The sequence below is a fragment of the Stutzerimonas tarimensis genome (assembly GCF_042648805.1).
GTDB lineage: Bacteria > Pseudomonadota > Gammaproteobacteria > Pseudomonadales > Pseudomonadaceae > Azomonas > Azomonas tarimensis.
In genome coordinates this window covers 1-55,644 of record NZ_JBHRXZ010000026.1, presented here as the reverse complement: position 1 = coordinate 55,644, position 55,644 = coordinate 1, and the positions used below count along the sequence as shown (strand labels likewise).

Here is a 55,644-nt window from a genome sequence, read left to right as displayed (position 1 = left end):
GTTCACTTCGGCACCCAGTTGGGTCACCCGCTCGTTGAGGTAGCTGCTGCCACGCGACTGGTGCTGTACGTCCTGCACCGAGGCGAGGGTCACGTCGCGGCCGGCGTCGATGGACAGGTCGCCGCGGCTGTCGAGCACGCCGCCGAGGTTGGCAACGTCGCGACCGGCGATCAGAGACAGACCGTTCGACGCCTCGATGCGCGCGGCGCTGTCGGCGAAGCTACTAACCCATTGCTGGTTGCCGAGCGCGCTCTGGTGCACGCTGACGCTGCGTTCGTTGAGGATGTCGTTGCCCGCCAGCAGGCTGACGTCACGCCCGGTGAGGATGCCGCCCTGGGCGTTGCGGATGCTGTTTTCGGCCAGCAACTGCAAGCGTTCGTTCGCTTCGATCAGCCCGCTGTTGGCGATGTTCACCGCCTGCACGTCGAGGTCGCCGCTGGCGCGCAGGGTGCCCTGGTTGGCGAGGTCGCCGCCGCTGATCAGCGTGACGTCGCGGCCCTGGATCAGCGCGCCGTTGGCCGCCAGCCGGCCTTCGGCCTGGGCCAGGTAGAGCACCGGCACCAGGACCCGCTCGCCGTTCACTTCGTACTCTTCCAGCCAGACGATGTCGTGGGTCAGCGCGGCGACCTGTTCGGCCGTCAGCGTCACGCCGAGCGACAGGCCCAGGGCGTCCTTGCTGGCGATGGCGTTGTCCATCAGGTAGCGGTACATGGCTTCGTCGCTGGTCAGCCCGGCCAGGTAGCGCTGGCCGGTACGCGCGACCACGGCCTCGCGGATCAGGCGCTGCTCGTAGAGCCCGTCGCCCAGGCGTTTCTGCGCCTGGTCCGGGTCGTAGCCGAGGTTGCCCAGCAGGTAGTCCGAGCCCATGAACTGCTTGAGGTCGGTCAGCGCCGGGTTGGTCTCGATCAGGTACTTGTGCGCTTGCGTGACCTGTGTGACCGGTACGCCCTGGGGGCGGGGGAGGTCGGCGCCAGGCTGCAGTTCGTTAAGGGTTACCCGCACGGCGTCGGCCTGCTCTCCGGGCAGAGCGGTAGTTTCCAGCCCATCGGTTCCCGTTGCGGATTGGCTACCGAGTTGGACGCCACCGACCTCGGCGGGCAGACCACTGGGCTGTTCGCGATTGCCCGCTTGTACGTCCAGTTCGGTCGCAACCAGGTCACCGGCGTCGCCGATACGCACGTCGGTCGCCAGGGCGCTCACCCCCTCCTGCCGCAGGGCCTGTTCCAGGGTACTGCCGGTAATCGTCCAATCCTGGGCACCGTCCGTGTCGCGCACCTGGGCATCGCTGCCGGCCTGGACGCTGAGGCGGAACAGACCGTTTTCCCCGCTGGGCAGACTGAAGCCCGGCAGGGTCAGGGGGTTGATCTGTTGCTGGGCCAGGTCTGGCGGCAATTGCGAATTGAGCGTGATATGGGTCGCGATCGAGGTGCCGGGAGCACTGCTTTCGACCCGGTTACCACCGCCCAGGTAGGCGTACTGCGCGCGGATTACGCTGTTGTCCAGGCGCTGCTCGGCCTGCAGGACGATGTCGCCGCCGGCCTGGATGATGGCCGAGTAGCTTTCGCCATTGAGCGGGGTTTCGTTTATCTGCCGTCCGGCCAGGTATTCCCTTTCCATCATGCCGACGAAGCGATTGAGGTCGGCCTCCAACGTTGCCAATTGAGGCGCCGGCGAGTGCTTGCGGTTGAAGCTGGCAGCGGCATCCGCGTAGTGGTAATAGCTTGGCTTGCGGCCGGAGACGAAGATGCGGATTGTCTCGATGTCGCCGGGCTTGACGCCCTGGTTTTCCAGGACGGCGACGCTGGCCTGGATGTTTCCGCCCGCGCTGATCAGGCTGCTGTGGTTGAGCAGTTGCTCGCCACTGATCGACAGGTCCCCACCAGCCATCAGGCTGGAGGCGGCGCTGCTTTCGACGACTTCCAGCTTGTCGCGCTCGGTCACTTGCCAGACGCCCACGCGTCGGCCATTGCCACCCAGATCGCAATCGCCGCTGGGGTTGTAGGGACCGCGGCAAGCCAGTTCCTTGATGACCGCAGCGTACTTGCCGACATTGTCGACTACCAGGATGTCCCGGGTGTTGTCGATTACCCTGGCGCCAAGACGAAAGTCGCCTTCTGCCTCCAACGTGCCAGACAGGTTGTCCAGACGCTCGGCCCAGTCGCCCTGTTCGTTTCTGGCCAGGTCGATATCACCCAGGCTGTACACATCCGCATAGCGGTTGGTGAAGGTATCCACGTACAGCGCCATATCGTCGCCGCTGAAGATCAGCCCGTTCTCGTTGAGCAGGTCGGTCGCGTTCAGAATCAGGCGCTCGGCGCTTCCCAGCGTGCCGTGGTTGGTCAGCGTCGCGGCGGTCAGGAGCAGGTCGCCAGCGGCAGTGAGGCGGCCCTGGTTGAGCAGTCCACCACCCAGGGCGAAGGTTGCGTTGCCGCCTGCGGCGATGCTGGCCGGGCCGGTCAGGCTCAGGCTGGCGGCGACCAGGCCGAGGTCGCCCAGGCTGGTGAGACGGCCATCGCCGCCGTAGCTGCCGGTGAGTTCGAGCGAGAGGGTGCCGTCGCTGGCGATCAGGCCATGGTTGGTCCAGGTGTCGCCCCTGCCGACAAGGGACTCGGTGGCCAGCAGCTGCCCGTTGGCGGTCTGGGTGAAGGTGCCGATGTCCAGGGTCAGGCGTCCGGCCTGGAGCACGCTGTCGTTGCTCCAGCTGCCGGCGCTGAGGGTGAGGTCGCCGTAGGTGGCGATGCGGCCACCCGCGCTGCTGACCTGGGGCAGGGCGATGGCGAATTCGCCCGCGCCGGCATGCAGCAACTGGCCGTCCTGGTTGGCCAGGCTGCCGAGGTTCAGCGTCAGATCGTGGTTGGCGATTTCCAGGGTGCCGTTCTGGTTGTCCAGCAGGCCGCCGAGCTGGAAGACGCTGGCACCCGTGGCGCCGAGGGCGCGCAACTGGCCGCCCTGGTTGTCCAGGCGGGTGCCCGCGACGGCGAGGCTGCCACGGCTTTCGACGATGCCCTGCCGGTTGTCCAGCACGGCACCGGCGTCGTGCGCCAGGGTGATGTTGGCCGCGCCCAGCGTGCCGCTGCGGTTGTCCAGGCTGCCGCCGCGCAGCAGCAGGTCGCCTTCGGCGAAGAGGATGCCGCCGCGGTTGTCGAAGGTGCCGGCCTGCAGGCTGGCTTCGCCGGCCATGGCCTGGATGCGCCCGTCGAGGTTGCTCAGCGAGCCGTTCGCGCCGAGGTCGAGGCGCCGGCCCTGGATCAGCCCGCCCTGCCCGCTGGCGCCGTTGTTCAGCCAGCCGGCCAGGCGCGCGCGCACCCAGCCTTCGAGGCTGGCGAGGGTGCCCTGGCGGTTGTCCAGGCTGGCGGCGCTGAGCTCGATATCGCCCGTGCGGCTCTGCAGGGTGCCGCCGGCGTTGTTCAACGCCTCGTCGACCGTCAGGACCAGGTCACCCTGGCCCTGCACGGCGCCCGCCCGATTGTCCAGGCTGCCGACGGCGAGCTGGAGATGCGCGTCGCGGCTGTAGATCAGGCCCTCGTCGCTATTGTCGACAACGCCTTTCGCATCGATCTCGAGCATGCCGTTGGCGGCCAGGGTACCGCGTGCGGAGTTGTCCAGGCTGTCGATGTCGAGAACGGCCGTTTCCTGGCTGGCCAGGGTGCCGCCACGGTTGTCCAGTGCAGCGGCCCGGATGTCCAGCGAGCCACCGCTGGCGAGCTGGCCCGCGGCGTTAACGAAATCGCCGCTCAGGTCGATGCGGGCGGCGTCGCTGGCGCTGATCCGGCCACCGGTGTTGTCCAGCTCGATGCCGTTGACGTCCAGCGTCTGCTGAGCCAGGACCAGGCCGCCCTGGTTGGCCAGGCGGCCGGCCTCTATCCGCAGGCCGGCACCGGCGTCGATCTGGCCGCCGCTGTTGTCCAGGGTCCCGCTGACCATCAGTTGCTGTCCGGCTGCGCTGGAGAGGATGCCCCCGCGGTTATCGAGACTATCGGCGGCCAGGTCGAGGCGACCGCCAGCAACCAGAGCTCCGTCGTCACTGTTGAGCAGTTCCCCGGTCAGTTGCACCCTGAGATCGCCGCTGCGGCTGGAGAGGGTGCCGAGCTGGCGGTTGTCCAGGCGCGTCCCGCTCAGCTCCAGCCCCTGCCAGCCGGAAAGCAGGCCATTGCGGTTGTCGACGATGCCGAGGGCGAGACGCAACCAGTCGCGGCTGATGATGCGACCGTCGCGGTTATCGAGACTGGCGGCAGCCAGCTCCAGCAGGCCGAGGCTGGCAATGTCCCCGTCACGGTTGTCGAGCAGGCCCAGGTTGGCCAGGCTCAGTGGACCGTTACTGCTGATCAGGCCACCCTGATTGTCCAATGCGCCCTGGCGCAGGTCGAGGCTCAACGCGCTTTCGCCCACCAACGCACCCTGCCGCTGGACGAGGGCATCGAGGGTCAGTTGCATCGCGCCCTTGGCCGAGACTTCGCCGCCCTGGCTGGAGTCGAGGCTCGCCGCGCTCAGCTCCAGACCTCCCTGGCTGTTGACCAGGCCACCGTCACGGTTGTCCAGCGCGCCCTCCAGCGTGGCCCGCAGGACCGAGCCAGCCAGCAGGTAGCCACCGCGGTTGTCCAATTCGCCCCCCTTGAGGAGCAGCCCGGCACCAGCCTGGATCAAGCCCTGGTCGGTGTTGTTCAGTGTGCCGTCCACGGCGACTGTCAGATCGTCCCGGGCGGCCAGCGTGCCGCCGCGGTTGTCCAACTGGGCGGCGGCCAGCTCAATGCCCTGCGCGCTGATCAGCCCGGCGAAATTACCGAGGAGCTGCCGGATGCGCAGCACCAGCCCCTGTTCGGAAAGCAGCCGGCCCTGGGCGTTGTCCAGGCTATCGGCGGCCAGGACGAATCCCTGGTTGCTGGAGATTTCCCCGCCGCGGTTGCTCACCGCGCCGAGGTTGCTCAACAGCAACTGGCCGGGGGCGTGCAGCAGCGCGCCGTCGTTGATCAGATCACCGCCGTTCAGGTCGAGACTGAGGCTGTCCTGGCTGAACAGTTCGCCGCCCTGCTGGTCCAGGCCGGTGAGGCTGGCCAGCAACGGACCGCTGCTGGCGATGCGGCCCTGCGTATTGGTCACCTGCCCCGCGCTCAGCGTGAGTCCGGCGCCGCCGGTCAGCCGACCCTCGCTGTTGTCGAGCGCAGCGCTGGCCAGGTCCAGTGCCCCGGCGGCGAAGATCTGCCCGCGGTCATTGTCCAGCCCGGCACTGCGCAGCAGCAGACCACTGTCAGTGAGAATCCGCCCGTCCCGGTTGAGCAGCTCGCCTGTGGTGACGAGCTGCAGGGCGCCCGCGCTGGAGAGCGTGCCCTGGCGGTTGTCGATCCGCGCGGCGGTGAGGTTCAGGGCGTCTTCGCTGTTGAGCAGGCCGCCGAGGTTGTCCAGGCGACCGTCGAGCTCGGCATCGCCTGCCCGGGCGGCGAGTTCGACGACGAGGACCTTGTCACTGGCCAGGGTGCCGCCGCTGTTGTCCAACCGGGCGCCGCTCAGGCGGGTTTCGTCCCAGCCGTAGACCAAGCCCTGGTCGCGGTTGAGCAGGCGCTCGACGGTCAGATTCAGGTGGGCGGCGAGCAAGCGTCCGCCGTCGCTGTTGTCGAGTCGCCGGCTGTCGATGGTGGCTTGGGTTCGGGTGGAAAGCTCACCGCCACGGTTGTCGATTTCACCGACCTCGAGGATCAGGTCGCCATTGGCGGCGAGCAGGCCGTCGCGGTTGTCCAGGCTGTCGCCGGAGAGCATGAGGCTGCCTTCGGCGAGCAATTCACCGCCCACCTGGACCAGCTCGCCGACCCGTGCCACGAGATCACCACGACCGGCGATCTGGCCTTCGCGGTTGTCGACGTGCCCGGCCTGCAACTCCAGCCCGCCGTCGGCGACCAGGCTGCCGCCGCGGTTGGTCAGCGTGTCCGCGACCTGAACAGCGAGCACGCCGCGGCTGCGGACGAGGCCATCGTCGCGGTTATCCAGGGTGTTGGCGGCGAGGTCGAGATGCTGGCCGGACAGGCTGCCAGCGCGGTTGTCGAGGGCGCCCTCGATGGCGATCGCCAGGTTCTTTTCGCTGAGCAGTCGACCGGCGCTGTTGTCCAAACTGTTCGCCGCCAGGGTGAAGCCTTCCCGGCTGGATATCTCCCCGCCGCGGTTGCTCACCGCCCCAAGGTTGCTCAACAACAGCTGACCGGGGGTGTTGATGAAGCCGCCGTCGTTGTTCAGGTCGCCGCCCGCGAGATCCAGCTCGAGGCTGCTCTGGCTGAAGAGCTCGCCGCCCTGCTGGTGCAGACCGCTGAGGCGGGCCAGCAACGGGCCACTGCTGGCGATGCGACCTTGGGTATTGGTCACCGGCCCGGCGTTCAGCGTGAGTTCGGCGCTGCCGGTCAGTTGCCCCTCGTTGTTGTCGAACGCACCGGTGAACAGACTCAGCGCACCGACGGCCGAAACCAACCCGTGACGGTTGTCCAGCCCGGCACTGCGCAGCAACAGGCCGGCATCGGTAAGAATTCGCCCGTCCCGGTTGAGCAGTTCGCCAGCGCTGGTGAGCTGCAACGTGCCGGCGCTGGAGATGCTGCCCTGGCTATTGTCGAGGCTGTCCGCCACCAGGTTCAGGGCGCCTTCGCTGCTGAGCAGGCCGCCGAGGTTGTCCAGGCTACCGTCGAGCTCGGCATCGCCTACCCGGGCGGCGAGTTCGACGACGAGGGTCTTGTCGCTGGCCAGGGTGCCGCCAGAGTTATCCAGCCGGGTGCCGCTCAGGCTGGTTTCGTCCCAGCCGTAGACCAGACCCTGGTCGCGGTTGAGCAGGCGTTCGACGGTCAGGTTCAGGTGGGCGGCCAGCAACTGGCCGCCGCTGTTGTCGAGTCGCCGGCTGTCGATGGTGGCTTGGGTCCGGGTGGAGAGCTCACCGCCACGGTTGTCGATTTCACCGACCTCGAGGATCAGGTCACCATTGGCGGCGAGCAGACCGTCGCGATTGTCCAGCGTCTCGCCAGTGATCGTGAGCGCGCCTTCGGCGAGCAGTTCGCCACCACTCTGGTTCAGTTGGACCACCTGCGCGTCGAGATCGCCGCGGCTGGAGAGACGGCCACCGGTGTTGTCCAGGCGTGCGGCGGCCAGGTCCAGACGATTGGCGCTGACCAGGCCGGCGAGGTTGGAGAGGATGCCTTGAATGCGCAGGGCCAGGCCCTGCTCCGACAGCAGGCGACCGCCGTCGTTGTCCAGTTGGCTGGCGGCCAGGGTGAAGCCTTCGCTGCTGGATATCTCGCCGCCGCGGTTGCTCACCGCGCCAAGGCCGTTCAGCAGCAGGATACCCGGGGCGCTGATCAGGCCTCCGTCGTTGTCGAGGTCGCCGCCCTGCAGGTCGAGGGTCAGATTATCCTGGCTGAAGAGTTCGCCGCCCTGCTGGTCCAGGCCGGTGGCGCGCAGCACCAGGGCGCCGGTGGCCGCGATGCGGCCCTCGCCGTTGCTGACCTGGGCGGCGCTGAGGTCGAGACGGTCGAGGCCGATCAGGTGGCCCAGGCGGTTGTCGAGGGCCCCGGTGGCGACATTCACCGCACCGCGCCCTTCGATACGGCCTTGGTGGTTGCTCAGGTAGGCGGATGCGAGGTCCAGGCGACCGTTGGCGGAAAGCAGGCCGCTGTCGTTGTACAGGCCGCCATCGTGCTCGCCATGCTGGGCGCTCAGCTGGATCAGCAGGTCGCCGCCGCTGGCCAGGGTGCCGCCGGCGTTGTCCAGCCGGTCCCCGTCCAGGCGCAAGCCTTGTCCGGCCTGAAGCAGGCCCTGGTTGCGGTTGAGCAGACGTTCGACGGTCAGCCCCAGATGGGCGGCAAGCAGGCGGCCACCATCGCTGTTGTCGAGGTGCCCGGCTTCGACGTTGAGGCCGGCCTGGGTGGAAAGCTCGCCGGCACGGTTGTCGATGTCGATGACATCCAGATTCAAATCGCCATTGGCGGCAAGCAGGCCGTCGCGGTTGTCCAGTACCTGGCCGGCGACGCTGAGGGTGTCTTCGGCGAGCAGCCTGCCCTCGCGGTTGTCCAGATGCTCGACGGCCATTTCGATGGATTGCCGGCTGGCTATCTCCCCGTCACGGCTGCTGGCCTGGCCGATGTCGGCCAGGCGCAGGGTTTCGGCGGCGCTGATCAGGGCGCCGTCGTTGTTCAGGGTTCCGCCCTCGAGCGTCAGAGTCAGGGCGCTCTGACTGGCGAGCACGCCGCCTCGCTGGTCGAGACCGCTGGCGCGCAGCTCGAGTGTGCCACCGCTGGCGATGTGGCCCTCGCGGCTATCGACCTGCCCTGCCTCGACGGCCAGCCGCTCGACGGCGGTAACGCGGCCCCGATCGTTGTCCAGGCGGTCGGTCGCGACCGTGGCATTGCGCTGAGCGACCAGTTGGCCATCGCGGTTATCCAGAACGTCGATGGCGGTCGCCTGCAGATCACGACTGGCGAGAACCGTACCGCTGTTGCGCACGACCTGGCCCTCCAGCCGCACGTCGCCGCTGTCGTTGCGGCTGTCGTCGACATTCACCCCGGCCTCGACGTGGCCGCGGTTGTCCAGGTTCGTGCCCGCGCTCAGTACGACCGCATCCCGGGCGGCCAGACTGCCGCGGTTGAGTAGCTCGCCTTGACCCTGCAGCTCCAGGCGACTGCCTGCATAGAGCTGGCCCTGGCTTTCCACCTCGGCGGCCCGGGCGATGACCTGCCCGCTGGCCGCCGCGTTGCCGACGGTCAGCTTGCCATTGGCATCGATCCGGATATCCCCGGCGCTGGCGGCCATGTCGCCGGCCAGCTTCACCCCGACCCCGGCTTCGGTGCCGACCAGGCGGATGGCGCCGGCGTACATGCCGCCCAGGGCGGAGCTGTCGATGGCCAGCAGGGGCTGGTCGTCGCGGCTATCGGTCTTGGCCGTGGCGCTCAGGTCATCGGCATCCACCTGGTTGCGGCCGGTGACGATATTCAGTTTGTTGGCATGCAGCTCGGCGTTGATCCGGGCGCTGCGGGTGATCAGGTCGAACTGGTCGACGTTGCCGGCATTCAGGCCTTGCCCTTCGATGTCGATGCGCCCGCCGTCGACGTCGAAGCGGTCGAGGCGGCCGTTGTCGATGACCGGCGTGCCGGTGCTCAGGGTCACGCGGGGCGTGTTGATGAAACCGCAGCCGTCGCAGCTGATGCCATGGGGGTTGGCGACCACGACATGGGCGGACTGGCCGGCCACTTCCGTATAGCCCTGCAAACGGCTGGCATTGCCGCCGGTGACTTCGTTGAGTATCAACCCTGCCGCGGCGCCCTTGAGATTCGGGTTGCCGAGGATGATGCCGCCCAGTTGCGTGCTCTGGGTGCGCTCGGTGGCATTGTTGAGGATCAGGCCCTGCTGGCCGACGTTGTAGTCCTTGAATTTGTTGTGCGACAGGCCCTTGCCGTTTGGCGCGGCGATATTGACGATCGGCACGCCGTTGCCGGCCTGCCCCAGCGTCGCACCGCTCCCGGCGGCGACGCTCAGTTCCGCGGCCGCGCCCACGATGGGGTTGAGGAACATGACGCCCACCAGCAAGGTGGCGACGTTCTGGAAGAAGGGGCTGCGCACGTCCATGTACAAGACTCCAGCTTTGTTCGATTCAGAAGAACAGGTCGACGCGCAAGTACAGCGGCCGCTCCCGCGCTTCGATCACGCCCGGCCGCTCCAGCGAGCGGGCGACTGTCACCGAGGCGGCGAGGTGCTCGCCCCGTGCACTCAATTCCACGCCATGGCCGGATAGCCGGCCGTGAAAGTCGGGGTTGTAGCGCCCGCCATGAATGACACCGACGTCATAGGCGTAGGCCAGGCCGTATTCCTGCAGGAACGGGCGCAACGGCTCCCAACCGACGGGACGCCGCCAGCGCAGCTGGTTGCGCCAATAGCCGCCGGTGTCGCCGGACAACGACTGCTCCTTGTATCCGCGCACCGACGCCAGCCCGCCAATGCTGATGCGCTGCGGACTGTAGAGCACGTCTTCGCTCTTCTGGGCGTTGAGCAATGAATCGAAGCTGAAAGCCTCGTCCCATAGCCGGAACGGCTGCAGCGCGCTCAGCGTCAGGCTGTACTTGTGGTAGCGGGCGTCCGGCTCGCCATATTGCGGATCGCCGCGGCGCTGCGCGTCGAAGGCCCCGGTCCCATGCTGCCAGCCCAGGTCGAGGTTGACGAAGGCGGTGCCGATACGACGGCCATGGTTGAGGCCGAGCTGCATTTCCGACAGGCGCTGGCTGGAGACGTCGAGCAGGCTGTTCTCGATGTAGTTGCGGGTGCGCAGATGAGCCACGCCGACACTGGCGGCGGTCTTGCTGACCGCATCGCGGTGCAGCACGCGCTCTGCGCCGAGCTGATGGCTCTTGCTTTCGCCGTCCATTTCGAAGAGAAAGCCCGACGCTTCCCCCCGGGTCCGGTAGTAGCTCTGGTTGTAGCCATAGCTGAACGTCCACCAGCCGTACGGCAGGCTGTAGGACAGTCCCTGGTTGGCCGAATGACGATGCCGATCGCTGACGGCATCGCCACCGCCACGCAGGCTGAGCTGGTCGGCCAGGCCCAGCGGGCTGTCCCAGTCGAGCCCCAGCCCCCATTGCTGTTCGCCAGTGCCCTTCTCACCGTTGTTGTGGCGATTGAGGCTGACCCGCCAGGGCTCGAGCGGCTCGCCCTGCAGGCGCACGCGGCTGCCCCCGGCCTCGGCGCCGGGCAATAGCTCCATCTGCGCTGGCCGTGAAGGCAGGCGGTTCAGCTGATCGAACAGTTGCTCCAGCTGGCGCAGGTCGACGACCTCGCCGACTCGCCCGGGAAAGGCCATGGCCAGTTCACGTTCACTGGCGATGGCCGAACGATCCAGGCCTTCGAGACGGCCCTCGATCACCAATACGTCCAGCTCGCCATCGGCCATGTCCTGCTCCGGCAGGTAGGCGCGGGAAGTGACGTAGCCTCGGTCGATATAGAACTGGGTGATGGCCTTCAGCAGCGCGTTGAGCTGGTTGACGCCGAGGCATTGCCCTTCATAGGGCTGCAGCAGCCGGCGCTGCTCGTCGGGCGAGACGAGGTCGGCATCCTGCAGGCGAATCGTGCGGATTTCGAAGCAGCGCTCGTCCTCGGCGGGGGCCGGCTGCTCGGGCAGCACCTCGCGCCCGGGCAATTGCTGGAGTTCATCCAGACGCCGGCGCTGCTCTTCGAGCAAGCGCCCCTGACGGTCGCGTATGAGGTCGCGCTCGCCAGGCAAAGGCACCTGAGCGAACGCCGAAATGGCAAAAAAAGCGCTTCCCAGCACGGCGAGCCACTGTCGCATCGCAACCATCCCTGGCGGCCAAAGTACAGGTCAGCGATGGTGGGCGAATTGCCATTACGAGACTATCGAGTGACGAAGATAATGTGATTCAAACCCAAAAACAGTTCACATTCAGCAGCTCTCGGCCTCAGGCCGGGGAACTTTTCCGATATACCTACAGAACAAAGGCGCCCGAAGGCGCCTCAGGCTGATGACAAACCCCTGCTTTCGAGTGGGGGTTTGTGCTTTTGGGGTTTAGCTCTTTCAGCGAAGCCTGTGCTCTTGCTGCCCCGGCTCACATGTCACCGATCGCTTCAAACTCGCCAACAGGCCGTCCAGCAGCACCGCAGGCAGCCCGTACAGACTTAAAAAGGCCGCCAGCAGCCGGGCGATCTTCTTCATGTTCTGGCAGGCGGCAGCCAGCAGGCACTGTCGCATCACTTTGCTCAGCCCGCGAAAACGCGCATAACGGTGCCCGTGCAGTTCTTTCGCGTCAGCAAAGCTGCGTTCCACGGTCTCCTTGCGTCGGTCGTAAATGCGCTTGCCCTCCGGGGTGAGCCGGTGCTGGTTGATGCGCTCTTTGGCTGCTTCCCAGACATGCCTGACCATCACTTTTGTGTGGTTCTGGCTTTTCGTGCAGTGGTCTTTGAGTGGGCATTCTCGGCACTGTCGGGCATCGGATTTGTACTCTCGATACCCCACGCGATTAGTGGTGCTGTACGGCAAGAACTGGCCGTTGGGGCATGTATAGCCGTCACGGTCCGCGTCGTAGACGAATTGCCGCTTGTAGAAATAGCCCGGCTGGGTTCTCGGCCGCTTGTAGCCGATGACGCCGTAGAGGTCGCGGTCTTCCAGGCCTTTGCAAATGGCCGGGGTGTAATAGCCGGCATCGAGCGCGACCGCCAGCGGTGTCAAGTTGAAGCGCTCGCATTGACGATCCAGACGACCCAGATAGGGCCGGGCATCATTGACGTTTCCAGGGGTGACGAAGGTGTCGGTGATGATGGCGTGCTTGCCGTCCACGGTTCGATGATCGAGATAGAAGAAGCCTTGAGGCTTGTTGTCGCGGGTCATGAAACCACTGTCCGGGTCCGTGGTGCTGACCTTGGTTTCCTTGATTTCGGACTGCGCCTGGCGGGGCTTCAACGGGCGCTTGCCGTGAGCCTGACGGTCTTCGTCGATAGCGGCATCGAGTTCCGCCAGGTAATCCATGGGGCGTTGCTCGACCTGATGAACTTCAAAGCGCTTCTTGCTGGCGTTGGCCTTGAGGTGAGTGCTGTCGGTGTGTAGCACTTCACCTCCGATCAAGCCGCCCTTCATGGCTTGCTCGACGATGTTGTCGAAAATGACCTGTTCGATATCGGTGTCGGCGAAGCGGCGTCGACGTTCTGGCTCAGTGTCGACGCATCTGGAATCTTGTCGGTCAGGCTCAAGTCGAGAAACCAGCGATAGGCGACATTGACCTGGATTTCCCGAATCAACTGGCGTTCGCTGCGCACCCCGAACAGGTAGCCGATGAACAGCATTTTGAAGAGCGTCACGGGATCGACAGCGGGCCGGCCGTTATCGGCGCAGTACAGATGCTGCGTGGCTGGGCGGATGAATTCGAAGTCGATGTGACGGGCGATCTTGCGCAGCAGATGGTCGGTGGGAACCAGCTCTTCGAGGGTCACCATTTCGAGCGCGTGCTGCTTGGGAGAGGGCTGCTTGAGCATTGCGCCGTGCCTGAAAACGATGGCTCATTAAACACAAAGCCCCGGCCTTCCGGCCAGGGCTTTGTCAGCAACCTGAGGCGCCCGAAGGCGCCTCTGTCTCACCGCAACGACTTTAGACCTTGCTGCGCTCGAAGCGCTTGCGGTCGTTCTCGTTGAGGTACTTCTTGCGCAGGCGGATCGACTTCGGCGTCACTTCCACCAGCTCGTCGTCGGCGATGAATTCCAGCGCCTGCTCGAGGGTGAACTTGATCGGCGGCACCAGGGCGATGACTTCGTCCTTGCCCGACGCGCGCATGTTGTCGAGCTTCTTGCCCTTGGTGGGGTTGAGCACCAGGTCGTTGTCACGGCTGTTGATGCCGCACAGCTGGCCCTCGTAGATTTCGTCGCCCGGCGACAGGAACAGCTTGCCGCGTGCCTGCAGGGTTTCCAGCGAGTAGGTCAGTGCGGTACCGGTCGCCATGGAGACCAGCACGCCGTTCTGACGGTTGCTGACTTCGCCGGCCTTGATCGCGCCGTAGTGGCTGAAGGTCGAGGTCAGGATGCCGCTGCCGGAGGTCAGGGTCAGGAAGTTGTTACGGAAGCCGATCAGGCCGCGCGCGGGGATGGTGTACTCCAGGCGGATGCGACCCTTGCCGTCGGGGATCATGTTGGTCAGATCGCCCTTGCGCAGGCCCATCTGCTCCATTACCGGACCCTGGTGCTGCTCCTCGATGTCGATGGTGACGTTCTCGTAGGGCTCCTGCTTCTCGCCGTCGACCTCGATGATCACCACTTCCGGGCGGCCCACGGCCAGCTCGAAACCTTCACGACGCATGTTCTCGATCAGTACCGAGAGGTGCAGTTCGCCACGGCCGGAAACCTTGAACTTCTCCGGGCTCTCGCCCTGCTCGACGCGCAGCGCCACGTTGTGCAGCAGCTCCTTGTCCAGACGGTCCTTGATGTTGCGGCTGGTGACGAACTTGCCTTCCTTGCCGGCGAACGGCGAGTCGTTGACCTGGAAGGTCATGCTCACGGTCGGCTGGTCGACGGTCAGCGGCGGCAGCGCTTCGACATTGTTCTGGTCGCACAAGGTGTCGGAGATGTACAGCTCATCCATACCGGACACGCAGACGATGTCGCCAGCGGTGGCTTCCTGCACTTCGACGCGCTGCAGACCGGAGTGGCCCATGATCTTCAGGATACGGCCGTTGCGCTTCTTGCCGTCGGCACCGATGGCAGTCACCGGGGAGTTGGCCTTGATGGTGCCGCGGGCGATACGGCCGATGCCGATCACGCCAAGGAAGCTGTTGTAGTCCAGCTGGGAGATCTGCATCTGGAACGGACCGGTGGTGTCGACCTTGGGAGCCGGCACGTGGTCGATGATCGCCTGGAACAGCGCGTCCATGTTGTCGTCCATGGCTTCGTGGTCCATGCCGGCGATGCCGTTCAGGGCACTGGCGTAGACGATCGGGAAGTCGAGCTGCTCGTCGGTGGCGCCGAGGTTGTCGAAAAGGTCGAAGATCTGGTCGATGACCCAGTCAGGGCGAGCGCCCGGACGGTCGATCTTGTTCACCACGACGATCGGTCGCAGGCCGGCCTTGAAGGCCTTCTGGGTCACGAAGCGGGTCTGCGGCATGGGGCCGTCCTGGGCGTCGACCACCAGCAGCACGGAGTCGACCATCGACATGACGCGCTCGACTTCACCGCCGAAGTCGGCGTGCCCGGGGGTGTCGACGATGTTGATGCTGTAGTCCTTCCACTTCAGCGCGGTGTTCTTGGCCAGGATGGTGATACCACGCTCCTTTTCCTGGTCGTTGGAGTCCATCACGCGCTCGTTCTCCAGCTCCTTGCGGTCCAGGGTGCCGGACAGGCGCAGGAGTTTGTCGACGAGGGTGGTCTTGCCATGGTCGACGTGGGCGATGATGGCGATGTTGCGGAGTTGTTCGATCACTGTGGGTTACCTAAAAAGCTGGAAGCGGATAGCTGAAAGCTGGATGAAAAGGCGGCACATGCCCGGTCGGGCGGGTGTGTGCGCCGGATGACGATACGGCTGGTCGGGTGGGCACTCTTCACTTTGAGCTTCCAGCTTCCAGCTTCTGGCTTGCGGGCCGATAGACCCGCACGTTCTGGTGCCCTTCGCTCATCAGGTGATGGGCATGCAGGCGGCTCATGACACCCTTGTCGCAGTACAGGAGGTACTGGCGATTGGCATCAAGCTCCTTGAATCGGTTGTTGATCGCATAGAAGGGCAGCGGCTGCACCTCGACGCCGCCAAGCTCCAGCGGCGCATCCTCGCTGGCGTCAGGGTGGCGGATGTCCAGTACCACCTGACCGGCCAGGGCTTCAGCCACTTCCTCCACCGGCAAGTCCTTGCCCAGCTCGTCGATCACCCGGTCGATGGCCACCTGGCGCGTATTGGCCAGGGCGCGCTCGAGGACCGCCATATCGAACTGCTTTTCCTCGTGCTCGACGCGAAAGCGCTTGGCCTTGGTGGTCGGGCTCTTGGAGATGACGCCGCAGTATTCAGGCATATGACGAGCAAAAGCCGCGCTGCCGATCGCCTCGGCGGTGTCGATGATGTCCTGCTTGTGTGCCGCCAGCAACGGGCGAAGCACCAGCATGTCAGTGGCCGAATCGATGACGCTGAGGTTGGGCAGGGTCTGGCTGGAAACCTGCGAGATCGCCTCGCCAGTCACCAGCGCATCGATGTGCAGGCGCTCGGCGATCTGCGTCGAGGCGCGCAGCATCATGCGCTTGAGCACCACGCCCATGTGACTGTCATCCACCTTTTCGAGAATTTCGCCCAGCACTTCCTCGAAGGGCACGCTGATGAACAGCACCCGGTGCGAGCTGCCGTACTTCTTCCAAAGGTAATGGGCAACCTCCATGACCCCGAGCTCATGGGCCCGCCCGCCGAGGTTGAAAAAGCAGAAGTGGGTCAGCATGCCGCGGCGCATGATTTGCCAGGCCGCCACGGTGGAGTCGAAGCCCCCGGACATCAGCACCAGGGTCTGCTCGAGTGCCCCGAGCGGGTAGCCGCCCAGGCCGGGGTGCTGGCGATCAATGATGAACAACCGGTCGTGACGCACCTCAAGCCGTACTTCGACTTCCGGCGCCTTCAGGGAGATGCCCGCGGCCTCGCACTGCTGCCGCAACTGGCTGCCCACGTGGCGCTCGAGCTCCATCGAGCTGAAACTGTGCTTGCCGGCCCGCTTGCAGCGCACCGCGAACACTCGTCCCGGCAGGCGCGGGCCAAAGTGCGCCTTGCACTTCTCCACCACATCGTCGAAGTCGCCCAGCGGGTACTCATGCACTTCCAGAAAGTGCGCGATGCCGGGAGTGCAGCTCAACCGCTCGATAAGGTCGCGCAGGGTGCGCGGGTCGCTCACCGCCGTTTCCAGCTCGAGATTGTCCCATTCACCCTCGATGCGCAGCTCGGGATCGAGATCGCGCAACACGGCTCGAATGTTCTTCACCAGCTGCCGAATGAAGCGCTTGCGCACCGGTCGGCTCTTGATGGTGATTTCCGGGAAAACCTTGACGATCAGCTTCATGAAAAAGAACAGGTGGCCAGCAGCCGCAGGAGGAAAAGGCGCGGATTATAGCTGAAACCGGCTTGCCTTTAGTCGGGGTTTTGCAAATCGCCTCCATGCACCATATTGGCTCTTGCTATAAATGAGGCGCACCATATTTGTGCTCTTTTCGCGCATGCCTGTTGCGCCCGACTCACGCAACACCCCGGCCAAAAGGGCTTAGCCCCACAATGGGTAGCTGGCATAAGATTTGCTCCCTTGTGAGGCAGTTTGCCAAGGCGGATTATCCTTGCCCGGCTAGAGCCGCAACGGACGCATCGCCAGCAACGTTTACTACTTGGAGAGCATCATGTCGAAGTCGCTTCAACTGATCAAAGAACACGACGTGAAGTGGGTTGACCTCCGCTTCACCGACACCAAAGGCAAGCAGCAGCACGTCACCATCCCGGCACGCGATGTCGATGACGAGGACTTCTTCGAGCATGGCAAGATGTTCGACGGCTCCTCCATCGCCGGCTGGAAGGGTATCGAAGCTTCCGACATGATCCTGATGCCGGATGACAGCACCGCCGTGCTGGATCCGTTCACCGAAGAGCCGACCCTTATCCTGGTCTGCGACATCATCGAACCCTCGACCATGCAGCCGTACGAGCGCGACCCGCGCGCCATCGCTCGCGCCGCAGAGGACTACCTGAAGTCCACCGGTATCGGCGACACCGCCTTCTTCGGCCCGGAGCCCGAGTTCTTCGTCTTCGACGAAGTGAAGTTCAAGTCCGACATCTCCGGCTCGATGTTCAAGATCTTCTCCGAACAGGCTTCCTGGAACACCGACGCCGACTTCGAGAGCGGCAACAAGGGCCACCGTCCGGGCGTCAAGGGCGGTTACTTCCCGGTACCACCAGTCGACCACGACCACGAAATCCGTACCGCCATGTGCAACGCACTGGAAGAGTTCGGCCTGAAGGTCGAGGTTCACCACCACGAAGTGGCTACCGCCGGCCAGAACGAGATCGGCGTTGCCTTCAACACCCTGGTGGCCAAGGCCGACGAAGTCCAGACCCTGAAGTACTGCGTGCACAACGTGGCCGATGCCTACGGCAAGACCGCCACCTTCATGCCCAAGCCCCTGTATGGCGACAACGGCTCGGGTATGCACGTGCACATGTCCATCTCCAAGGATGGCAAGAACACCTTCGCCGGAGAAGGCTATGCCGGCCTGTCCGAGACCGCCCTGTTCTTCATTGGCGGCATCATCAAGCACGGCAAGGCGCTGAACGGCTTCACCAACCCGTCGACCAACTCCTACAAGCGTCTGGTCCCGGGCTTCGAAGCTCCGGTGATGCTGGCCTACTCGGCTCGCAACCGTTCCGCCTCGATCCGCATTCCGTACGTCAACAGCCCGAAGGCTCGTCGTATCGAAGCACGCTTCCCGGATCCGGCTGCCAACCCCTACCTGGCCTTCGCTGCCCTGCTGATGGCCGGCCTGGACGGTATCCAGAACAAGATTCACCCCGGCGATGCGGCGGACAAGAACCTGTACGACCTACCGCCGGAAGAAGCTGCCAACATCCCGCAGGTTTGCGGCAGCCTGAAGGAAGCCCTGGAAGCACTGGACGCTGACCGCAGCTTCCTGACCAAGGGTGGCGTGTTCACCGACGCCTTCATCGATGCCTACATCGAGCTGAAGGCCGCCGAGGAAATCAAGGTGCGCACCTTCGTGCACCCGCTGGAATACGACCTGTACTACAGCGTCTGATCCGGTAGCAGTACTCGATAGCCCGCGCCGAGCCTACTCGACGCGGGCTTTTTCGTTTTGCAGAAGACGCCTTTGGCAACTTGCAGTAGAGGCACTTGCGAACCCGCCGTTGCGGTGCAAGCCTCTTTGCAAACCATCCGCGGGAGTTCGCCATGCGCATTGCACTGCTTTGCCTGCTGCTAGCCGTTTCCAGCGCCAGCCAGGCGCAGATCTACCGATACACCGATGACAACGGCAATCCGGTGTTCACCAACGAACCGCCGCAAGGTGTCGAGGCGACCGAAGTGGAGCTGCCTGAGCCCACCACTGTGGAGTTCAGAAAGGCCGAGATGCCTGAACCCCTGGCAGGCCCATCCGAGACCAAGACTGAGCGCCCCTACCACAGGGTTGAGGTGGCTGGAATTCCCGACGAGGAAGCGTTGCGCGCCAACGACGGCGCATTTACCGTGGCAGCGCGGCTGGACCCCCCTCTTCAGAAAGGACACAGCCTGCGCTTTCTGCTCGACGGAGAGCCCATCGCACCGGCAGGCCCGAGCACCTTGGTTGAAGTGCGCACTATCGATCGCGGCGAACACAGCCTGCAGGTCGAGGTACTCAGCGGCCGGCAGGTCATCCAGCGCAGTCCTGTCCAAACCTTCACCGTACAGCGGGTCCATACTTCCAGCCCCGCGATGAGACAAAGAGCCGCACCATAATGGTACAACGCTGGGCCTTGCTGCTTCTGATGATCGTAGGACTTTCTGCCCAGGCCGAAATCTATCTGCATACCGACGCCAACGGCAATCGCAGCTACAGCGACCGCCCGGCCAGCGCTGGTGCGCAGGCGCTCAGCCTGCCCAAACCCAACCTGATGAGTGCCGAGCCTGCCTCGCCGCCAGCGGAGCCCCCGCCCCGCAAAGCCCTCGAGCTTCGCTACCAGTGGCTGGAAATGCTTGCACCGGCGCCTGACGAAACCATCCGCGACAACACCGGCACGCTGCGGGTGCAGGCAACCAGCGAGCCTGCACTGCAGCCTGGGCACCGGTTCCGACTGATCCTGGACGGGCTTTCAACCGGGGTGCAGACCTCGCCAGATTTCGTGCTGGACAACCTCGACCGCGGCGCCCACCTCCTGGCCCTGGCGATTCTCGACGAGCAGGGCCGGGTGCTGATCGAGACGGCGCCGCGGCCGGTGCACATCAAGCGCGTCTCCCTCGTCCAGCGACGCATAGCGCAGCCCTGCCAGCCCGATGACTTCGGCATGCGCCTGGAATGCCCCCTCGCGGACAAGCCCCAGCAGAAGCGCAACATTCCGTCCCTGCCATTTCTCTGAGCATAGCGCGCACCTGTATGGTGCACTCTAAGCATCCACGGCATACTGGACATCCCAATTCAGGTCACACCGGACGGCAGCGCACCACAGAATGCCTGCCGCGCCGCAAAAAGGCGCGCTGGTTTGCTTCTTGCATCCCCAGCATCACCTATTTGATGCAGACAGACCATGATCGACGAACCCCTTCAGCGCCTGCTGCTCGAGAACCTGACCACCGCGACGCTGCTGCTCGATGCCGAACTGCGCCTGGAATACATGAACCCAGCTGCAGAAATGCTCTTGGCGGTCAGCGGCCAGCGCAGCCACGGCCATTTCATCAGCGAGCTGTTCACCGAGTCGCCCGAGGCCCTGTCGTCGCTGCGTCATGCAGTCGGCGAAGCGCACCCCTTCACCAAGCGCGAGGCTACGCTGACCTCCGCCAGCGGACACAGCATCACGGTCGACTACGCAGTGACGCCCATCCTTACCCGTCGCCAGACGATGCTGCTGATCGAGGTGTTGCCACGCGATCGGCTGCTACGCATCACCAAGGAAGAGGCGCAGCTGTCGAAGCAGGAAACCACCAAAATGCTGGTGCGTGGTCTCGCCCATGAAATCAAGAACCCCCTCGGCGGCATACGCGGCGCTGCCCAGCTGCTGGCCCGCGAACTGCCCGAGGAACACCTGAAGGATTACACCGAGGTCATCATCGAGGAGGCCGACCGCCTGCGAAACCTGGTCGATCGCATGCTCGGCTCCAACAAGCTGCCGTCGCTGTCGATGACCAACATCCATGAAGTACTGGAGCGGGTCGCCAGCCTGACCGAGGCCGAGAGCCTTGGTAACCTCACCCTGGTTCGCGATTACGATCCGAGCATCCCTGAAGTGCTGATGGATCGCGAACAGATGATCCAGGCGGTGCTCAACATCGTGCGCAACGCCATGCAGGTGCTGAGCAGCGGCTCAGGCTTGAACCTGGGACGCATCACCCTGCGAACCCGGACCCTGCGCCAGTTCACCATAGGCCACACCCGGCATCGCCTGGTCGTCCATCTGGCAATCATCGACAACGGGCCGGGTATCCCGTCCGATCTGCAGAATACCCTGTTCTATCCCATGGTCAGCGGCCGCCCGGATGGCACCGGCCTTGGCCTGGCAATCACCCAGAACATCATCAGTCAACATCAGGGGCTGATCGAATGCGAGAGCCACCCAGGCCATACCGTGTTCTCGATCTACCTGCCGCTGGAAACAGGAGCGACGCCCGCATGAGCCGTAGCGAAACCGTCTGGATCGTCGATGACGACCGCTCAATCCGCTGGGTCCTGGAAAAGGCCCTGCAGCAGGAGGGGATGACTACCCAGAGCTTCGACAGCGCCGACGGCGTGCTCAGCCGGCTCGCCCGCCAGCAACCGGATGTGATCATCTCCGACATCCGCATGCCCGGCGCCAGTGGTCTCGAACTGCTCGCCCAGATCCGCGAACACTACCCTCGCCTGCCGGTCATCATCATGACCGCGCACTCAGACCTGGACAGCGCCGTGGCCTCCTATCAGGGCGGGGCGTTCGAGTATCTGCCCAAGCCGTTCGACGTGGACGATGCGGTCTCGCTGGTCAAGCGGGCCTATCAGCATGCCCAGGAGCAGCAAGGCATGCATACGCCGCAGGATCGCCCACGCACCCCCGAGATCATCGGCGAAGCGCCGGCAATGCAGGAAGTGTTTCGCGCCATCGGCCGGCTTTCGCACTCCAACATCACCGTCCTCATCAATGGCGAGTCCGGCACCGGCAAGGAGCTGGTGGCCCATGCCCTGCACCGCCACAGCCCCCGCAAGGCCTCGCCGTTCATTGCGCTGAACATGGCCGCGATTCCCAAGGACCTGATGGAGTCAGAGCTGTTCGGCCACGAGAAGGGCGCCTTCACCGGCGCCGCCGCGCAGCGCCGCGGCCGCTTCGAGCAGGCCGACGGCGGCACCCTGTTTCTCGACGAGATCGGTGACATGCCGGCCGAAACCCAGACCCGCTTGCTGAGGGTCCTCGCCGACGGCGAGTTCTACCGGGTCGGTGGCCATACGCCGATCAAAGTCGATGTACGTATCATTGCCGCTACCCACCAGGACCTCGAAGGGCTGGTCCAGGCCGGCAAGTTCCGGGAGGATCTGTTCCATCGACTCAACGTGATCCGCATCCACATCCCGCGGCTGGCCGATCGCCGCGAGGATATCCCGGCCCTGGCCAACCACTTCCTGGCCCGTGCTGCGCAGGAGCTCTCGGTGGAGCCCAAGGTACTCAAGTCGGAAACCGAGGAATACCTGAGCAAGCTGCAGTGGCCGGGCAATGTCCGCCAGATGGAAAACACCTGCCGCTGGATCACGGTAATGGCGTCCGGCCGCGAAGTGCTGGTCGAGGACCTGCCACCGGAACTGCTCAATCAGCCGACCACCGCCCAGCCGGCGCACAACTGGGAACAGGCGCTGCGCAACTGGGCGGATCAGGCCCTGGCACGTGGTCAGCAGAACCTGCTGGATAGCGCCGTACCGACCTTCGAACGGATCATGATCGAGACGGCGCTCAAGCACACCGCTGGCCGCCGCCGCGACGCCGCCCTGTTGCTGGGCTGGGGTCGCAACACCCTGACGCGCAAGATCAAGGAGCTGGGCATGCGCATCGACGGTGGCGACGATGAAGAGGGGGACGAGGGCTAGGCGCAACCTGGAAGCCTGAGCACTCACCCGGCGCGGCCACCGACCGGCCGGGTGGACCCTACTCCAGAGTGACCCTGACCTCCAGCTGCCAGTGCTGGCCTTCGGCCTGGCCCCGCCATTCGCCCCGCAAGGGGCGGACCGCGATAAACACCAGTGCCAACCCCTCTTCCGCCGGACGAAGCCGCCAGTTCACCAGCGCGCCCTCGTCCAGGCGCATCTGACCTTCGGCGGCGGCTCCTTCGGCTTGCAATCGCAGGCCAAACAGCCCCTGCTCATGCCCTGCCTGAAGCGCGGGCTCGCGATCGAAACGCAGCAGCAGGCCGGCCGGTCCTTCGCTGATTTCCAGCAGCCTGGCAGGGTCCGGCGATACCAGCCTGCCGAGCATCAGCCCCAGCAGAAAACCGATCAATACCAATGCCGCGAAGAAGCGCCAGCGCAGGCGCCGCTTGCTCGCCTCGACCTCGCTAGAATGGGCATCCTTTCTGTCCCGGGGATCCCCCATGTTTCACGTCATCCTCTTCCAGCCGGAAATCCCACCCAACACCGGCAACATCATCAGGCTATGCGCCAATACCGGAAGCAGCCTGCACCTGATCGAGCCGCTGGGCTTCGAGCTGGACGACAAGCGCCTGCGACGAGCCGGCCTGGATTACCACGAATACGCCAACCTCAGGCGCTACCCCGACCTGGACAATTGCCTGGCGGCGCTGGATGTCGACCAGACGCGTCCCTCGCGACTCTTCGCCTTCACCACCAAGGGCTCGCAGCCGTTCCATGAGGTCTGCTACAGACGCGGCGACGTGTTCCTCTTCGGCCCGGAGAGCCGCGGCCTGCCCGCCGAGATTCGCGATGCGCTGCCCGCCGAGCAGCGGGTGCGCCTGCCGATGCGGGCCGGCAATCGCAGCCTGAACCTGTCCAATACCGTGGCGGTGGCGGTCTATGAAGGCTGGCGCCAGCTCGGATTTCCCGATAGCTGAGCCCGAGGCCTAGCTATTCGCCGATGTCCTCGTTCCAGAGTTCGGGGCGGGCGGCGATGAAGCTTTCCATGAGCGCTACGCAAGTGGGGTCCTGCAGCACCTCGACCTCCACACCCCGCGAGCGCAGCAGGTCCTCGTCACCCATGAAGGTCTGGTTTTCCCCAATGATCACCTTGGGGATACCGTAGAGCAGGATCGCGCCGGTACACATCGGACAGGGCGAAAGAGTGGTGTAGAGCACTGCGTCGCGGTAGACACTGGCCGGCTGGCGCCCGGCATCCTCGAAGGCGTCCATCTCGCCATGCAGGATGGCGCTGCCATTCTGCACACGGCGGTTGTGCCCACGACCGATGATGCGGCCCTGATGCACGATCACCGAGCCGATGGGAATGCCGCCCTCCTGCAATCCCAGTTGCGCCTCTTCGATGGCGGCCTGCATGAATGAGTCCATGGTGATTCCTCGCTCAGGGGTGTAGCCGGATCATGCCATAGACGCGAGAACGCCGGGAAAAGCCCCGAGGCCGGAGGCTGGACGAAAAAAGCGCCGGAGGCCGAAGCGCTGGCGCAGGCGCAGGCCATCTGGCCTTGGTCCAGCTTTCCGGCCTCCAGCGCTCCTATCAGCCGCAGACGCTTACTGCACGGAGTTGGAGCCGGCCTCGCCGCCCTGCTGGCGCTGCAATTCTTGCGCATAGAGGGCGTCGAAGTTCACTGGCGCCAGCATCAGCGCCGGGAAGGTGCCACGGATCACCAGGCTGTCCAGGGTCTCCCGGGCGTAGGGAAAGAGAATGTTCGGGCAGAAGGCGCCAAGGGTATGGGACATGGTCGCTTCGTCCAGGCCCTTGATCAGGAAGATACCGGCCTGCTGCACTTCGGCGATGAAGGCAGTTTCCTCGCCGGTCTTGACGGTCACCGACAGGGTCAGCACCACCTCGTGAAAATCGCCTTCGAGCGGCTTCTGGCGGGTATTAAGGTCCAGAGAGACCGCCGGATTCCAGTCGTGGCGGAAGATTTCCGGGCTTTTCGGCGCCTCGAAGGACAGATCGCGCACATAAACGCGCTGCAGGGCGAATTGCGGGCCTTGTCCATTCTGGGCGGCGGCAGCGCCGTTGTTGGCTTGTTCAGTCATCTTTGCGGGCCTTAGCAGAGGGTGGTGTGGGTAAGTCAGGGATTGAGCAGGGCATCCAGTTTGCCGGCACGCTCGAGCGCGACCAGGTTGTCGCAGCCTCCGACATGCCGGTCACCGATCCAGATCTGCGGAACGGACGTCTTGCCGGCCTTGCGAGCCATGTCGGCTCGAACGTCGGGCTTGCCATCCACGACGATTTCCTCGAAGGACACGCCCTTGTCGGCAAGCAGGTGTTTGGCCCGGATGCAATAGGGGCACCAGGCGCTGGTGTAGATCACGATGTCTGGCATATCACTTCACCACTGGCAAGTTGTCACCGCGCCAGCTGGCGATTCCCCCGGCCAGCTTGGCGGCATCGAAGCCCGCCTTCTTCAGTTCGCGGCAGGCGGTTCCGGAATGCTGTCCCATGGCGTCGACCACCACCAGGGTTTTACCCTTGTGCTTGTCGAGCTCCGCCATTCGGCTGACCAGCTTGTCGTAGGGAATGTTCAACGCGTCGATGATATGCCCTGTGGCGAACTCCTTTTTAGCCCGAACGTCCAACACAACGCCCTGGCCGCTGTTGACCAGGGCCGTCAGTTCCCGACTGCTCAGGCTCTTGCCGCCCCGGCGCGTCTCGTGGGCAATAAGCAGGACCAGCAGCACCAGAAACGAGGTGCTGAGCACATAGTGGACAGTGATGAATTCAATCAGGTTGGCGAGCATCAGGGGTTTCCGGGCGATCAAATCGCCGCAGTATACACAGCCCCCCTGGCGCGCTGAACCCTGAGGGACCGTGACCTCGAACCGGCCAGCCGCTAGACTGGCCGCCCTTTCGAACCCTGCGCAAGGAGCCGGAAACCATGACCGCCGTGCCTACCGCCGTGCCTACCGCCGTGCCAAAACCTCTGGTATTGATCATCCTCGATGGCTTTGGCCACAGCGAGACGCCCGATTACAACGCCATCATGGCCGCCCAGACGCCGGTATACGACCGCCTTAGAGCCGAGTACCCCTGCGGACTGATCTCCGGCAGCGGCATGGACGTCGGCCTGCCGGACGGCCAGATGGGCAACTCCGAGGTGGGCCACATGAACCTCGGAGCGGGGCGCGTGGTGTACCAGGACTTCACCCGCGTCACCAAGTCCATCGCCGACGGCGACTTCTTCGAAAACCCGGCGCTATGCAATGCGGTGGACAAGGCAGCCGCAGCGGGCAAGGCAGTGCATATCCTCGGACTGCTCTCCGACGGTGGCGTGCACAGCCACCAGAACCACCTGGTCGCCATGGCCGAACTGGCCACCCGCCGCGGCGCCGAGAAAATCTACCTGCACGCCTTTCTCGACGGACGCGACACCCCGCCCAAGAGCGCCCAGTCCTCCATCGAGCTGATGCAGGCGACTTTCGGACGCCTCGGCAAGGGAAAGGTCGCCAGCCTGATCGGCCGCTATTTCGCCATGGATCGCGATAACCGCTGGGATCGCGTCGAGCAGGCCTACAAGCTGATCGTCGACGGCAGTGCCGAATACCGCTCCGAATACGCCGTGGACGGCCTGATCGCGGCCTACGAGCGCGGCGAGAGCGACGAGTTCGTCAAGGCCACCACCATCGGCGAGCCGGTCCGGGTCGAGGATGGCGATGCCGTGGTGTTCATGAACTTCCGCGCCGACCGCGCCCGGGAGCTGACCCGCGCCTTCGTCGAGGAAGACTTCGACGGCTTCACCCGTACCCGCCGGCCACGACTGGCGGACTTTGTCATGCTCACCCAGTACGCGGCGAACATCCCCGCGCCCAGCGCCTTTGCGCCCGAGTCGCTGGACAACGTGCTCGGGGAATATTTGGCCAAGCACGGCAAGACCCAGCTGCGCATTGCCGAGACGGAAAAGTATGCCCACGTTACCTTCTTTTTTTCCGGCGGCCGCGAGGAGCCTTTCGAAGGAGAAGAGCGCATCCTGATTCCCTCACCGAAGGTGGCGACCTATGACATGCAACCGGAAATGAGCGCGCCCGAGGTGACCGATCGCATCGTCGAGGCCATCGAGCAGCAGCGCTACGACGTCATCGTGGTCAACTACGCCAACGGCGACATGGTCGGGCATACCGGCGACTTCAATGCAGCGGTCCAGGCCGTACAGTGCCTGGATGCCTGTCTCGGCCGGATTATCAGCGCGCTGGACGAGGTCGGCGGCGAAGCCCTGATCACCGCCGATCACGGCAACGTCGAGCAGATGGAGGACGAGGTCACCGGCCAGGCGCATACCGCGCACACCACCGAGCCGGTGCCCTTCCTGTACTTTGGCAGGCGCGAGCTGAGCATTCGCCAGGGCGGGGTGCTGGCCGATGTGGCGCCAACCATGCTGAAACTGCTCGGTATGGAGAAGCCACAGGAAATGACCGGTCGCTCCATCGTCGAACTGAAGTGATCATCGCTTCCTGAGACGCAAAGGCGAACTGCACACAGTCCGCCTTTCCGTCGCATTTGTGCCCTCCCCCCGCCCAGCCGTTCGTTATTTAGGCATACTAGGGCGGTCGCGACTTCTCGATTCAAGTGCCCCAAATGCCACGCATCCTTTGTGCCCTCCTTGCGCTCTGCCTGCTCGGCCCGGCCGTTGCGGCCGACGATCCTGTAGCGACCCGTCAGCAGATCGAGGCGGCCCGCAAGGAAATCGCCGAGCTGCAGAAGCTGCTCAAGCAGGTCGAACAGGAAAAGAGCGGTATCCAGAAACAGCTCGAATCCACCGAAACCGACATCGGCCGCCTCGAGCGGGAAATGGACGAGCTGCGCAAGGAAATGCGCGAGAGCGAGGCCGAGCTGCAGCGCCTGGACGAGGAAAAGACCACACTCGACGGCGCCCGTCAGGAACAGCAGCGCCTGGTGGCGATACAGGCGCGGGCCACCTACCAGAACGGTAGGCAGGAATATCTCAAGCTGCTGCTCAACCAGCAGAGCCCCGAGAAATTCAGTCGCACCCTGACCTATTACGATTACCTCAGCCGCGCACGCTTCGAGCAGATCGAGACCTTCAACGAAACCCTGCGCCAGTTGGCCGAGGTAGAAGCCGGCATCACCCGCGAGCAGGCCCGACTGCAGACGCAACAGGCAGGGCTCGACGAACGCCGGGAAAAACTGGTGGCGGTGCGCCAGGAGCGCCGCGAGCACATCGCCCGGTTGGACAGGGACATCTCCGGTCGCGAGCAGCGGATCAAGACCCGCGAGCAGGAGCGGCAGGAGCTTGAACGGGTCCTCAAGACGATCGAGGAAACCTTGGCGCGCCAGGCCCGGGAGGCCGAGGAGGCACGTCAGCGAGCCCTGGCCGCCGCACGCGAGGCGGAGGCCAGGCGTAGCGCCGGCGCCCCTGCCAGCGCCGCAGCGCCTCTGGTGTCAGCCGCCGGAGCGAGCTTCGGTGGTCCCTTCCAGCAGGCCAAGGGCAAGCTGCCCTGGCCGGTCGATGGCCGTCTGGTGGCCCGCTACGGCAGCCCGCGCAACGGCGATTCCCGTACCAAGTGGGATGGCGTGCTGATTGGCGCCGACGCAGGCGCTACGGTGCGTGCCGTGCACGGCGGCCGCGTGGTGTTCGCGGACTGGTTGCGCGGGGCCGGACTTTTGGTGATTCTGGACCACGGCAATGGTTACCTGAGCCTGTACGGCCACAACCAGAGCCTGTTGCGTAACGCGGGCGACATCGTCAAGGCTGGCGAACCCATCGCCACCGTCGGCAACAGTGGCGGCCAGGACAGTGCCGCCTTGTATTTCGCCATCCGCCAGAACGGCCGCCCGAGCGACCCGGCGCAATGGTGTCGTGCACAGGGCTAGTGCGCCCTTACCTTCTGGAGTTCGTCATGCCGCAGTTGCGCTACTTCGCTTGCCCTACCGCTCTTGCCCTGGCCCTTCTCGGGGCATCCGGCGCCTGGGCCCAGCAGCCTCCGGCAGAGGATCCGCACGGCCTGATTCCAGTCGAGGAAGCGGTGGGCCCAGGGCAGAAGGCGCCCCTGCCGCTGGACGAGCTGCGCACCTTCGCCGAGGTGATGGACCGGATCAAGGCCGCCTACGTCGAGCCCATCGACGACAAGACACTGCTGGAAAACGCCATCAAGGGCATGCTCGGCAACCTCGACCCGCACTCGGCCTATCTCGAGCCCCAGGCCTTCAGCGAGCTGCAGGAAAGCACCAGCGGAGAATTCGGCGGGCTTGGCATCGAGGTCGGTCTCGAAGACGGCTTCCTGCAGGTGATCTCGCCCATTGACGACACCCCGGCCTCGCGCGCCGGGGTCGAGGCCGGTGACCTGATCATCCGCATCGACGGCCAGTCGACCAAGGGGCTGTCACTGACCGAGGCCGTGGAAAAGCTGCGCGGCAAACCGGGCAGCCGGGTCACCCTGACCCTCACCCGCGACAGCGGACAACCCTTCGACCTCAGACTCGAACGCGCGGTAGTCAAGGTGCGCAGCGTACGCTCGCAGATGCTCGAGCCAGGCTACGGCTACTTGCGCCTGACCCAATTCCAGATGAACACCGGCGAAGAGGTCAGTCGTGCCCTGGGTCGACTGAGGCAGGAGAACGGCGACAAACGCCTGACCGGTCTGGTGCTGGATCTGCGCAACAACCCCGGCGGCGTCCTGCAGGCGGCGGTGGAGGTGGCCGACCACTTCCTCAGCGAAGGGCTGGTGGTCTACACCAAGGGGCGCATCGCCAATTCCGAACTGCGCTTCTCGGCCGACGCCGCCGACCCCAGCGAGGGCGTCCCGCTGGTGGTGCTGATCAACGGCGGCAGCGCCTCGGCGGCGGAGATCGTCGCCGGCGCCCTGCAGGATCACAAGCGCGGCGTGGTGATGGGCACCGACAGTTTCGGCAAGGGCTCGGTACAGACGGTGCTGCCGCTGAACAACGACCGTGCCCTGAAGCTCACCACGGCGCTCTACTACACCCCCAGTGGCCGCTCGATCCAGGCCCAGGGGATCGTCCCGGATATCGAGGTCGCGCGCGCCCGGCTGACCCGCGACGAAGCTGCCGAAGGGGTGCGCGAGGCGGATCTGGCCGGACACCTGGGCAACGGCAATGGCGGCCCGGATCGCCCCAGCGGCAGCGCACCGGCCAGCGAAGTCGAGCGCCCGCAGGATGTCGACTATCAGCTCGGCCAGGCCCTGAACCTGCTCAAGGGGCTGAACTTCACCCTCAACAAATGACCCGAGAGCGCCTCAGGACCAGCGCCGCCCGTGCCGCTCGAGCATGTGTCGCGCCTGGTCCGGGCCGCTGGTGCCGGCCGGATAGGGGCGCGGGCGCCGATAGTAACCTTGCCAGCCCTTGAGGATCGGATCCACCCAACGCCAAGCCGCCTCCACCTCGTCATGCCGCATGAACAGCGTCGAGTCGCCTTCGATCACATCCAGCAGCAGCCGCTCGTAGGCATCCCAGCGCCGGGTCTGGCGAAACGCATGGGCCAGGTTCAGGTCCAGCTCAACCTGTTCGAGTGACATTCCCTTGCCGGGCGTCTTGGCCATCAGCTGCATGCTGATGCTCTCTTCGGGCTGCAGGCGGATCACCAGGCGGTTGGCCAGGCTACTCTGGAACAGCATGTGCGGCACCGGCTTGAAGTGGATGACGATCTCCGAGTATTTTTTCGCCATGCGCTTGCCAGTGCGCAGATAAAAGGGCACGCCGGCCCAGCGCCAGTTGTCGATCTCGGCATGTACGGCGACAAAGGTCTCGGTGGCGCTGTCGTTGTCCACATGGCGCTCGAAGTAGTAAGCAGGGACATCATGGCCGCCGATCTGCCCGGCAATGTACTGCCCGCGCACGGTCTTGTCCTGCACGTCCAGCCCGGTGATGGGCTTGAGCGCCTCGAGCACCTTGACCTTCTCGTTGCGTACCGACTCGGCGTCGAAGCGGACCGGCGCTTCCATCGCCACCAGGCAGAGCAGTTGCAGCATGTGGTTCTGCATCATGTCGCGCATGGCGCCGGCGTTGTCGTAATAGCCGCCGCGATCTTCCACGCCCAGCGTCTCGGCCACGGTGATCTGTACGTGATCGATGTTTGCCGAGCGCCAGATAGGCTCGAACATGGAATTGGCAAAGCGCAGGGCCATCAGGTTCTGCACCGTCTCCTTGCCCAGGTAATGGTCGATGCGGTAGATGCGCGGCTCGGCAAACACCCGGCCGATCGAGCGGTTGATTTCCAGGGCCGAGGCCAGGTCATGACCGATGGGCTTTTCCAGCACGATGCGGGCCTGCTCGCCTGCCAGCCCGGCAGCTTCCAGGTTCGCCGCGATGGCCTCGAACAGCCGGGGGGCGGTCGCCAGGTAATACACCCGTACCCGGCCCTCCACGTGCCCGAGGTAGTGGGCCAGGCGAACGAACTCGCCGCGCTGGCTGGCATCCATGGAAAAGTAGTCGAGCCGGTCGGCGAAGCTTGCCCACATCTCCGGATTGAAATCGCTGCGGGCGATCTGCGCCCGGCAGTGGCGCTCGGCCAGGGCCAGGTAGGCGGCACGGTCCAGTGACTGGCGAGCCAGGGCCAGGATACGCACCCCCTTGTGCAGGCGCTTTTCACGATGCAGGTGATACAGGGCCGGGATCAGCTTGTGCAACGTCAGATCGCCTGTACCGCCAAACACGAGCATGTCGCAGGAAACGGACACGGGAAGTTCTCCTAGAAGTTTGACCGGGCGTCGCCGCGCTTCATGTAGTATAACTACAAGCACACTACCATCCATTGGACCGCCGTTTAGCCGGCCTGTCCACTGTCGATAGCGAGCCTGCCCGTGAACCTGCTGCAACACATAGCCCAGTCGAGAAGCACACTACGCAAGTCCGAGCTGAAGGTGGCCGACTACGTGCTGCTCGACCCGGCCTCGGTGATGCATAGCTCCATGGCCGACCTGGCCGCCGCCGTGGGCATCAGTGAACCCACCATCGTGCGCTTCTGTCGCGCCATCGGCTGCATGGGCTTTCAGGATCTCAAGCTGAAGCTGGCCCAGAGCCTGGCGGCCGGCGCTTCCTTCGGCCAGTTCGCCATTCACGAGGACGACTCGGCCGTGGAGATCAGCCAGAAGATCTTCGACACCACCCTGCATACCCTCATGGAGGTACGCGAAAGACTGGACCCGGAAGCACTGGAGCAGGCCATTCGCGCCTGCGCCGCGGCCGACCGGGTGGAGTTCTACGGATTCGGCGCGTCCGGGGCGGTGGCCACCGACGCGCAGCACAAGTTCTTCCGCCTGCTGCTCAATGCGGCGGCCTACTCCGACCCGCACATGCAGGCGATGTCGGCGGTGACTCTCAAGCCCAACGACGTGGCGGTGTGCATCTCGCAATCGGGACGCTCGAAGGACCTGCTGATCACCGCCAATGTGGTACGCGAGTCAGGCGCCACGCTGATCACCCTGTGCCCGAGCCAGACCCCGCTGGCGGACCTCGCCACCGTCAACTTGGCCATCGACGTGCAGGAGGACACCGAAATCTATACCCCGCTGACCTCGCGCATCGCCCACCTTGTGGTGATCGATGTCCTCGCCATGGGCGTGGCCATGGCCCGCGGCCCTGCCCTGGTCAACCACCTCAAGAGCGTCAAGCGCAGCCTGCGCAGTCTTCGCCTGTCGCCCAAGACGGTGAAGAATCAGGACGCCGGCTAGACAATTCGTCGGTGGCGACGAACTGTTGCTCCTCCGAGGCCACATAGCTTCAAGCACAGCCGCATCCAGCAGCTGTCCCGCCCGCCGTTGTCCGCCGCTCGCCGGTGCAGCGCGCCCACTGGAGGTCCCATGCCGTTGAACGGAAAAGTCCAGCTGATCGCCTACCCCAACCGCATCGGAGCAGACCTGGCCGACCTGGCAGGCTTCATCGAACGTCGCCTCGGCGGCGCCATCGGCGGGGTGCATGTGCTGCCACCTTATCCGTCCAACTCCGACGGCGGGTTCTCACCCCTGACCCACAAGGAGATCGATCCGATCTACGGCAGCTGGGATGATCTGGAGCGACTCGCCGACCGTTACGATCTGTGCCTTGACCTGGTGCTCAACCACCTGGCCGATGACTCGCCTGAGTTTCAGGACTTCATCGCCAAGGGCAATGCTTCCGCCTATGCCGGCCTTTTCGTCGATGTCGACAGCCTGGGCGAGATTACCCAGGAAGACCTCGAGCGCATCCACATACGCAAGGAGAAGGAGCCGTTTCGCCAGGTGCATTTTGCCGACGGCAGCCACGGGCGGGTCTGGTGCACCTTCACCGAACGCCAGGTCGACCTTAATTACGGGCGGCAGGAGGCCTTCGACTACATGGCCGACACCATCGCCTTTCTCGGCCAGCGCGGTATCCGCCTGCTGCGCCTGGACGCCTTCGGCTATACCACGAAGAAGATCGGCAGCACCTGCTTCCTGGTCGAACCCGAGGTCTGGCAGATCCTGCGCTGGTTTCGCCAGACCGCTGCCGAACACGGCATCGAGCTGCTGCCGGAAGTGCATGACCATCCGAGCTACCAGGTCGCCATCGCCCGCGAAGGCATGTGGGGCTACGGCTTCGCCCTTCCGCCGCTGCTGCTCTACACGCTGCTGGACCACAACAGCAGATACCTCAAGTCCTGGCTGCGTGCCTGCCCGCGCAATCTGGTGACGGTACTCGATACCCACGACGGCATCTGCATTCCCGATGTGGAAGGCATCCTGCCGCCGGAACAGCTCAAGGCACTGATCGACAACGTCTCCGAGCGCAGCGCCGATCCCATTCTGCGACGCTCGGCCGCCAACCCCCACAGTGTCGGTGCCATCTACCAGCTTGCCTGCACGTTCTATGACGCCCTGGCGCGTAACGACGAGGCTTACCTGGTCGCACGAGCCATACAGCTGTTCGCCCCCGGCATCCCGCAGGTTTACTACGTCGGGCTGCTGGTGGGCTGCAACGACGATGAGCTGGCCGAACGTACCGGCGAGGTACGCGACATCAACCGGCGCTTCTACTCTGTCGAGGAGGCCGACGCCGCGCTCGACGCTCCGCTGGCCCAGCGCCAACTGCAGCTGATCCGGCTACGCTCGACCCATCCGGCGTTTACTGGGGAGTTCGAATTGCATTCTTCCAGCGACTCCAGCCTGTCCATCGGCTGGCGCCAGGGCGAGCATTTCTGCCACCTGTTCGTCGATCTGGGGTTCCGCACCCTGACCGTCACCTGCAGTGACGAAGCCGGCCGCCAGACCAGCTTCCGCATCTGAGCAGGCTTCACGAAACTGTTATCCGGCTGTCCGCGGCTGGTCATCTCCAGGTCCGATGCTGTTTCCGAACCTGCACAGGAGACTGGCCATGCAGCTGTACGATCAGCAACTCGATGCCAAGACACGCCGCAAGCTCAAGGACGAACGGCGGATGCGGTTTCGCCGCGCCATCGAACGTTATGAGGACCGCTGCCGGCTCCAGGCCGAGCTCGAGGATTTCGCAGAGCTGAGCGCCTTCAGTGCGCTGCAGGTTGCCGCCCGGAGAAACGCACGGCCAGCGCATTGATCTGCGACCGTTCTTCGCGAATGAAGGCGAGAAACGCCTGGGCCACCGGGCTCAGGCGCTTGCCCCGCGGATAGACCACGCACCAGCTGCGGTACAGTGGCAGCTCCGCCACTGGCAGCTCCCGCAGCGCCCCTGAGGCCAGCGCCTGGCTGACGGCGTGACGCGGCAGCAATGCCAGGCCGAGCCCTGCGACCACGGCCTCGCGCTGCGCCTCTTGCGAGCAGATCTCCAAGGTTCGCGAGAAGTGGGCGCGCTTTTGCTGGAAATACTCCTCGCAGGCCTTTCGCGTTCCCGAGCCCGCCTCGCGCACCAACAGCCTGTAGGGTTCCAGATCCTGCAGTTTCAATTGCGGCGCCTGGCACAGGGGATGTCCTGGCGGCGCCACGGCAACGATCGGATTGTTGAGAAACGGCAGGAATTCCAGCGCCATGTCCTGGGGCACCATGGACATGATCACCAGGTCGTCGCGGTTGTCGACCAGTCGCTTGATGATCTCCCCTCGGTTGCCCACCACCAGCTGCAAGTCTACCTCCTTCTGGCCCTCCCGGAAGGCGGCGAACAAATGCGGGGCGACGTACTTGGCACTGGACTCGACCGCCAGGGCCAGCTGGCCCTGCAGCCGGCCCTGAAGTTCGGAGAGCTGCATGTCGAGGCTATCGAGGCGCCTGAAGATGTCCGCGCCAGCCTGCCGCAGCGCCTCGGCTGCGTCGGTGAGATAGAGCTTCTTGCCGACGTACTCGAACAGCGGCTGGCCCACCAGCTCCTCGAGCTGGCGCACCTGCAGGCTTACCGCTGGCTGGGTCAGCGCCATCTCCTCTGCCGCCCGGCTGTAGGAGCGGGTAGCGCAGACGGCGTCGAACACGTGCAACTGGCGCAGGGTCAGGCGCATCAGGGTCTTTCTCACTGTCACGAAGCCTCGCTACAGAAAAGCCGCTCGGGCTGCCCGATGCGCTTTGCGCTGAAACAGGTCCAGCTATAAGTTACTCATTATAGCTACCCAAACAATTATCAATTATGGGTTATTGCATTCGGCGGGTAGGGTTAGGCCAGTGATTGCCGTTCGCCATTCATGCCGGACCCGCGGGGGCTGGCTGTGCCAAGCCGAGGATTGAAGGTGATAAAGAAACTGTTGATCGCCAACCGCGGGGAAATCGCGGTGCGCATCGAGCGCGCCTGTGCCGAGATGGGCATCCGCTCGGTCGCGGTGTTCTCCGAAGCCGACCGCCATGCCCTGCACGTCAAACGCGCCGATGAGGCCTACTTCATCGGCGAGGACCCGCTCGCCGGCTACCTGAACCCGCGCAAGCTGGTGAACCTGGCGGTGGAAACCGGCTGCGACGCCCTGCATCCGGGCTACGGCTTTCTCTCGGAGAACGCAGAGCTGGCCGAGATCTGTGCCGAGCGTGGCATTCGCTTCGTCGGCCCCAGCGCCGAGGTCATCCGCCGCATGGGCGACAAGACCGAAGCCCGGCGCAGCATGATCGCCGCCGGCGTGCCGGTGACCCCCGGCACCGAAGGCAACGTCGCAGATGTCGAGCAGGCCCTGGCCGAGGCCGAGCGCATCGGCTACCCGGTGATGCTCAAGGCCACCTCCGGCGGCGGCGGGCGTGGCATCCGTCGCTGCAACAGCCGCGAGGAACTGCAACAGGCCTACCCACGGGTGATTTCCGAGGCGACCAAGGCGTTCGGCTCGGCCGATGTGTTTCTTGAAAAGTGCATCGTCGAGCCCAAGCACATCGAGGCACAGATTCTCGCCGACTCGCTCGGTAACACAGTGCACCTCTACGAGCGCGACTGCTCCATCCAGCGACGCAACCAGAAGCTCATCGAGATCGCGCCAAGCCCGCAGCTCACCCCCGAACAGCGCGCCTACATCGGCGACCTGGCGGTCCGTGCCGCCAAGGCCGTGAGCTACGAGAACGCCGGTACCGTGGAGTTTCTTCTCGCCGACGACGAGGTGTACTTCATGGAGATGAACACCCGGGTGCAGGTGGAGCACACCATCACCGAAGAGATCACCGGCATCGACATCGTCCGCGAACAGATCCGCATCGCCTCGGGCCTGCCGCTGTCGGTCAAACAGGAAGACATCAGCTACCGCGGCTTTGCCCTTCAGTTCCGCATCAACGCCGAGGAGCCGCGCAACAACTTCCTTCCGAGTTTCGGCAAGATCACACGCTACTACGCCCCCGGCGGGCCTGGCGTGCGCACCGACACGGCGATCTACACCGGCTACACCATCCCGCCCTACTACGACTCCATGTGCCTGAAGCTGATCGTCTGGGCGCTGACCTGGGAAGAAGCCCTGGCCCGAGGCTCCCGCGCCATCGACGACATGCGCGTGCAGGGCGTGAAGACCACCGCGACCTACTACCAGCAGATCCTCGCCGATCCGGAATTCCGCAGCGGCCGGTTCAACACCAGCTTCGTCGACGACCACCCGGAACTGCTGAACTACTCGATCAAGCGAAAGCCGGGCGAACTGGCCCTGGCCATCGCCACCGCCATCGCCGCCCATGCCGGCCTGTGAGGACAGCTTCATGAACAAGAAGATCACCGTCACCGACACCATCCTGCGCGACGCCCATCAGTCGCTGCTGGCCACGCGCATGCGCACCGAGGACATGCTGCCGATCTGCGACAAGCTCGACCGGGTCGGCTACTGGTCGCTGGAGGTGTGGGGTGGGGCGACGTTCGATGCCTGCGTGCGCTTTCTCAAGGAAGACCCCTGGCAGCGCCTGCGCCAGCTGCGCGCCGCACTGCCCAACACCCGCCTGCAGATGCTGCTGCGCGGGCAGAACCTGCTGGGCTACCGGCACTACAGCGATGATGTGGTGGAAGCCTTCGTCGCCCGGGCGGCGGAGAAGGGTGTCGACGTGTTCCGCATCTTCGATGCGATGAACGACGTGCGCAATCTCGAAACCGCGATCCGCGCGGTGAAGGCCAACGGCAAGCACGCCCAGGGCACCATCGCCTACACCACCAGCCCGGTGCACACCATCGAAGCGTTCGTCGAGCAGGCCAGGGCCATGGCCGCGATGGGCGTGGACTCCATCGCCATCAAGGACATGGCCGGGCTGCTGACACCCTACCCCACCGGCGAGCTGGTCCGCGCGCTGAAAGAGGCGCTGCCGGAAATGGACGTGGTGATCCACTCCCACGACACCGCCGGGGTGGCCGCCATGTGCCAGCTCAAGGCGCTGGAGAGCGGCGCCGATCGCATCGACACGGCGATTTCCTCGATGGCCTGGGGCACCAGCCACCCGGGCACCGAGTCGATGGTGGCGGCGCTACGGGACACGCCTTACGACACCGGGCTGGACCTGGCGCTGCTGCAGGAGATCGGCCTGTACTTTCATGCCGTGCGCAAGAAGTACCACCAGTTCGAGAGCGACTTCACCGGCGTCGACACTCGGGTGCAGGTCAACCAGGTGCCCGGCGGGATGATCTCCAATCTGGCCAACCAGTTGAAGGAACAGGGCGCGCTGAACCGGATGAACGAGGTGCTGGCGGAGATCCCCCGAGTCCGCGAAGACCTCGGATTTCCGCCACTGGTGACGCCGACCTCGCAGATCGTCGGCACCCAGGCGTTCTTCAACGTGCTGGCCGGCGAGCGCTACAAGACCATCACCAACGAGGTGAAGCTGTACCTGCAGGGCGGCTACGGCAAGGCGCCCGGGCAGGTGAACGAAAAGCTGCGGCGCCAGGCCATCGGCAACGAGGAGCTGATCGAGTGTCGTCCGGCCGACCTGCTCAAGCCGGAGCTGGCCAAGCTGCGCAAGGACATCGGCGAGCTGGCGCGCTCGGAAGAAGACGTGCTGACCTACGCCATGTTCCCCGAAACCGCCCGCACGTTCTTCGAGGAGCGCGAGGCCGGCGCCCTGCAGCCCGAGCCGCTACTGCCGATTCCCGACGGCAGCCCGCCAGCGCTGGGCGGCGAAGGCGTACCCACAGAGTTCGTCATTGACGTCCACGGTGAAACCTACCGGGTCGACATCACCGGGGTTGGGGTCAAGGGCGAAGGCAAGCGCCATTTCTACCTGTCCATCGACGGCATGCCTGAAGAAGTGGTATTCGAGCCATTGAACAGCTATGTCGGCGCGGCCGACGGCAAACGGAGGCAGGCCAGCGCCCCCGGCGACGTGAGCACCAACATGCCAGGCAACATTGTCGATGTGCTGGTCAAGGAAGGCGATGCGGTGAAGGCGGGTCAGCCCCTGCTGGTTGCCGAGGCGATGAAGATGGAAACCGAGATCCAGGCACCCGTCGCCGGCACGGTCAAGGCGCTGCATGTGGCCAGGGGCGACCGGGTCAACCCGGGCGAGGTATTGGTGGAAATCGGTTGATTCCGGGGGCACGCCGGAAAAAGACACGGCCAGTTTATTTTGTGTCTACCACCGATCAGCTGGCGTCATCTGGGTCGAACCAACGATCAACGGCCCCTGGCGGGGTCTAACCGCAACCAGGGAGATGTTCGATGGGGCTCGACCCAGTCGTCCTGTTCTTTATCTTCGGCCTGGTGGCCGGCCTGCTCAAGAGCGAGCTGAAGCTGCCCACGGCCCTCTACGAGACCCTTTCCATCCTGCTGCTGCTCGCCATTGGCCTGCACGGCGGCGTGGAGCTGGCCGCTCAGGCCAGCCCTGCATTGCTGGGGCAATCGCTGCTGGTCCTGGGCATGGGCTGCCTGCTGCCGCTGATTGCCTTTCCCCTGCTGCGCCTGCTGCGTTTCGGCCGGGTCGACTCGGCCAGCCTGGCGGCGCACTACGGCTCGGTCAGCGCGGGAACCTTCGCCGTGGTGGTGGCCTACCTGCAGGCGCAGAATGTCAGCTTCGAGAGCTACATGCCGCTGTTCGTGGCGATTCTGGAGATTCCTGCGATCCTTATCGGCATCGTCATGGCCAAGGGCGTCAGCCGCGACACCCACTGGAAGGAACTGGGCCGTGAGATCTTTCTCGGAAAGAGCATCATGATCCTGCTCGGCGGGCTGGCAATTGGGGCCATCGCCGGCAAGGAGAACATCGCCCCGCTGGCGCCCTTCTACACCACCATGTTCAAGCCGGTGCTGGCGCTGTTCCTGCTGGAAATGGGCCTGATCGCCTCCAGCCAGATGGGCTCGCTCAAGCGCTACGGGCTGCGCCTGGCCGCCTTCGGCCTCGGCTTCCCGCTGCTCGGCGCGATGATCGGCGGCACCCTGGGTCACATCATGGGGCTTTCGGTGGGCGGCGTGGCCATGCTCGCCACCCTCGCGGCCAGCGCCTCCTACATCGCCGTGCCGGCCGCCATGCGCCTGGCCCTGCCCGAGGCCAATCCGTCCCTGTCGCTGACTGCGGCGCTGGGCATTACCTTCCCATTCAACATCCTGGTGGGCATCCCGCTGTACCTGCAACTGGCCCAGACGCTGACGGGAGCCCCAGCATGAACCCAACCCGGAATCCGTCCATGAACCCGAACAACCGCACCCTGCTCACCGTGATCTGCGAGGCCGTGCTGGAAAGCAAACTGGTGGCCGACCTGGAAAGCCTGGGCGCCCCCGGCTGGACCCTGTCGGATGCCCGCGGCCGGGGCAGTCGTGGAGTGCGCAGCGCGGGATGGGAGGCGGAGGGAAACATCCGCGCCGAGATCATCTGCAGCCGCGAGGTGGCCGAACGCATCGCCGAACACCTGCAGACGCGCTACTACGCGCATTACGCCATGGTCTGCTATCTCTCCAGCGTGGAAGTGCTACGCTCGGAACGCTTCTGAGCACTCCACACGGCGCCAACCCCGCCAGTGGATATCGCGCACCTTCGTGCAAAGCGCGCGATCGGCAGTGCCGGCGATCATCCAGGGCGCGACAGACCGCACTTTTGCGTATAATCCCGCGTTTTCGGTCCGCTTGGCGGCCCGGCACACCATCAAGCCACGCGTCCTGCGTGGCTTTCGGTTTATAGCGCTCCCGGGCGCAGCGATGAGAGGCGCAGGCATGAGCCCATTGGTAGGCGTGATCATGGGGTCCAAATCCGACTGGCCCACCATGAGCCACACGGCGGAGACACTCGAAAAGCTTGGCATCCCGCACGAGGTCACTGTGGTATCGGCGCACCGGACGCCGGATCTGCTGTTCAGTTATGCCGAGCAGGCCGAGTCACGCGGCTTGCGTCTGATCATCGCCGGTGCCGGCGGCGCCGCGCATCTGCCGGGCATGTGCGCGGCCAAGACGCATCTGCCGGTGCTGGGCGTGCCGGTGCAGTCCTCGATGCTCTCGGGCGTCGACTCGATGCTGTCGATCGTGCAGATGCCGGCCGGCATTCCGGTGGCGACGCTGGCCATTGGCAAGGCCGGAGCGATCAATGCCGGCCTGCTGGCGGCAAGTATCCTCGGCCACGAGTTCCCGGATTATCACGTCGCGCTCAAGGCATTCCGCGAGCAGCAGACCCAGACCGTACTCGACAACCCGGACCCGCGCCTTCCCTGAAATCGCGGCTGCGCGCCGCAGGAACACTCACGGCGCGAATGGAGACCACATGAAAATCGGTGTCATCGGTGGCGGCCAGCTTGGCCGCATGCTGGCGCTGGCGGGTACCCCGCTGGGCATGAACTTCGCCTTTCTCGATCCGGCGCCGGATGCCTGCGCCGCCGCGCTTGGCGAGCACATCCGTGCCGATTATGGCGATCAGGATCACCTGCGCCAGCTGGCCGATGAAGTCGATCTGGTGACCTTCGAGTTCGAGAGCGTGCCCGCCGAGACCGTGGCCTTTCTGTCCCAGTTCGTCCCGGTCTATCCGTCGGCCGACTCGCTGCGCATTGCCCGCGACCGACTCCTCGAGAAGTCGCTGTTCCGCGAACTGGGCATCCCGACGCCAGCCTTCGCCGACATTCTCTCGCAGTCCGACCTCGACCGCGCGGTGGCCGAGATCGGCTTGCCGGCCGTACTCAAGACACGCACCCTGGGCTACGACGGCAAGGGCCAGAAGGTGCTTCGCGACCCGGCGGATGTCGTCGACGCCTTTGCCGAGCTTGGCAGCGTGCCCTGCCTGCTCGAAGGCTTCGTGCCGTTCAGCGGCGAGGTGTCGCTGGTGGCGGTGCGCGGGCGCGACGGCGAGACCCGCTTCTACCCGCTGGTGCACAACACCCACGAAGCGGGCATCCTGCGCCTCTCGGTAGTCAGCGCCGACCATCCGTTGCAGGCGCTGGCCGAGGATTATGTCGGCCGGGTGCTGGAGCGACTGGACTACGTTGGCGTGCTGGCCTTCGAGTTCTTCGAGGTCGAGGGTGGACTCAAGGCCAACGAGATCGCGCCGCGGGTACACAATTCCGGGCACTGGACCATCGAAGGGGCCGAATGCAGCCAATTCGAGAACCACCTGCGCGCAGTAGCCGGCTTGCCGCTCGGCTCCACCGCCAAGCTCGGCGAAAGCGCCATGCTCAATTTCATCGGTGAGGTGCCGCCGGTAGTCGAGGTGCTGGGGCTGGATGAATGTCACCTGCACCACTACGGCAAGGCTTTCAAGGTCGGCCGCAAGGTCGGCCACGCCACCCTGCGCTGCGCTGATCGTGCCGGCCTGGAGCGCCAGATCGCTGCTGTCCAGGCCCTGCAAGGCCAGTCCTAGCGCCGCTCGCGCCTGGCCGTTCGCCAGAAATCGCGAACTGCCGGACATCCTCCCGGTCCACAGGTACGTGACGCACTTGCCTTAAGCCACTGAGGAGGAATGCCCATGGGCATCATTGGAACCATCATCATCGGCCTCATCGTAGGCCTCATCGCGCGCTTCCTGAAACCCGGCAACGACAGCATGGGCTGGATCATGACCATCCTGCTGGGTATCGGCGGCTCGCTGCTGGCCACCTATGGCGGCCAGGCGCTGGGCATCTACCAGGCGGGCGAAGCGGCAGGATTCATCGGCGCAGTCATTGGTGCCATCGTCCTGCTAGTGATCTACGGCATGGTGACCGGTCGCAAGCACTAGCGGCACACGGGGCCGTTCGCGGCCCCTCCCCACCCCCCACTCCCCGCCTCACCCTTCATTCCTGCACCCCTTCCGCACGTATCCGCAGAAAACATAGGTAAATCCAATCGCTCTCAATGGTTTATTCAATTTAGAGATGACGGGCACTTACCTTAAGGTTACCTCCATCAAGTTTTCACCTACAGCTGCCCGCCAGGGCGTGAACGACTAGAGGGTATCCGACATGCTGGACGCGAATCTCAAAGCTCAACTCAAGGCCTACCTGGAGAAAGTTACCCGCCCGATCGAGATCGTGGCGTCGCTCGACGATGGCCCCAAGTCCGAGGAAATGCTCGGCCTGCTCAATGACATCAACAGCCTGTCCGGCCAGATCAGCCTCGACACCAGCGGTGACGATGCGCGCAAGCCGTCATTCACTCTGAGCAGCCCGGGCCAGGACATCACCCTGCGCTTTGCCGGCCTGCCCATGGGCCATGAGTTCACCTCTCTGGTCCTGGCACTGCTGCAGGTGGGCGGTTACCCATCCAAGGCCACGGCAGAAGTGATCGAGCAGATCCGCGGCTTGTCGGGTGAATACCACTTCGAGACCTACTTCTCGCTGTCGTGCCAGAACTGCCCCGACGTGATCCAGGCACTGAATCTGATGGCAGTGCTGAACCCGAACGTCAGCCATGTGGCCATCGACGGGGCGCTGTTCCAGGACGAGGTGGAAAAGCGCCAGGTGATGGCTGTTCCGAGCATCTACCTCAACGGCGAAGTATTCGGCCAGGGTCGCATGGGCCTGGAGGAGATCATCGCCAAGCTGGACACCGGCGCCTCTGCCCGCGAAGCCGAAAAGCTCAACACCAAGGAAGCCTTCGACATGCTGGTGGTAGGCGGTGGTCCGGCTGGTGCGTCCGCAGCGATCTACGCGGCGCGCAAGGGCATTCGTACCGGCGTTGTCGCCGAGCGCTTCGGCGGACAGGTGCTGGACACCCTTGGCATCGAGAACTTCATTTCGGTCACCGAGACCGAGGGGCCCAAGCTGGCCAGCGCGCTGGAACAGCATGTGCGCCACTATGATGTCGACATCATGAACCTGCAGCGTGCGGTCAAGCTCGTGCCGGCCAGTCAGGACGGCGGTCTCAACGAAGTGCATTTCGCCTCCGGCGCCGTGCTCAAGTCCAAGACCCTGATCCTTGCCACCGGTGCCCGCTGGCGCGAAATGAACGTGCCGGGCGAAGCCGAGTATCGCACCCGCGGCGTGGCCTACTGCCCGCACTGCGACGGCCCGCTGTTCAAGGGCAAGCGCGTGGCGGTCATCGGTGGCGGCAATTCGGGTGTCGAAGCGGCCATCGACCTGGCCGGGATCGTCGCCGAAGTCACGCTCATCGAGTACAACAGTTCGCTGCGCGCCGATGCCGTCCTGCAACGCAAGCTCTACAGCCTGCCCAACGTGACGGTGATCACCAACGCGCTGACCAGCGAGGTGAAGGGTGACGGCAAGAAGGTGACCGGCCTGGTCTATAAGGATCGCAGCTCCAGCGATTTCCACACCCTGGAACTCGAAGGCATCTTCGTGCAGATCGGCCTGATCCCCAACACCGACTGGCTGAAGGGCAGCGTCGAACTGACCGACCGCGGCGAGATCGTCGTCGACGACCGCGGCCAGACCTCCCTGCCGGGAGTGTTTGCGGCAGGCGACGTGACCACGGTGCCGTACAAGCAGATCGTGATCGCCGTGGGCGAAGGTGCCAAGGCCTCGCTGGCCGCCTTCGACCACCTGATCCGCAGCTCCGCTCCGGCCTGAGGCTGCGAGCGTATACCGGGGCAGCCGATCGGCTGCCCTTTTCTTTTGCGCCCCGCCAATTGACCCTGCTGTCATCTGCCACTACTCTCCCGCCCTTGCTTCAGGTGCCCCGCAAGGGGTGAAACAGGGAAGCCGGTGCGTTTCATCTGAAACCAGTCCGGCGCTGCCCCCGCAACGGTAGACGAGTCGAGATCCGCGACAACCACTGTGCCAAGGCATGGGAAGGTGCGGTTTCGGGAACCTCTGGTTCCGCTCGTGAGCCCGGAGACCGGCCTGCTGCATCAGCCGCAGTATCGAGCGGGTAAGCCCCGCTGAACGGACTGCGTTCATCCGATCAGATCGTGCGGTGGGCACGACGGAGACCCCATGATTCGCAAGCCTGTTCACGGGCCGGCAGCCCTGTTGCTGCTCGGCTATGCCTCCTTTTCTGCCGCCCAGAGCGGTCACACCCCGCTTCACCTGGACGAGCAGGTGGTCACTGCCACCCGTGCGCCGGCGGTCGGGCCCACCGTTGCCGCCACCAGTGTCCTGCAGCGTGCCGACATCGAGCGCCTGCAACCCGCTTCGGTGCCCGACCTGCTGCGCCGTCTGCCGGGCGTCCAGCTGACCAGCAACGGCGGTCGCGGCAAGAACACCTCGCTGATGCTGCGCGGCACCAGCAACCAGCACGTCCTGCTGCTGGTCGACGGTATTCCCCAGGGCTCGGCGACGACCGGTGCGCCTGCCCTGCAACACCTGCCTGTTGAGCAGATCGAGCGAATCGAGGTCGTTCGTGGCCCACGTTCCAGTCTGTACGGCTCCCAGGCGGTTGGTGGGGTGATCCAGATCTTTACCCGCCAGGGTGCCGAGCAAGGGGTCAAACCGCATCTCTCGATTGGTGCCGGTAGCCGCTCCAGCGCCCATGCCAGTGCCGGCGTATCCGGCGGCAGCGAAGCCGCCTGGTTCAATGCTAGCGCGACCACCGAGAGCACCGATGGCATCAACGTCAGGCGTCTCAATCCAACCTCACCCAACGCTCATGAGCCTGACGCCGATGGCTACCGCGAGCACTCGGTCGCTCTGCGCGGGGGCTATCACTTCGCCAATGGGCTGTTAATCGACGGCAGCCTGTTGCACGTGGAGTACAACAGCGAGCTGGACGTCCGCAGTCGCACCGGCGCAACTGGCCGCAACGCCTACAGCGAGGGCAGCGGCCAAGTGATCGGTGGTCGTGCCCGCTTTAGCCCGCTGGAGCCCTGGCAGGTGACCCTGCAGGCCGGGCACAGCGAAGACCGCTCGGACAACTTTCAGGATTCCGCCTTCTTCTCCCGCTTCGACACCAAGCGGGACACCTTCAGCTGGCAGAACGACGTGCAGCTTGCCCAAGGACAGCTGCTGAGCCTCGGCGTCGACTACCAGAACGACCGCATCGACGTCAGCGACAACTATGCAGAGACCTCCCGGGGCAACACCGGTTACTACCTGCAGTATCAGGCCGAGCGGGGCCGGCACGGCCTGCTCGCCTCGCTGCGCCGCGACGACAACGAGCAGTTCGGCAACCACGACACTGGCAATCTGGGCTGGAGCTACGCGCTGACCGATACGCTGCTGCTCACAGCGTCCTACGGCACTGCGTTCCGCGCGCCGACCTTCAATGATCTTTACGCACCTGCCACCGCCTGGACTGCCGGCAACCCCGGGGTCGGCCCGGAAGAGTCGGCAACCTACGAGCTGGGCCTCAAGGGACGTGAGCATTGGGGAGGCTGGGGTATCAACGCGTTCGAGACTCAGATCGACGACCTGATCGTCTGGGCTGCCGATGCCACCGGCTTCTGGATGCCTAGCAACGTCAACAGCGCCCGCATTCGCGGGATCGAAGGCACCCTGCAGACGCGCCTGCTAGGCTGGGATATGTCGACCGCGCTGACCCTGCTCGACCCTCAGGACCGCAGCACGGAAAACCACGGGAATCTGCTGGCACGCCGCGCAGAGCGAACCCTGAACCTTGACCTGGACCGCGCTTTTGGCCGCTATGGCGTAGGGGCCACGCTGTTCGCCGCCAGCGAGCGATATGATAGCGCCACCAACCTGGACAGCACCCGCATGCCCGGCTATGCCCAAGTAGACCTGCGCGGCGAGTATCGCATCGATGAGGCCTGGCGCCTGCAGGCGCGCCTGAGCAACCTCTTCGACCGTGAATACGAGACGGCGCAGTTCTTCGAGCAGCCCGGCCGAGCAGTGTATTTCACTGTCCGCTACCAAGCCTTGTGAGCTTACAGGGCACATCAGCCCCCACATTAGGAGACCTTCGATGTTGAACCTGTCCGCCCGCTCCCAGCTCTACATCGGCCTGGCGCTCGCCATCCTGATGGCCATGACTCGCGGCAGCCATTTCGACGCGGTCAACCTGCCGAGCGCGTCCTGGGCAGTGTTCTTCCTCGCCGGGGTCCTGCTGCAACCCCGCTGGGCCTTCCCGGCGCTGTTTCTGCTGGCCTCGGTCCTGGATTTCATCGCGGTCGGCTGGCAGGGCGTGGGGGGTTACTGCATGTCGCCAGCCTACTGGATGCTCATTCCCGCCTACGGCTCGCTCTGGCTAGGCGGGCGCCTGTACAGCCAGCTGCATTTCGAGCACCCGGCGAGCCTGGCCGGACTGGCCGGTAGCGCGGCCTCCAGCGCCTTTGTCTGCTACCTGTTCTCGGGCGGCGGCTACCTGTACCTCTCGGGCCGTTACCCAGACCCGAGCCTGAGCCAGCTCGGCGAGCGCATCGCCACCTATTACCCGAGCCACCTGGGCAACCTGATGCTCTATGTCGGGATCGCGGCGGTGCTCTATGCTGGCCTCCATGCCGCAGCGCTGCTGCGCCAGGACGCGCGCGCGTGAGCGAGACCGAACGTGATGCGCGGCACCGGGCGCGCATGCAGCGAAAAAAGGCCGTGATGGACGAGAAGATCGCCCAGGCCAGGGATGAATACGGTCTGCTGCTGGTGCACACGGGTAATGGCAAGGGCAAGAGCAGTTCTGCCTTCGGCATGGTCGCCCGCGCGCTGGGGCACGGCATGAAGGTGGGCGTGGTGCAGTTCATCAAGGGCGCCGCGACCACGGGCGAAGAAGCCTTCTTCAGGCGTTTCCCCGAGGAGGTGAGCTACCACGTGATGGGCGAGGGCTTTACCTGGGATACCCAGGATCGCCAGCGCGACATCGCCAAGGCCGGCGAGGCCTGGACAGTGGCCCGGGGTCTGCTGCAGCGGGACGACATCGGTCTGGTGGTGCTCGACGAGCTGAACATCGCACTCAAGCACGGCTACCTGCAGCTGGACGAGGTGCTCGCCGACCTGGAGAGCCGACCGCTGCACCAGCATGTGGTGGTCACCGGCCGCGGCGCCCCACCCGGGTTGATCGAGGCGGCGGATACCGTCACCGAAATGGCCCTGGTCAAGCACGCCTTCAAGGCGGGGGTGAAAGCGCAGAAGGGAATCGAATTCTGATGGCCTCGGCCTCCCATGACGGGACCGAGGCGCGCCGCTGCCCCGCCCTGCTCATCGCCGCGCCGGCTTCTGGCCAGGGCAAGACCACCGTCACCGCCGCCCTGGCGCGCCTGCATCGCCGTCAGGGACGGCGGGTGCAGGTGTTCAAATGCGGGCCGGATTTTCTCGACCCGATGATCCTGGCGCGTGCCAGCGGCCAACCGGTCTATCAGCTCGACCTGTGGATGGTCGGTGAGACCGCCTCGCGCCAGTTGCTCTGGGACGCTGCCGGTAAAGCCGATCTGATCCTGATCGAAGGGGTGATGGGCCTGTTCGACGGCACCCCTTCAGCGGCCGATCTGGCGCAACGCTTCGGGGTGCCGGTACTGGCGGTCATCGACGCCTCGGCCATGGCCCAGACCTTTGCCGCCCTGGCCCATGGCCTGGCCACCTTTCGCCCCGGGCTGCCCTTTGCCGGAGTATTGGCCAACCGGCTGGGCTCGGCGCGCCACGGCGACATCCTGCGCGAAAGCCTGCCTGCCGGCATGGCCTGGTACGGCGGTTTGCCGCGCAACGAACAGATGCAGCTGCCAAGCCGCCACCTCGGATTGATACAGGCCCAGGAGCTGGACGACCTGGACGCCCGACTCGACTGCACAGCCGATGCACTGGCCGCCAGTGCCGACACAGGCCTGCCCGCCCCGGTCACCTTCGAGGCGCCCGCAGACAGCGAGACGCCGCTCCTCCTCTTGCAAGACGTGCGCATCGGCGTGGCGCAGGACCAGGCCTTCGCCTTTCTCTATCAGGCCAACCTCGATCTGCTGCGCCAGCTCGGTGCCGAGCTCTGCTTTTTCTCGCCGCTGCATGGCTCATGCCTGCCAGAGGTCGACAGCCTCTACCTGCCTGGCGGCTATCCGGAGTTGCACCTGGCGGCACTCGAGGCCAACCGCGGCATGGCCGAGGCGATAATCGCGCACCATCGGGCCGGCAAGCCTATCCTCGCCGAATGCGGCGGCATGCTCTATCTGCTGCGCTCGCTAACGGGCAAGGATGGCGAGCAGGCCCGCATGGTCGGCCTGCTGCCCGGCGATGCCCGGATTCAGTCGCGCCTGAGCGTGCTGGCGCTGCAGCAGGTCGATCTGCCCGAGGGCAGCCTGCGCGGCCACAGCTTTCACTACTCGGTACTGGAGACCGGGCTGCAGCCCCTGGCGCGTGGCGTCTGCCCCAATCAGAGGAGCACGGCCGAGCCGGTCTACCGTGACGGCCGGCTGACCGCCTCCTATATCCATTTCTACCTGCCGTCGTCGCCCGCGGCGGCTGCCGCGCTGTTGCGCCCATGAACGCGCACGCCTTCAGCCCGCAGGAACGCGCGGCGGTGTATCGCGCCATTGCCGAGCGTCGGGACATGCGTCATTTCGCGGGCGGCAGCGTCCCCACCGAGACGCTGTCGCGACTGCTCGAGGCCGCTCATCAGGCGCCAAGCGTGGGCCTGATGCAGCCGTGGCGGTTCATCCGCATCCACTCGGTCGAGCGGCGTCAGGCCATACGCGCGTTGGTGGAAGAGGAGCGCCAGCGCACCGCCGAAGCGCTGGGCCCACGCCAGGCCGAGTTTCTCGCGCTCAAGGTGGAGGGGGTCAATGACTGTGCCGAACTGCTGGTCGCAGCGCTGATGGACGGGCGCGAAGCCCATGTATTCGGCCGGCGAACCCTGCCGGAAATGGATCTGGCCTCGGTGTCCTGCGCCATCCAGAATCTCTGGCTGGCAGCCCGCGCCGAAGGTCTGGGCATGGGCTGGGTGTCGCTGTTCGATCCCGAAGCGTTGGCCAGGTTGCTGCAGATGCCGCCCGGCGCCAAGCCCGTCGCACTCATCTGTCTGGGCCCCGTGGCAGGCTTCTACCCGCGGCCGATGTTGGAGGAGCAGGGCTGGACAGAGGTCCGCCCACTCCAGGAGTTGCTGTTCGAGGACACTTGGCAGGCATGATCATGGCCCTCAGCCTAGCCGCTGGTGTTGCCCTGGACGCCCTGCTCGGCGAGCCGCGCCGCTGGCATCCGCTGGTGGCCTTTGGCCGACTGGCAAGCGCGCTGGAAGCCCGTCTCAACCCTGACGGAAACGGCCGGCGACTGTCCGGCCTGCTCGGCTGGGGCCTGGCGGTACTGCCGCTGACTCTGGTGAGCGGGCTGCTCAGCCACTGGATCGGCTGGGCCTGGGACATGCTGGTGCTCTATGCCGCACTGGGTCTGCGCAGCCTGGGCGAACACGCCGCTCCGGTGACCGAGGCGCTGGCCCGTGGCGATCTCGCCGAAGCCCGCCGACGGGTGAGCTATCTGGTCAGCCGCGACGCCAGCCTGCTGGACGAGGAGGGTGTCGCCCGCGCCGCAACCGAGTCGGTGCTGGAAAATGGCAGCGATGCGGTGTTCGCCGCGTTGTTCTGGTTTGCCGTGGCCGGCGCACCGGGTGTTGTGCTGTACCGGCTGGCCAATACCCTCGATGCCATGTGGGGCTACCGGACGCCACGCTTCGTGCACTATGGCTGGGCCGCCGCGCGCATCGACGACCTGCTCAATTACCTGCCAGCCCGACTCGTTGCACTGACCTATGCCCTGCTGGGCCACACGCGCCTGGCGCTGTCCTGCTGGCGTAGCCAGGCGCCACAGTGGGACAGCCCCAACGCCGGCCCGGTAATGGCTGCAGGGGCCGGCGCCCTGGCGGTGAAGCTGGGCGGGGGCGCCTATTATCACGGGGCCTGGCATGAGCGCCCTGATCTGGGCGCCGGCAACGCACCCCGAGCCAGACACATCGCCAAGGCGCTGCGTCTGGTGCGTCGCGGCGTGATCCTGTGGGTGGTGCTGATACTCATCGGAGGCTGGCTGCATGCTTGAACACGGCGGACGTCTGCGCCAGGCGGCGCAACGATACGGCATCCCCCTGGCAGACTGGCTCGACCTTTCCACCGGCATCGCGCCCTGGACGCTGCCGCTGCCGCCCGTGCCGCTGAGCGCCTGGTCACGCCTGCCCGAGCCGGATGACGGGCTACCTGAAGCCGCTCGACAGTACTACGGGACCGACCGGCTGCTCGCGGTTGCAGGCTCACAGGCTGCCATCCAGGCCCTGCCGCGCCTGCGCGGCCCCTCGCGGGTCGGCCTTTTTGCTCCCGCCTACGCCGAACATGTCCATGCCTGGAGCCGTGAAGGACACAGCCTGGTCACCCTCTCCTCAGCGCCGAGCGGCGAAATGCTTGACAGCCTCGATGTGCTAGTGGTGATCAACCCCAACAACCCTACCGGCGAGCGGCGGCCTCCCGCGGTCTTGCTCGACTGGCATGCCCGTCTGGCCGAGCGCGACGGCTGGATGGTGGTCGACGAGGCGTTCATCGACAGCACGCCAGAAGACAGCCTGGCACCCTTTGCCGGCCGCCCCGGCCTGGTTGTGCTGCGCTCGTTCGGCAAGTTCTTTGGGCTCGCCGGTGCCCGCCTGGGCTTCGTCCTCGCCCCTTCGGCACTGCTCGAGGCGCTGGAGGAGCGACTGGGGCCCTGGACCCTGAGCGGTCCGACCCGCGTGGTAGCCACAGCTCTGCTGGCTGATCGAGCGGGCCAGACAGTACAGCGGGCGAAGCTGCAGACAGCCAGTCAGCGTCTGGTCAAATTGCTGCGCGACAACCGCCTGCCCGCGGCCGGCGGCTGTGCACTGTTCCAGTGGCTGGCCTCGCCCGATGCGCTGGCGCTACACGGGTTTCTGGCACAACGCGGGATTCTCGTCCGTCACTTCGAAACGCCACCCAGCCTGCGCCTCGGCCTGCCCGCCGATGAAGCTGGATGGGCCCGACTCGCCCAGGCCCTGGGCGAATGGAACGACCGATCATGACCACCCTGATGGTGCAGGGCACCACTTCGGATGCGGGCAAGAGCATGTTGGTCACGGCACTGTGCCGCTGGCTGAAACGCCAGCAGGTCGCCGTGGTGCCCTTCAAGCCGCAAAACATGGCGCTCAACAGCGCGGTCACCGCAGACGGCGGCGAAATCGGCCGAGCCCAGGCAGTGCAGGCACAGGCCGCCGGCCTGGCTCCCCATACCGACATGAATCCGGTGCTGCTCAAGCCCAACACCGATACCGGCGCGCAGGTCATCATCCACGGCCGGGCGCGCGCAAACATGGACGCGCAGGCCTACCAGGCCTACAAGGCGGTCGCCCGCGAAGCGGTTCTGGCCTCCCACCAGCGGCTCACGGCGGCTTACGAGGTAGTGGTGGTGGAGGGCGCCGGTTCTCCTGCCGAGATCAACCTGCGGGCGAACGATATCGCCAACATGGGCTTTGCCGAGGCCGTCGACTGCCCGGTCATCCTTGTGGCAGACATCGATCGGGGCGGCGTCTTTGCTCATCTGGTCGGCACCTTGGCACTGCTCTCGGAAAGCGAGCAGGCCCGGGTGAAGGGCTTTGTCATCAACCGCTTCCGCGGCGACCTCGCCCTGCTCCAGCCGGGCCTCGACTGGCTCGAGCAGCGCACCGGGAAGCCGGTACTCGGGGTGCTGCCCTATCTCGTGGACTTCCACCTCGAGGCCGAGGATGCCATCGATGCGCGACAGGTTGCCAAGGCGGATGCGCCGCTCAAGGTGGTGGTCCCGGTAATGCCACGTATCAGCAATCACACCGACTTCGATCCGCTGCGTCTGCATCCTGAGGTTGATCTGCGCTTCGTCGGTCCGGGCGAGCCGGTACCGCTTGCTGATCTCATCATCCTGCCAGGCTCGAAAAGCGTGCGTGCCGACCTCACCTGGCTGCGTAGCCAGGGTTGGGAGCAGGCCATCGCCCGACATCTGCGTTACGGGGGCAAGGTCATGGGAATCTGTGGGGGCCTGCAGATGCTTGGCGAGCACATCGAGGACCCGCTGGGCCTCGAAGGGCCACCCGGCAGCGCACCCGGGTTCGGATGGCTGCCGCTGAGCACGGTGCTTGGGCCGGAGAAACAGCTGCGTAACCGCCGCGGCAAGCTTGCCTTGGAGCAGGCCGAGGCATGGGGTTATGAGATCCATGCGGGGGTCAGTCGCGGGCCGGCGCTGAATCGACCCGCGCTGCGTTTCGACGAGGGTGGCACCGACGGTGCCCTGAGCGCGGACGGACAATTGCTCGGCACCTACCTGCACGGCATCTTCGAGAGCCCGGCCGCCTGCACGGCGCTATTGCGCTGGGCAGGTCTCGAAACGGCCGCCAACATCGACTACCACGCCCTGCGCGAGCGTGATATCGAACGCCTGGCCGACCTGGTAGAAGGCCATCTGAACACTGGCGCACTTCGTCAACTTTGCGGACAGATGACATGATCGACTTTCTTCTCGGCGGTGCCCGATCGGGCAAGAGCCGCCTTGCCGAACGCCGCGCGGCCGAGAGCCAGTGCGCCGTGACCTATATCGCCACCAGCCAGCCCGGCGACAGAGAAATGGCCGCACGCATCGCCCACCACCGCGCCCGCCGCCCTGCCCAGTGGGCCCTGGTCGAGGAGCCGCTGGAACTGGCCAGGACGCTGCGCGAACAGGCTGCGCCAGATCGCTGCCTGCTGGTGGACTGCCTGACGCTCTGGCTGACGAATCTACTGCTGCAGGATGACCCCGGGCAGCTCGAACTGGAGCGCGAGGCGCTGCTCCACTGCCTGCCACTGCTGCCCGGCCAGATCATCCTGGTCAGCAACGAAACCGGGCTTGGCGTCGTTCCGCTGGGTGAACTCACCCGCCGCTTCGTTGACGAGGCCGGGTGGCTGCACCAGCGCATCGCCGAGGTCGCGGACCGGGTCACCCTGGTGGTCGCCGGCCTGCCACAGATACTCAAGGGAGAGGCACGTTGAATCCCTGGCTGTCATTCCCTTGCCGCTCGCCCTGCCTCAAGGCAGCCTCAAGGGCGGCTGCACGCAACGAGCAGTTGACCAAGCCGCAGGGCGCGCTGGGCCAACTCGAGGCGCTGGTGATCCGACTCGCCAGCCTGCAAGGCCGACCCGAGCCTGCTATCGAGAGCCCGTGGATCAGCCTGTTCGCGGGTGATCATGGCGTGGCTGCCGAAGGTGTCTCGGCCTATCCCCAATCTGTAACCGGCGAGATGCTGCGCAATTTCACCCACGGCGGAGCAGCCATCAGCGTGCTCGCCAAGCGACTCGATGCACCGCTGGAGGTTATCGACCTAGGCACCCTGGGCGACCTTGAGCTGCCTGGGGTCAGGCATCTGCGCCTCGGACCCGGCACTGCCAGTTTTCTGGAGGCCCCGGCAATGACCGAAGCGCAACTCGCGGCTGCGCTGGATGCGGGCTACGAGAGTGTCGAACGCGCCCTGACCGCAGGCGCCGACCTGTTCCTCGCCGGAGAAATGGGCATTGGCAACACCACTGCCGCCACCGCCATGGCCTGCTCCTTGCTGCAAAAACCGGCGCCTGAACTCACAGGAGCGGGCACGGGCCTGCAACCTGCCGGCATTGCACGCAAGTCCGCCATCATTACCCGAGCCCTGGAGCGGCATCGGCTCGACCCCGCTGTACCGCTGGAGATCCTGCGTCACCTGGGCGGCTTCGAGATCGCCGCCCTTTGTGGAGCCTACCTGCATTGCGCCCAGCGCGGATTGCCGGTACTGGTGGACGGCTTCATCTGCAGCGTCGCCGCGCTGTGCGCGGTGCGCTTCAATCCGTCCGCCCACGACTGGCTGATCTTTGCCCACCACTCCGCAGAGCCTGGGCATCGCGCAGTGCTGGCTGCGCTGGGAGCCAAGCCGCTACTTGACCTGGGCCTCAGGCTCGGTGAAGGAAGTGGTGCCGCGCTTGCCGTCCCCCTGCTGCAGCAAGCCTGCGCGCTACACAAAGGCATGGCCACCTTTGCCGAGGCGGCTGTCTCAGGGCAGGACTCATGACCTTGCGCCTCGACCTGCTGCGCCACGGTGCCACCTCCGGCGGCGGCGGCTTTCGCGGACGTCTTGATGATCCGCTGAGCGAGACAGGCTGGGCGCAGCTGCGCGACGCCATGGCAGACCATGGCCCCTGGACCTCCGTCCTGAGCTCACCCTTGCAACGCTGCGCGGCCTTCGCCACTGAGCTGGCACGCCAGCGGGGACTCGAGCTGCAACTGGAACCCGACCTGCGAGAACTGGATTTCGGTGCCTGGGAAGGCCGTACAGCCGGTGAACTGATGAATTCGGATGCCGAAGCACTGGGACGGTTCTGGCATGACCCCTACGGCTTCACGCCTCCGGGAGCCGAACCCGTCGCTCACTTCGAAGCGCGCGTGCTGGGAGCCCTGCACAGGCTGATCGACAGACACGCAAAGGCGCACCTGCTGGTGGTCACCCATGCCGGAGTGATGCGCCTGCTGCTAGCACAAGCACGTGGGCTCCCCCGTGAGCAACTGCTCCAGGTCGAAGTCGCCCATGCCGGGCTTTTCACCCTCCACGCCGCTCGAGCTGGAACACAACTTCTGCTGGAAGAATCCCCATGCAGGCCTTCCTGATCGCGGCGCGCTTTCTCACCACCCTGCCTTTCCCCCAACCCTCGTCCTACGAACCCGCCCTTATCGGGCGATCGGCGATCCACTATCCACTGGTGGGCCTGATCCTCGGCAGCCTGCTCGGGCTCGCCGCGCTCCTCCTGGCCTCGTCCCCGGTGCTGCTCCAGGCGGCCCTGTTGCTCAGCCTCTGGGTACTGCTGACCGGCGCGCTCCACCTGGATGGCCTGGCCGACAGCGCCGACGCCTGGCTTGGAGGACTGGGCAGCCGCGAGCGGACACTCGCCATCATGCAGGACCCGCGAAGCGGCCCAACTGCGGTGGTCACCTTACTGCTGGTGCTGCTGGTGCAATTCAGTGCCATCACCGCGCTGCTGGAAAGGGGACAGTTCCAGGCTCTGCTGATCGCCACCGTTCTAGGACGCGCCAGCCTCCTCGCCCTGTTTCTGACAACCCCCTATGCCCGCCCAGGCGGGCTTGGCGCAGCCATAGCCCAGCACCTGCCACGGCGCCAGGCATCGACAGCCCTGGGTATCGCTCTGGCTGCGGTGATACTGCTCGGCGGTGCTCAGGGTGTAGTGGCCTGCATAGTTGCCGCAGGCTTGTTGTGGCTGATCCGCCGCGGCCTCATGCAGCGCCTGGGTGGCACAACCGGTGATACCGCTGGGGCTTTGCTGGTATTGACCGAATGCGCCGTGTTGGTTGTTTGTGCGATCTGACAGCCATGCAAAAGGCAAGTGATCGACTCGGCAGGGGGCAGCGAGCACTGCTGCTGAAGAGACGCTGAAGCCGAGCGCGACAACCGAAATGCAAAGAGCCCAGGTCGTCCGACCTGGGCTCTTTGCATTGTATGGCGCATCCGGCGGGATTCGAACCCACGACCCCTGCCTTCGGAGGGCAGTACTCTATCCAGCTGAGCTACGGATGCGAAGAGACGTATTTAACCATTTATGTGGTGTCTACTCAAGTGCAGCACATTCTCGCCGCCTCTTTACTCAAGGATAACCCTCTCCATATCAAGAAGTTACAACGGCCTGTGGGTCGGCCTCCGGACTGCTTGGGCCTTCACACTGTTCCAGCCTTCGCACGGGCCGTGCCGTTGGGTATTGTCAGGGCTAGGTTTCTCGCCGACAAAGACAAACCCCCAGCCTGCTAGTGCAGGCTGGGGGTTCGGTATA

44 protein-coding genes, 1 tRNA gene and 1 riboswitch are annotated in these 55,644 nt (G+C 65.1%); of the genes, 32 read left to right on the top strand and 13 right to left on the bottom strand.

From position 1 onward, the window contains the following. The 5 genes from ACFOMF_RS16650 to thiI form a co-directional block, all read right to left on the bottom strand. Positions 1 to 9,585: two-partner secretion domain-containing protein (locus ACFOMF_RS16650; RefSeq protein ID WP_386366965.1), on the bottom strand; the 9,585-nt coding region annotated here is incomplete at its 3' end. Positions 9,586 to 9,610: 25 nt separating this feature from the next. Further along, positions 9,611 to 11,296, bottom strand: coding sequence for a ShlB/FhaC/HecB family hemolysin secretion/activation protein (locus tag ACFOMF_RS16645; RefSeq protein WP_386366963.1), 1,686 nt, complete (start codon positions 11,294 to 11,296; stop codon positions 9,611 to 9,613). Positions 11,297 to 11,539: 243 nt separating this feature from the next. Then, positions 11,540 to 12,990, bottom strand: a protein-coding gene (locus ACFOMF_RS16640) for an IS1182 family transposase (RefSeq protein WP_386366961.1) whose coding sequence is annotated in 2 segments (ribosomal slippage) — positions 11,540 to 12,660 and positions 12,660 to 12,990 — 1,452 coding nt in all. Because the reading frame shifts where the segments join, the coding sequence is not laid out codon by codon here. 112 nt (positions 12,991 to 13,102) lie between these two features. Continuing rightward, the gene (typA, locus tag ACFOMF_RS16635; protein WP_386366959.1) at positions 13,103 to 14,920 is read right to left on the bottom strand and encodes a translational GTPase TypA; all 1,818 of its coding nucleotides are present in this window, start codon (positions 14,918 to 14,920) and stop codon (positions 13,103 to 13,105) included. A 118-nt stretch (positions 14,921 to 15,038) separates the two neighbouring features. Further along, complete coding sequence (thiI, locus tag ACFOMF_RS16630; RefSeq protein ID WP_386366956.1) at positions 15,039 to 16,523, bottom strand: tRNA uracil 4-sulfurtransferase ThiI; 1,485 nt, start codon at positions 16,521 to 16,523, stop codon at positions 15,039 to 15,041. Positions 16,524 to 16,851: 328 nt separating this feature from the next. Between thiI and glnA the strand changes: the two genes are divergently transcribed. The 5 genes from glnA (at position 16,852) to ntrC (ending at position 22,254) form a co-directional block, all read left to right on the top strand. After that, positions 16,852 to 18,258 carry a glutamate--ammonia ligase gene (gene glnA, locus ACFOMF_RS16625; RefSeq protein WP_386366954.1) on the top strand — a complete coding sequence of 469 codons (1,407 nt, stop codon included), beginning with the start codon at positions 16,852 to 16,854 and terminating at the stop codon, positions 18,256 to 18,258. A gap of 152 nt (positions 18,259 to 18,410) precedes the next feature. Then, positions 18,411 to 18,953: a DUF4124 domain-containing protein gene (locus ACFOMF_RS16620; protein WP_386366952.1), complete on the top strand. Its 543-nt coding sequence runs from the start codon at positions 18,411 to 18,413 to the stop codon at positions 18,951 to 18,953. Beyond that, a complete protein-coding gene (locus ACFOMF_RS16615; RefSeq protein WP_386366950.1) occupies positions 18,953 to 19,570 on the top strand; it encodes a DUF4124 domain-containing protein in 618 nt (205 codons plus the stop codon). Before ACFOMF_RS16620 ends, ACFOMF_RS16615 begins: the two co-directional genes overlap by 1 nt. Positions 19,571 to 19,738: 168 nt before the next feature. Continuing rightward, positions 19,739 to 20,821 carry a nitrogen regulation protein NR(II) gene (glnL, locus tag ACFOMF_RS16610; RefSeq protein ID WP_386366948.1) on the top strand — a complete coding sequence of 361 codons (1,083 nt, stop codon included), beginning with the start codon at positions 19,739 to 19,741 and terminating at the stop codon, positions 20,819 to 20,821. Next, a complete protein-coding gene (ntrC, locus tag ACFOMF_RS16605) occupies positions 20,818 to 22,254 on the top strand; it encodes a nitrogen regulation protein NR(I) (RefSeq protein WP_386366946.1) in 1,437 nt (478 codons plus the stop codon). Before glnL ends, ntrC begins: the two co-directional genes overlap by 4 nt. A 58-nt stretch (positions 22,255 to 22,312) precedes the next feature. On the opposite strand, the gene ACFOMF_RS16600 is transcribed toward ntrC, so the two are convergent. Beyond that, positions 22,313 to 22,756 carry a hypothetical protein gene (locus tag ACFOMF_RS16600; RefSeq protein ID WP_386366944.1) on the bottom strand — a complete coding sequence of 148 codons (444 nt, stop codon included), beginning with the start codon at positions 22,754 to 22,756 and terminating at the stop codon, positions 22,313 to 22,315. Here ACFOMF_RS16600 and ACFOMF_RS16595 point away from each other — a divergent pair. Further along, the gene (locus ACFOMF_RS16595) at positions 22,755 to 23,231 is read left to right on the top strand and encodes a tRNA (cytidine(34)-2'-O)-methyltransferase (RefSeq protein ID WP_386366942.1); all 477 of its coding nucleotides are present in this window, start codon (positions 22,755 to 22,757) and stop codon (positions 23,229 to 23,231) included. The two genes, ACFOMF_RS16600 and ACFOMF_RS16595, sit on opposite strands and share 2 nt — an antisense overlap. A gap of 13 nt (positions 23,232 to 23,244) precedes the next feature. Here ACFOMF_RS16595 and ACFOMF_RS16590 read toward each other — a convergent pair whose 3' ends face one another. From ACFOMF_RS16590 to ACFOMF_RS16575, 4 genes are all read right to left on the bottom strand, one after another. Beyond that, positions 23,245 to 23,682, bottom strand: a complete 438-nt coding sequence (locus ACFOMF_RS16590) for a nucleoside deaminase (RefSeq protein ID WP_386366940.1) — start codon at positions 23,680 to 23,682, stop codon at positions 23,245 to 23,247. 180 nt (positions 23,683 to 23,862) lie between these two features. After that, positions 23,863 to 24,357 carry a protein-export chaperone SecB gene (secB, locus tag ACFOMF_RS16585; RefSeq protein WP_386366938.1) on the bottom strand — a complete coding sequence of 165 codons (495 nt, stop codon included), beginning with the start codon at positions 24,355 to 24,357 and terminating at the stop codon, positions 23,863 to 23,865. Between the two features lie 35 nt (positions 24,358 to 24,392). Further along, a complete protein-coding gene (grxC, locus tag ACFOMF_RS16580) occupies positions 24,393 to 24,647 on the bottom strand; it encodes a glutaredoxin 3 (protein WP_386366935.1) in 255 nt (84 codons plus the stop codon). A 1-nt stretch (position 24,648) separates the two neighbouring features. Next, positions 24,649 to 25,062 carry a rhodanese-like domain-containing protein gene (locus tag ACFOMF_RS16575; RefSeq protein WP_386366933.1) on the bottom strand — a complete coding sequence of 138 codons (414 nt, stop codon included), beginning with the start codon at positions 25,060 to 25,062 and terminating at the stop codon, positions 24,649 to 24,651. A 146-nt stretch (positions 25,063 to 25,208) separates the two neighbouring features. Here ACFOMF_RS16575 and gpmI point away from each other — a divergent pair, with 146 nt between their 5' ends. From gpmI to ACFOMF_RS16560, 3 genes are all read left to right on the top strand, one after another. Beyond that, entirely contained in the window at positions 25,209 to 26,759 is a 1,551-nt protein-coding gene (gpmI, locus tag ACFOMF_RS16570; protein ID WP_386366973.1) for a 2,3-bisphosphoglycerate-independent phosphoglycerate mutase, read from the top strand. A gap of 134 nt (positions 26,760 to 26,893) precedes the next feature. Further along, entirely contained in the window at positions 26,894 to 28,150 is a 1,257-nt protein-coding gene (locus tag ACFOMF_RS16565) for a murein hydrolase activator EnvC family protein (RefSeq protein ID WP_386366931.1), read from the top strand. A 26-nt stretch (positions 28,151 to 28,176) separates the two neighbouring features. After that, positions 28,177 to 29,520: a S41 family peptidase gene (locus ACFOMF_RS16560; protein WP_386366929.1), complete on the top strand. Its 1,344-nt coding sequence runs from the start codon at positions 28,177 to 28,179 to the stop codon at positions 29,518 to 29,520. A 12-nt stretch (positions 29,521 to 29,532) separates the two neighbouring features. On the opposite strand, the gene zwf is transcribed toward ACFOMF_RS16560, so the two are convergent. Beyond that, the gene (gene zwf / locus ACFOMF_RS16555) at positions 29,533 to 30,972 is read right to left on the bottom strand and encodes a glucose-6-phosphate dehydrogenase (protein ID WP_386366927.1); all 1,440 of its coding nucleotides are present in this window, start codon (positions 30,970 to 30,972) and stop codon (positions 29,533 to 29,535) included. Between the two features lie 123 nt (positions 30,973 to 31,095). Here zwf and hexR point away from each other — a divergent pair, with 123 nt between their 5' ends. The 3 genes from hexR (at position 31,096) to ACFOMF_RS16540 (ending at position 33,820) form a co-directional block, all read left to right on the top strand. Continuing rightward, positions 31,096 to 31,965 (top strand): transcriptional regulator HexR, encoded by an 870-nt coding sequence (gene hexR, locus ACFOMF_RS16550; protein ID WP_386366925.1) that lies wholly within the window; start codon positions 31,096 to 31,098, stop codon positions 31,963 to 31,965. A gap of 129 nt (positions 31,966 to 32,094) precedes the next feature. Further along, positions 32,095 to 33,534 (top strand): sucrose phosphorylase, encoded by a 1,440-nt coding sequence (gene gtfA, locus ACFOMF_RS16545; RefSeq protein WP_386366923.1) that lies wholly within the window; start codon positions 32,095 to 32,097, stop codon positions 33,532 to 33,534. 88 nt (positions 33,535 to 33,622) lie between these two features. Then, the gene (locus tag ACFOMF_RS16540) at positions 33,623 to 33,820 is read left to right on the top strand and encodes a PA3496 family putative envelope integrity protein (protein WP_386366921.1); all 198 of its coding nucleotides are present in this window, start codon (positions 33,623 to 33,625) and stop codon (positions 33,818 to 33,820) included. Here ACFOMF_RS16540 and ACFOMF_RS16535 read toward each other — a convergent pair. Further along, a complete protein-coding gene (locus tag ACFOMF_RS16535) occupies positions 33,771 to 34,709 on the bottom strand; it encodes a LysR family transcriptional regulator (RefSeq protein ID WP_386366971.1) in 939 nt (312 codons plus the stop codon). The two genes, ACFOMF_RS16540 and ACFOMF_RS16535, sit on opposite strands and share 50 nt — an antisense overlap. Positions 34,710 to 34,934: 225 nt before the next feature. Here ACFOMF_RS16535 and ACFOMF_RS16530 point away from each other — a divergent pair, with 225 nt between their 5' ends. The 20 genes from ACFOMF_RS16530 to ACFOMF_RS16435 all read left to right on the top strand — a co-directional run bounded on the left by ACFOMF_RS16530 (position 34,935) and on the right by ACFOMF_RS16435 (position 55,185). Then, positions 34,935 to 36,350, top strand: coding sequence for an acetyl-CoA carboxylase biotin carboxylase subunit (locus ACFOMF_RS16530; RefSeq protein WP_386366919.1), 1,416 nt, complete (start codon positions 34,935 to 34,937; stop codon positions 36,348 to 36,350). 10 nt (positions 36,351 to 36,360) lie between these two features. Then, positions 36,361 to 38,166, top strand: coding sequence for a sodium-extruding oxaloacetate decarboxylase subunit alpha (oadA, locus tag ACFOMF_RS16525; protein ID WP_386366917.1), 1,806 nt, complete (start codon positions 36,361 to 36,363; stop codon positions 38,164 to 38,166). A 131-nt stretch (positions 38,167 to 38,297) separates the two neighbouring features. After that, a complete protein-coding gene (locus ACFOMF_RS16520; protein WP_386366915.1) occupies positions 38,298 to 39,239 on the top strand; it encodes a sodium-dependent bicarbonate transport family permease in 942 nt (313 codons plus the stop codon). 20 nt (positions 39,240 to 39,259) lie between these two features. Further along, the gene (locus tag ACFOMF_RS16515; RefSeq protein ID WP_386366969.1) at positions 39,260 to 39,562 is read left to right on the top strand and encodes a DUF3240 family protein; all 303 of its coding nucleotides are present in this window, start codon (positions 39,260 to 39,262) and stop codon (positions 39,560 to 39,562) included. A gap of 220 nt (positions 39,563 to 39,782) precedes the next feature. Further along, positions 39,783 to 40,274: a 5-(carboxyamino)imidazole ribonucleotide mutase gene (gene purE / locus ACFOMF_RS16510; protein WP_386366913.1), complete on the top strand. Its 492-nt coding sequence runs from the start codon at positions 39,783 to 39,785 to the stop codon at positions 40,272 to 40,274. Positions 40,275 to 40,323: 49 nt separating this feature from the next. Next, on the top strand, positions 40,324 to 41,409 hold the full coding sequence (locus tag ACFOMF_RS16505) for a 5-(carboxyamino)imidazole ribonucleotide synthase (protein ID WP_386366911.1): 1,086 nt from the start codon (positions 40,324 to 40,326) through the stop codon (positions 41,407 to 41,409). Between the two features lie 105 nt (positions 41,410 to 41,514). Then, positions 41,515 to 41,766: a GlsB/YeaQ/YmgE family stress response membrane protein gene (locus ACFOMF_RS16500; protein WP_386366909.1), complete on the top strand. Its 252-nt coding sequence runs from the start codon at positions 41,515 to 41,517 to the stop codon at positions 41,764 to 41,766. A gap of 223 nt (positions 41,767 to 41,989) precedes the next feature. Beyond that, positions 41,990 to 43,555 (top strand): alkyl hydroperoxide reductase subunit F, encoded by a 1,566-nt coding sequence (gene ahpF, locus ACFOMF_RS16495; protein ID WP_386366908.1) that lies wholly within the window; start codon positions 41,990 to 41,992, stop codon positions 43,553 to 43,555. Positions 43,556 to 43,640: 85 nt separating this feature from the next. Further along, positions 43,641 to 43,846: riboswitch (cobalamin riboswitch) on the top strand. Between the two features lie 75 nt (positions 43,847 to 43,921). Then, on the top strand, positions 43,922 to 45,805 hold the full coding sequence (btuB, locus tag ACFOMF_RS16490; RefSeq protein WP_386366906.1) for a TonB-dependent vitamin B12 receptor: 1,884 nt from the start codon (positions 43,922 to 43,924) through the stop codon (positions 45,803 to 45,805). A 40-nt stretch (positions 45,806 to 45,845) separates the two neighbouring features. Beyond that, complete coding sequence (locus tag ACFOMF_RS16485; RefSeq protein WP_386366904.1) at positions 45,846 to 46,415, top strand: hypothetical protein; 570 nt, start codon at positions 45,846 to 45,848, stop codon at positions 46,413 to 46,415. Next, positions 46,412 to 47,020 carry a cob(I)yrinic acid a,c-diamide adenosyltransferase gene (gene cobO, locus ACFOMF_RS16480; RefSeq protein ID WP_386366902.1) on the top strand — a complete coding sequence of 203 codons (609 nt, stop codon included), beginning with the start codon at positions 46,412 to 46,414 and terminating at the stop codon, positions 47,018 to 47,020. Before ACFOMF_RS16485 ends, cobO begins: the two co-directional genes overlap by 4 nt. Further along, positions 47,020 to 48,339, top strand: a complete 1,320-nt coding sequence (locus ACFOMF_RS16475) for a cobyrinate a,c-diamide synthase (RefSeq protein WP_386366901.1) — start codon at positions 47,020 to 47,022, stop codon at positions 48,337 to 48,339. Before cobO ends, ACFOMF_RS16475 begins: the two co-directional genes overlap by 1 nt. Beyond that, on the top strand, positions 48,336 to 48,980 hold the full coding sequence (gene bluB / locus ACFOMF_RS16470; protein ID WP_386366899.1) for a 5,6-dimethylbenzimidazole synthase: 645 nt from the start codon (positions 48,336 to 48,338) through the stop codon (positions 48,978 to 48,980). The genes ACFOMF_RS16475 and bluB overlap by 4 nt, the downstream gene beginning before the upstream one ends. Then, a complete protein-coding gene (cbiB, locus tag ACFOMF_RS16465) occupies positions 48,977 to 49,879 on the top strand; it encodes an adenosylcobinamide-phosphate synthase CbiB (protein ID WP_386366897.1) in 903 nt (300 codons plus the stop codon). Before bluB ends, cbiB begins: the two co-directional genes overlap by 4 nt. After that, entirely contained in the window at positions 49,872 to 50,861 is a 990-nt protein-coding gene (gene cobD / locus ACFOMF_RS16460) for a threonine-phosphate decarboxylase CobD (RefSeq protein WP_386366895.1), read from the top strand. Before cbiB ends, cobD begins: the two co-directional genes overlap by 8 nt. After that, positions 50,858 to 52,315: a cobyric acid synthase gene (locus tag ACFOMF_RS16455; RefSeq protein ID WP_386366893.1), complete on the top strand. Its 1,458-nt coding sequence runs from the start codon at positions 50,858 to 50,860 to the stop codon at positions 52,313 to 52,315. The genes cobD and ACFOMF_RS16455 overlap by 4 nt, the downstream gene beginning before the upstream one ends. Next, positions 52,312 to 52,833 (top strand): bifunctional adenosylcobinamide kinase/adenosylcobinamide-phosphate guanylyltransferase, encoded by a 522-nt coding sequence (cobU, locus tag ACFOMF_RS16450; protein ID WP_386366891.1) that lies wholly within the window; start codon positions 52,312 to 52,314, stop codon positions 52,831 to 52,833. Before ACFOMF_RS16455 ends, cobU begins: the two co-directional genes overlap by 4 nt. After that, positions 52,830 to 53,879, top strand: a complete 1,050-nt coding sequence (gene cobT / locus ACFOMF_RS16445; protein WP_386366889.1) for a nicotinate-nucleotide--dimethylbenzimidazole phosphoribosyltransferase — start codon at positions 52,830 to 52,832, stop codon at positions 53,877 to 53,879. Before cobU ends, cobT begins: the two co-directional genes overlap by 4 nt. Continuing rightward, positions 53,876 to 54,472: a histidine phosphatase family protein gene (locus tag ACFOMF_RS16440; protein WP_386366887.1), complete on the top strand. Its 597-nt coding sequence runs from the start codon at positions 53,876 to 53,878 to the stop codon at positions 54,470 to 54,472. Before cobT ends, ACFOMF_RS16440 begins: the two co-directional genes overlap by 4 nt. Next, positions 54,457 to 55,185 carry an adenosylcobinamide-GDP ribazoletransferase gene (locus ACFOMF_RS16435; RefSeq protein ID WP_386366885.1) on the top strand — a complete coding sequence of 243 codons (729 nt, stop codon included), beginning with the start codon at positions 54,457 to 54,459 and terminating at the stop codon, positions 55,183 to 55,185. Before ACFOMF_RS16440 ends, ACFOMF_RS16435 begins: the two co-directional genes overlap by 16 nt. 132 nt (positions 55,186 to 55,317) lie before the next feature. Here the strand turns inward: ACFOMF_RS16435 and ACFOMF_RS16430 are convergent. After that, a tRNA-Arg gene (locus ACFOMF_RS16430) sits at positions 55,318 to 55,394 on the bottom strand. Between the last annotated feature and the right edge of the window lie 250 nt (positions 55,395 to 55,644).

Coding starts and splice junctions, on each gene's coding strand:
- ACFOMF_RS16645 (WP_386366963.1), bottom strand. CDS start 11,296: ATGCGACAGTGGCTCGCCGTGCTGGGAAGCGCTTTTTTTGCCATTTCG.
- thiI (WP_386366956.1), bottom strand. CDS start 16,523: ATGAAGCTGATCGTCAAGGTTTTCCCGGAAATCACCATCAAGAGCCGA.
- glnA (WP_386366954.1), top strand. CDS start 16,852: ATGTCGAAGTCGCTTCAACTGATCAAAGAACACGACGTGAAGTGGGTT.
- ACFOMF_RS16620 (WP_386366952.1), top strand. CDS start 18,411: ATGCGCATTGCACTGCTTTGCCTGCTGCTAGCCGTTTCCAGCGCCAGC.
- ACFOMF_RS16615 (WP_386366950.1), top strand. CDS start 18,953: ATGGTACAACGCTGGGCCTTGCTGCTTCTGATGATCGTAGGACTTTCT.
- glnL (WP_386366948.1), top strand. CDS start 19,739: ATGATCGACGAACCCCTTCAGCGCCTGCTGCTCGAGAACCTGACCACC.
- ntrC (WP_386366946.1), top strand. CDS start 20,818: ATGAGCCGTAGCGAAACCGTCTGGATCGTCGATGACGACCGCTCAATC.
- ACFOMF_RS16595 (WP_386366942.1), top strand. CDS start 22,755: ATGTTTCACGTCATCCTCTTCCAGCCGGAAATCCCACCCAACACCGGC.
- ACFOMF_RS16600 (WP_386366944.1), bottom strand. CDS start 22,756: ATGGGGGATCCCCGGGACAGAAAGGATGCCCATTCTAGCGAGGTCGAG.
- ACFOMF_RS16590 (WP_386366940.1), bottom strand. CDS start 23,682: ATGGACTCATTCATGCAGGCCGCCATCGAAGAGGCGCAACTGGGATTG.
- secB (WP_386366938.1), bottom strand. CDS start 24,357: ATGACTGAACAAGCCAACAACGGCGCTGCCGCCGCCCAGAATGGACAA.
- grxC (WP_386366935.1), bottom strand. CDS start 24,647: ATGCCAGACATCGTGATCTACACCAGCGCCTGGTGCCCCTATTGCATC.
- ACFOMF_RS16575 (WP_386366933.1), bottom strand. CDS start 25,062: ATGCTCGCCAACCTGATTGAATTCATCACTGTCCACTATGTGCTCAGC.
- ACFOMF_RS16565 (WP_386366931.1), top strand. CDS start 26,894: ATGCCACGCATCCTTTGTGCCCTCCTTGCGCTCTGCCTGCTCGGCCCG.
- ACFOMF_RS16560 (WP_386366929.1), top strand. CDS start 28,177: ATGCCGCAGTTGCGCTACTTCGCTTGCCCTACCGCTCTTGCCCTGGCC.
- gtfA (WP_386366923.1), top strand. CDS start 32,095: ATGCCGTTGAACGGAAAAGTCCAGCTGATCGCCTACCCCAACCGCATC.
- ACFOMF_RS16540 (WP_386366921.1), top strand. CDS start 33,623: ATGCAGCTGTACGATCAGCAACTCGATGCCAAGACACGCCGCAAGCTC.
- ACFOMF_RS16535 (WP_386366971.1), bottom strand. CDS start 34,709: ATGCGCCTGACCCTGCGCCAGTTGCACGTGTTCGACGCCGTCTGCGCT.
- oadA (WP_386366917.1), top strand. CDS start 36,361: ATGAACAAGAAGATCACCGTCACCGACACCATCCTGCGCGACGCCCAT.
- ACFOMF_RS16520 (WP_386366915.1), top strand. CDS start 38,298: ATGGGGCTCGACCCAGTCGTCCTGTTCTTTATCTTCGGCCTGGTGGCC.
- ACFOMF_RS16515 (WP_386366969.1), top strand. CDS start 39,260: ATGAACCCGAACAACCGCACCCTGCTCACCGTGATCTGCGAGGCCGTG.
- purE (WP_386366913.1), top strand. CDS start 39,783: ATGAGCCCATTGGTAGGCGTGATCATGGGGTCCAAATCCGACTGGCCC.
- ACFOMF_RS16505 (WP_386366911.1), top strand. CDS start 40,324: ATGAAAATCGGTGTCATCGGTGGCGGCCAGCTTGGCCGCATGCTGGCG.
- ACFOMF_RS16500 (WP_386366909.1), top strand. CDS start 41,515: ATGGGCATCATTGGAACCATCATCATCGGCCTCATCGTAGGCCTCATC.
- ahpF (WP_386366908.1), top strand. CDS start 41,990: ATGCTGGACGCGAATCTCAAAGCTCAACTCAAGGCCTACCTGGAGAAA.
- btuB (WP_386366906.1), top strand. CDS start 43,922: ATGATTCGCAAGCCTGTTCACGGGCCGGCAGCCCTGTTGCTGCTCGGC.
- ACFOMF_RS16485 (WP_386366904.1), top strand. CDS start 45,846: ATGTTGAACCTGTCCGCCCGCTCCCAGCTCTACATCGGCCTGGCGCTC.
- ACFOMF_RS16475 (WP_386366901.1), top strand. CDS start 47,020: ATGGCCTCGGCCTCCCATGACGGGACCGAGGCGCGCCGCTGCCCCGCC.
- bluB (WP_386366899.1), top strand. CDS start 48,336: ATGAACGCGCACGCCTTCAGCCCGCAGGAACGCGCGGCGGTGTATCGC.
- cbiB (WP_386366897.1), top strand. CDS start 48,977: ATGATCATGGCCCTCAGCCTAGCCGCTGGTGTTGCCCTGGACGCCCTG.
- cobD (WP_386366895.1), top strand. CDS start 49,872: ATGCTTGAACACGGCGGACGTCTGCGCCAGGCGGCGCAACGATACGGC.
- ACFOMF_RS16455 (WP_386366893.1), top strand. CDS start 50,858: ATGACCACCCTGATGGTGCAGGGCACCACTTCGGATGCGGGCAAGAGC.
- cobU (WP_386366891.1), top strand. CDS start 52,312: ATGATCGACTTTCTTCTCGGCGGTGCCCGATCGGGCAAGAGCCGCCTT.
- ACFOMF_RS16440 (WP_386366887.1), top strand. CDS start 53,876: ATGACCTTGCGCCTCGACCTGCTGCGCCACGGTGCCACCTCCGGCGGC.
- ACFOMF_RS16435 (WP_386366885.1), top strand. CDS start 54,457: ATGCAGGCCTTCCTGATCGCGGCGCGCTTTCTCACCACCCTGCCTTTC.